At 47.6% G+C, this 57671-nt stretch carries 56 protein-coding genes (2 of these 56 only partly in view); 5 read left to right on the forward strand and 51 right to left on the reverse strand.

Annotation, left to right across the window (positions count from 1 at the left end; all coding sequences use genetic code 11):
- The 7 genes from DXC57_RS01080 to DXC57_RS01110 form a co-directional block, all read right to left on the reverse strand.
- Positions 1-1925: the 5' portion of a DUF1998 domain-containing protein gene (locus DXC57_RS01080; protein WP_118650773.1), read on the reverse strand. It extends 427 nt beyond the left edge of the window; only the first 1925 of its 2352 coding nucleotides appear in the window; it begins with the start codon at positions 1923-1925; its stop codon lies beyond the left edge, outside the window.
- On the reverse strand, positions 1915-5619 hold the full coding sequence (locus DXC57_RS01085; RefSeq protein ID WP_118650775.1) for a helicase-related protein: 3705 nt from the start codon (positions 5617-5619) through the stop codon (positions 1915-1917). The genes DXC57_RS01080 and DXC57_RS01085 overlap by 11 nt, the downstream gene beginning before the upstream one ends.
- Positions 5620-5621: 2 nt before the next feature.
- A complete protein-coding gene (locus DXC57_RS01090; protein ID WP_118650777.1) occupies positions 5622-8216 on the reverse strand; it encodes a DrmE family protein in 2595 nt (864 codons plus the stop codon).
- A 19-nt stretch (positions 8217-8235) separates the two neighbouring features.
- Entirely contained in the window at positions 8236-9648 is a 1413-nt protein-coding gene (gene dcm / locus DXC57_RS01095; protein WP_118650779.1) for a DNA (cytosine-5-)-methyltransferase, read from the reverse strand.
- Positions 9649-9987: 339 nt separating this feature from the next.
- Positions 9988-10845, reverse strand: a complete 858-nt coding sequence (locus tag DXC57_RS01100) for an NgoMIV family type II restriction endonuclease (protein ID WP_118650781.1) — start codon at positions 10843-10845, stop codon at positions 9988-9990.
- A complete protein-coding gene (locus DXC57_RS01105) occupies positions 10826-11773 on the reverse strand; it encodes a DNA cytosine methyltransferase (RefSeq protein ID WP_118650783.1) in 948 nt (315 codons plus the stop codon). The genes DXC57_RS01100 and DXC57_RS01105 overlap by 20 nt, the downstream gene beginning before the upstream one ends.
- Before the next feature lie 174 nt (positions 11774-11947).
- Complete coding sequence (locus DXC57_RS01110) at positions 11948-12151, reverse strand: helix-turn-helix domain-containing protein (RefSeq protein WP_118650785.1); 204 nt, start codon at positions 12149-12151, stop codon at positions 11948-11950.
- A gap of 104 nt (positions 12152-12255) precedes the next feature.
- Between DXC57_RS01110 and DXC57_RS01115 the strand changes: the two genes are divergently transcribed.
- Positions 12256-12663 carry a hypothetical protein gene (locus DXC57_RS01115; RefSeq protein ID WP_118650787.1) on the forward strand — a complete coding sequence of 136 codons (408 nt, stop codon included), beginning with the start codon at positions 12256-12258 and terminating at the stop codon, positions 12661-12663.
- Between the two features lie 274 nt (positions 12664-12937).
- On the forward strand, positions 12938-13996 hold the full coding sequence (locus DXC57_RS01120) for an HNH endonuclease (RefSeq protein ID WP_118650789.1): 1059 nt from the start codon (positions 12938-12940) through the stop codon (positions 13994-13996).
- Between the two features lie 363 nt (positions 13997-14359).
- On the opposite strand, the gene DXC57_RS01125 is transcribed toward DXC57_RS01120, so the two are convergent.
- The 25 genes from DXC57_RS01125 to DXC57_RS01245 form a co-directional block, all read right to left on the reverse strand.
- The gene (locus DXC57_RS01125) at positions 14360-14896 is read right to left on the reverse strand and encodes an RNA 2'-phosphotransferase (protein ID WP_118650791.1); all 537 of its coding nucleotides are present in this window, start codon (positions 14894-14896) and stop codon (positions 14360-14362) included.
- 28 nt (positions 14897-14924) lie between these two features.
- On the reverse strand, positions 14925-15512 hold the full coding sequence (locus DXC57_RS01130) for a hypothetical protein (protein ID WP_118650793.1): 588 nt from the start codon (positions 15510-15512) through the stop codon (positions 14925-14927).
- A gap of 15 nt (positions 15513-15527) precedes the next feature.
- Positions 15528-16385: a TIGR02452 family protein gene (locus tag DXC57_RS01135; RefSeq protein WP_118650795.1), complete on the reverse strand. Its 858-nt coding sequence runs from the start codon at positions 16383-16385 to the stop codon at positions 15528-15530.
- Positions 16386-16484: 99 nt separating this feature from the next.
- Positions 16485-16754 carry a hypothetical protein gene (locus tag DXC57_RS01140; RefSeq protein WP_147354065.1) on the reverse strand — a complete coding sequence of 90 codons (270 nt, stop codon included), beginning with the start codon at positions 16752-16754 and terminating at the stop codon, positions 16485-16487.
- 107 nt (positions 16755-16861) lie between these two features.
- Positions 16862-17158, reverse strand: coding sequence for a hypothetical protein (locus DXC57_RS01145; protein WP_118534202.1), 297 nt, complete (start codon positions 17156-17158; stop codon positions 16862-16864).
- 207 nt (positions 17159-17365) lie between these two features.
- The gene (rhuM, locus tag DXC57_RS01150) at positions 17366-18298 is read right to left on the reverse strand and encodes a RhuM family protein (RefSeq protein ID WP_118650799.1); all 933 of its coding nucleotides are present in this window, start codon (positions 18296-18298) and stop codon (positions 17366-17368) included.
- A 2-nt stretch (positions 18299-18300) separates the two neighbouring features.
- A complete protein-coding gene (locus DXC57_RS01155) occupies positions 18301-18945 on the reverse strand; it encodes a hypothetical protein (RefSeq protein WP_118650801.1) in 645 nt (214 codons plus the stop codon).
- Between the two features lie 560 nt (positions 18946-19505).
- Positions 19506-19874 carry a ribosome silencing factor gene (rsfS, locus tag DXC57_RS01160; protein WP_106999903.1) on the reverse strand — a complete coding sequence of 123 codons (369 nt, stop codon included), beginning with the start codon at positions 19872-19874 and terminating at the stop codon, positions 19506-19508.
- A 27-nt stretch (positions 19875-19901) separates the two neighbouring features.
- Complete coding sequence (gene yqeK, locus DXC57_RS01165; protein WP_022359429.1) at positions 19902-20483, reverse strand: bis(5'-nucleosyl)-tetraphosphatase (symmetrical) YqeK; 582 nt, start codon at positions 20481-20483, stop codon at positions 19902-19904.
- Entirely contained in the window at positions 20483-21115 is a 633-nt protein-coding gene (nadD, locus tag DXC57_RS01170) for a nicotinate-nucleotide adenylyltransferase (RefSeq protein WP_347501643.1), read from the reverse strand. Before nadD ends, yqeK begins: the two co-directional genes overlap by 1 nt.
- A gap of 44 nt (positions 21116-21159) precedes the next feature.
- A complete protein-coding gene (gene yhbY, locus DXC57_RS01175; RefSeq protein WP_022359431.1) occupies positions 21160-21456 on the reverse strand; it encodes a ribosome assembly RNA-binding protein YhbY in 297 nt (98 codons plus the stop codon).
- A 74-nt stretch (positions 21457-21530) separates the two neighbouring features.
- Positions 21531-22823 (reverse strand): GTPase ObgE, encoded by a 1293-nt coding sequence (gene obgE, locus DXC57_RS01180; RefSeq protein WP_106999904.1) that lies wholly within the window; start codon positions 22821-22823, stop codon positions 21531-21533.
- A 59-nt stretch (positions 22824-22882) separates the two neighbouring features.
- Positions 22883-23173 carry a 50S ribosomal protein L27 gene (gene rpmA / locus DXC57_RS01185; protein WP_022359433.1) on the reverse strand — a complete coding sequence of 97 codons (291 nt, stop codon included), beginning with the start codon at positions 23171-23173 and terminating at the stop codon, positions 22883-22885.
- Positions 23174-23176: 3 nt separating this feature from the next.
- Positions 23177-23506 (reverse strand): ribosomal-processing cysteine protease Prp, encoded by a 330-nt coding sequence (locus DXC57_RS01190; RefSeq protein WP_118650803.1) that lies wholly within the window; start codon positions 23504-23506, stop codon positions 23177-23179.
- Between the two features lie 5 nt (positions 23507-23511).
- Entirely contained in the window at positions 23512-23820 is a 309-nt protein-coding gene (gene rplU, locus DXC57_RS01195) for a 50S ribosomal protein L21 (protein WP_118650805.1), read from the reverse strand.
- A 139-nt stretch (positions 23821-23959) separates the two neighbouring features.
- Positions 23960-24838 (reverse strand): transposase, encoded by an 879-nt coding sequence (locus DXC57_RS01200; protein WP_118650807.1) that lies wholly within the window; start codon positions 24836-24838, stop codon positions 23960-23962.
- Between the two features lie 366 nt (positions 24839-25204).
- Positions 25205-25747, reverse strand: coding sequence for a hypothetical protein (locus tag DXC57_RS01205; RefSeq protein ID WP_118650809.1), 543 nt, complete (start codon positions 25745-25747; stop codon positions 25205-25207).
- 154 nt (positions 25748-25901) lie between these two features.
- A complete protein-coding gene (gene pepT / locus DXC57_RS01210; protein ID WP_118650811.1) occupies positions 25902-27221 on the reverse strand; it encodes a peptidase T in 1320 nt (439 codons plus the stop codon).
- Positions 27218-27763, reverse strand: coding sequence for a Holliday junction resolvase RecU (locus DXC57_RS01215; protein WP_022358599.1), 546 nt, complete (start codon positions 27761-27763; stop codon positions 27218-27220). Before DXC57_RS01215 ends, pepT begins: the two co-directional genes overlap by 4 nt.
- Positions 27764-27811: 48 nt before the next feature.
- Positions 27812-28810, reverse strand: coding sequence for an RluA family pseudouridine synthase (locus tag DXC57_RS01220; RefSeq protein ID WP_118650813.1), 999 nt, complete (start codon positions 28808-28810; stop codon positions 27812-27814).
- 18 nt (positions 28811-28828) lie between these two features.
- Positions 28829-29398: a hypothetical protein gene (locus tag DXC57_RS01225; protein WP_022358597.1), complete on the reverse strand. Its 570-nt coding sequence runs from the start codon at positions 29396-29398 to the stop codon at positions 28829-28831.
- Positions 29399-29455: 57 nt separating this feature from the next.
- Positions 29456-30220 (reverse strand): SDR family NAD(P)-dependent oxidoreductase, encoded by a 765-nt coding sequence (locus tag DXC57_RS01230; protein WP_118650815.1) that lies wholly within the window; start codon positions 30218-30220, stop codon positions 29456-29458.
- A 67-nt stretch (positions 30221-30287) separates the two neighbouring features.
- Positions 30288-32330 (reverse strand): YgiQ family radical SAM protein, encoded by a 2043-nt coding sequence (locus DXC57_RS01235; RefSeq protein ID WP_118650817.1) that lies wholly within the window; start codon positions 32328-32330, stop codon positions 30288-30290.
- Position 32331: 1 nt separating this feature from the next.
- Positions 32332-33801 carry a pseudouridine synthase gene (locus DXC57_RS15855; protein ID WP_118650819.1) on the reverse strand — a complete coding sequence of 490 codons (1470 nt, stop codon included), beginning with the start codon at positions 33799-33801 and terminating at the stop codon, positions 32332-32334.
- Positions 33801-35327, reverse strand: coding sequence for an RsmB/NOP family class I SAM-dependent RNA methyltransferase (locus DXC57_RS01245; protein ID WP_118650821.1), 1527 nt, complete (start codon positions 35325-35327; stop codon positions 33801-33803). The genes DXC57_RS15855 and DXC57_RS01245 overlap by 1 nt, the downstream gene beginning before the upstream one ends.
- Positions 35328-35525: 198 nt before the next feature.
- Between DXC57_RS01245 and DXC57_RS01250 the strand changes: the two genes are divergently transcribed.
- Entirely contained in the window at positions 35526-36524 is a 999-nt protein-coding gene (locus DXC57_RS01250; protein WP_207722903.1) for a nucleoside recognition protein, read from the forward strand.
- On the opposite strand, the gene DXC57_RS01255 is transcribed toward DXC57_RS01250, so the two are convergent.
- The 3 genes from DXC57_RS01255 to rsmD are packed head-to-tail and all read right to left on the reverse strand — an operon-like array spanning position 36490 to position 38197.
- Positions 36490-37107: a hypothetical protein gene (locus tag DXC57_RS01255; RefSeq protein ID WP_022358776.1), complete on the reverse strand. Its 618-nt coding sequence runs from the start codon at positions 37105-37107 to the stop codon at positions 36490-36492. The two genes, DXC57_RS01250 and DXC57_RS01255, sit on opposite strands and share 35 nt — an antisense overlap.
- 11 nt (positions 37108-37118) lie before the next feature.
- The gene (gene coaD / locus DXC57_RS01260; RefSeq protein ID WP_022358775.1) at positions 37119-37622 is read right to left on the reverse strand and encodes a pantetheine-phosphate adenylyltransferase; all 504 of its coding nucleotides are present in this window, start codon (positions 37620-37622) and stop codon (positions 37119-37121) included.
- A gap of 20 nt (positions 37623-37642) precedes the next feature.
- A complete protein-coding gene (gene rsmD, locus DXC57_RS01265; protein WP_022358774.1) occupies positions 37643-38197 on the reverse strand; it encodes a 16S rRNA (guanine(966)-N(2))-methyltransferase RsmD in 555 nt (184 codons plus the stop codon).
- Between the two features lie 314 nt (positions 38198-38511).
- Between rsmD and DXC57_RS01270 the strand changes: the two genes are divergently transcribed.
- Positions 38512-38721 carry an alpha/beta-type small acid-soluble spore protein gene (locus tag DXC57_RS01270; RefSeq protein WP_022358773.1) on the forward strand — a complete coding sequence of 70 codons (210 nt, stop codon included), beginning with the start codon at positions 38512-38514 and terminating at the stop codon, positions 38719-38721.
- A 155-nt stretch (positions 38722-38876) separates the two neighbouring features.
- On the opposite strand, the gene pgeF is transcribed toward DXC57_RS01270, so the two are convergent.
- From pgeF to DXC57_RS01340, 14 genes are all read right to left on the reverse strand, one after another.
- Positions 38877-39767 carry a peptidoglycan editing factor PgeF gene (pgeF, locus tag DXC57_RS01275; RefSeq protein WP_118650823.1) on the reverse strand — a complete coding sequence of 297 codons (891 nt, stop codon included), beginning with the start codon at positions 39765-39767 and terminating at the stop codon, positions 38877-38879.
- Between the two features lie 70 nt (positions 39768-39837).
- The gene (locus DXC57_RS01280; RefSeq protein ID WP_022358771.1) at positions 39838-40224 is read right to left on the reverse strand and encodes a YraN family protein; all 387 of its coding nucleotides are present in this window, start codon (positions 40222-40224) and stop codon (positions 39838-39840) included.
- Positions 40225-40239: 15 nt separating this feature from the next.
- On the reverse strand, positions 40240-40911 hold the full coding sequence (locus DXC57_RS01285) for a ribonuclease HII (protein WP_117795445.1): 672 nt from the start codon (positions 40909-40911) through the stop codon (positions 40240-40242).
- A 6-nt stretch (positions 40912-40917) separates the two neighbouring features.
- Complete coding sequence (gene ylqF / locus DXC57_RS01290) at positions 40918-41793, reverse strand: ribosome biogenesis GTPase YlqF (RefSeq protein ID WP_022358769.1); 876 nt, start codon at positions 41791-41793, stop codon at positions 40918-40920.
- A 24-nt stretch (positions 41794-41817) separates the two neighbouring features.
- Complete coding sequence (gene lepB / locus DXC57_RS01295; protein ID WP_118650825.1) at positions 41818-42363, reverse strand: signal peptidase I; 546 nt, start codon at positions 42361-42363, stop codon at positions 41818-41820.
- Between the two features lie 235 nt (positions 42364-42598).
- Positions 42599-42946, reverse strand: a complete 348-nt coding sequence (gene rplS / locus DXC57_RS01300) for a 50S ribosomal protein L19 (RefSeq protein WP_022360232.1) — start codon at positions 42944-42946, stop codon at positions 42599-42601.
- A 168-nt stretch (positions 42947-43114) separates the two neighbouring features.
- Positions 43115-49231, reverse strand: coding sequence for an MBG domain-containing protein (locus DXC57_RS01305; protein ID WP_118650827.1), 6117 nt, complete (start codon positions 49229-49231; stop codon positions 43115-43117).
- A gap of 267 nt (positions 49232-49498) precedes the next feature.
- Complete coding sequence (gene trmD / locus DXC57_RS01310) at positions 49499-50257, reverse strand: tRNA (guanosine(37)-N1)-methyltransferase TrmD (RefSeq protein ID WP_022360233.1); 759 nt, start codon at positions 50255-50257, stop codon at positions 49499-49501.
- A 65-nt stretch (positions 50258-50322) separates the two neighbouring features.
- Entirely contained in the window at positions 50323-50835 is a 513-nt protein-coding gene (gene rimM / locus DXC57_RS01315; RefSeq protein ID WP_106999918.1) for a ribosome maturation factor RimM, read from the reverse strand.
- Between the two features lie 73 nt (positions 50836-50908).
- Positions 50909-51136: a KH domain-containing protein gene (locus tag DXC57_RS01320; protein WP_022360235.1), complete on the reverse strand. Its 228-nt coding sequence runs from the start codon at positions 51134-51136 to the stop codon at positions 50909-50911.
- A 32-nt stretch (positions 51137-51168) separates the two neighbouring features.
- Positions 51169-51408, reverse strand: a complete 240-nt coding sequence (gene rpsP, locus DXC57_RS01325; RefSeq protein WP_022360236.1) for a 30S ribosomal protein S16 — start codon at positions 51406-51408, stop codon at positions 51169-51171.
- Positions 51409-51489: 81 nt separating this feature from the next.
- On the reverse strand, positions 51490-52857 hold the full coding sequence (gene ffh, locus DXC57_RS01330) for a signal recognition particle protein (RefSeq protein ID WP_118650829.1): 1368 nt from the start codon (positions 52855-52857) through the stop codon (positions 51490-51492).
- A gap of 15 nt (positions 52858-52872) precedes the next feature.
- A complete protein-coding gene (gene ylxM / locus DXC57_RS01335; RefSeq protein ID WP_118650831.1) occupies positions 52873-53214 on the reverse strand; it encodes a YlxM family DNA-binding protein in 342 nt (113 codons plus the stop codon).
- 160 nt (positions 53215-53374) lie between these two features.
- A complete protein-coding gene (locus tag DXC57_RS01340; protein WP_118651310.1) occupies positions 53375-54739 on the reverse strand; it encodes an MATE family efflux transporter in 1365 nt (454 codons plus the stop codon).
- 218 nt (positions 54740-54957) lie between these two features.
- Here DXC57_RS01340 and DXC57_RS01345 point away from each other — a divergent pair, with 218 nt between their 5' ends.
- Positions 54958-56037, forward strand: coding sequence for a Xaa-Pro peptidase family protein (locus DXC57_RS01345; protein WP_106999922.1), 1080 nt, complete (start codon positions 54958-54960; stop codon positions 56035-56037).
- Positions 56038-56207: 170 nt separating this feature from the next.
- Here the strand turns inward: DXC57_RS01345 and gatB are convergent, their stop codons facing one another.
- Complete coding sequence (gene gatB / locus DXC57_RS01350) at positions 56208-57644, reverse strand: Asp-tRNA(Asn)/Glu-tRNA(Gln) amidotransferase subunit GatB (protein WP_118650833.1); 1437 nt, start codon at positions 57642-57644, stop codon at positions 56208-56210.
- Between the two features lies 1 nt (position 57645).
- Positions 57646-57671, reverse strand: partial view of an Asp-tRNA(Asn)/Glu-tRNA(Gln) amidotransferase subunit GatA gene (gatA, locus tag DXC57_RS01355; protein WP_118650835.1) — the final stretch only. It continues 1450 nt past the right edge of the window; the window shows 26 of its 1476 coding nt (coding positions 1451-1476); the start codon falls outside the window, past its right edge; its stop codon occupies positions 57646-57648.

Here is a 57671-nt window from a genome sequence, read left to right on the forward strand (position 1 = left end):
AACTGTTCATGGAAAAAACCGAGTCTCTTATTGCCGTATGTTCCGGCAACCACTCCGCGATCCAGGAAAACATTGAATTCCTCACAGCAGGTTTCCGGGAGAAGGCAACAGGAATAACATGCCGCAAGGTTCAGGGAATCCCTTCCCTGGCCGTTGCTGAGGGAACATACCGGGTCATTGGAACAAATGACTGCCGATTCGATTGCCTTTCTGTATATGTGCGGGAACGTGTCGCATTTTCCCTGACGCACAAGTCCGCCGAGGGTGCCCTCCGAATCTCCGCTTGCCGTGTAAATCAGGATTCCGGCCATTTCCTTTCCGTCCGCGGCTTCACCGCAGTAGATTCTTTCCTTCAGTGAGGACACGTTGTATCCGCATTCAAAACTCAATTGCTTAATCAGCAGATGCGAAACGGTATGAAGAAGCAGGAATTTCCCGGAAATATCCCGTTTGTGCTGGCTGCCGATGAATGATTTGTCATAGTTTTCCTGAAGCATTTTCACGCGCTTTTCCAGTGCTGCGTTTCCGCTTCTCCACCTGTTGATTGCATCCTCGTCAAATTCGATGAAAATACCCTCACCGTACACGTTGTAGCCCGGATACCAGTCATCTTCCGCTTTTTTCACGGAAACAAACTTGGAATTTGACTCCCCGTCCGCTATCATGGATGCGGAAAAAGGGCTGATTCTTGAAAAACCGAGCATTACCTGCACTTCGCGTATTTTTTCAATCAGGGAAATGCTTTTTACAAACGGAATGCCGTATGTTTTTATGTCGGTTCCGACACGCTTGAAATCATCGTAGTCCGTTCCCGTGACGGAGGCTCGCCCGGAAAGGGCATCGAATTCCGCGGTCCTGTATTCGATGCTGCCCGTATCGTAATTGATCACCTCGCCCGAAGACATCCGCCTGCCAAGAATTTCGCGCACCTGTTCCCTTCTGCATCCGATGTTATCCGCAATCTTTTCCGCATATTCATCAATCTTGTTCTGTATGAAAACACTCGTCTGTTCTTCCGGAAGGTTCATGCTGTTCTTCATGTCCATGGCCGCCTTGATTGTGTTCCTGAACTCTTCATACAAGGCGCTGTCTTCGACGCGGCTGTTGATGATATCCGAAAACGGCGGAATGACGAGGGAACTTGCCGTTACCGGGAAATACACGGAAGAACTTCCCCTCTGCAGTACCTTCGGATAGCACGGGCACGCATCCGTCCGGTTTTTCCACGGATGTCTTCCTTCGCACGTGAAATCATATCTGTTTTCCGTTTTCTCATCTAACAGTCCGAATATCCCGTCATTGAAAGCATCCTTCAACGTGGCCGATGCATTGCAGGTGGTGCATTTCAGACTGAGACCTTCCAGTCCTTCCGATGCGACCGGGCTTGTCGTGAACGTAAGCTGCGGGTTCGCGCAAACCGGTTTCTGACCTCCGAAACTCTTGGCGTGCGTCCATTTCACCCACGGAAAATCATTGATGTGTCCCCGCTCGCATACCGTCACGATTCTTGCCACGACGAGTTCAACGCGATCCTTCGGACAGTAAAGCCTGCGGCTCATGTTCCGGTTGTTTGTTTTTTCCTGATCCTTCGCCTTTTTGTCAAATTCGGCAATCCATTTCGAAAGGGGCTGGAAGCGGCGGCATTTCGGGCAGAAGTACCATTCCGGGAACCTGGCATACGCGATTCCGTCCCGGTTTTTGCCGCCTGCCGGCATTCCGAAATACCGTACCCCGAGTGATTTTTCCAGACGTTCATCGTGAATGCGCACGATCTGATCGTTCCAGTATTCCGGTGCCGCCGTCATGAGTGTCTGGGAAGGGAAATCAACCATTGCACCGACACCGTACTGCAGCACCGCCTGGGACGCACGCACCGCATGGGATGTTGCGTTCAGTCTGATTTTTTCAATGTTTTTACCTGTCATCCTGATCGTCCTCCTTCCACTCGATGATGGAGCCCGGCACCATCACGTCAACGTTTCTCATGGATGTCATGGTTTCGAATGCCGGATCCTCCCGGAAGGTTCCGAACACTTTCATCAGGCGTTCTCCCGAAGCATCCGGATTTTTCACCATGAACTTTCTGCCATAGCAGAAAATCTCCTCCGCATCTCTCGCCAGATCGTCCCATTTTTCCAGAATGTCCTCCATTTCCCTTTTAAGGTCAGCGGAGTCGTCCTTCATGTGAGGATTGATGCGGCGGTTGACATCAACACAACGTTTTACCATGTACCCGACGATATTATCAACTGTCTTTTTATTGTCTTCCACGCGGAACTTTATTGCATCGGTTTCACCGGACAGCCCGCCCGCCGAAAGCCTTATGTAGGCAATCAGGACCGCATGAAGTGCCCTTTTCCGTGCAGGTGCCGAAAACGGGGTGGCGCCCGTCGGTTCCACGTGACGGTAGAAGGATTCGTGATACGGCCTGAACTGCTCATAATGAGATCTGTCGCGGCTCTTTCCTCCGTCATACATGGCAAACGCCACACCCGGATATTCACGTCCGACACGGCTGGATGCCTGGATGTATTCACTGGTGAGTTTCGGCTGTCCCACCAGAAGCATTACGTTCAGCCGCGCAACGTCGATTCCGACGGAGATCATGTTTGTCGCCAGCAGGACATTGCACGGATACGGCGGCAGGTGGTTCTTCATGTTTTCCGTTGAATACTTATTCTTTTCCAGTTTGTCCAGTGTCTGGTTCAGCTGGGTGGTGGAAACACGGCTGGTCAGTTCGTCCGCGGTTCCGATTTTTCTCACTTCCGCGTTTGATTTCAAACGGTAACACATTCGCTTCATGAAGTCCTTGACGTCATCATCTACCATGGTGGCCGCCTTGCCAAGATCCTTCAGACTGTTGAAATAAGCGGTGAGCGTCCACAGTTTGTCCTTTACCTCGTCACTGGCATTCATATCTTTCGCTTTCTGCAGCATCGCGGCCATGGAGCGGATTTCCATCATTGCCTTGGTCTTGCCCGATGGCATGAGTCCCACGTATTTTCTTCCGAAATTTTCCTTACCGTAATCAATCTTCTTTTCCCTTGCGAAGAAGGAATCCTCCGCATCCAATGCCGGATGGGGGAACTGGCTGACATCCCGGTCGTAAAGAGCGGCGCACTGTTCCACCGCCCGGCGTATCGTCGCCGTTGACGCCACGATTTTCGTCACGTTTCCTTTTCTGCGGCAAAGGGCATCCACAGCGCTCTCGTACAGACCGACCATGGTTCCGAGCGGGCCGGAAATCAGATGAAGCTCATCCTGTATGATAAGCTCCGGTGCCCGGTTCCCGGAATTAAGCGCAAAGAAATTTCCGATCCGGTTCTCCCACGGAAGCATCGCGAATTTATCCACCGTTCCGAAAAGGAGCGTCGGCGGTTCGTTGTACAGTTCCTCGTCCACCACCTGAACTGGAAGCCGGTTCCCGAACGGGCATGCCTGCCTCGTGCAATAAAGGGCAAAGTGATTCCCTCCGTGCATCTTGTAGCCGAAAGCGCCGCGGATTTTTTTATCCCCGTCCCTTTCCTGTGTCATGCGGGTTCCGCACCATGGACATTTCAGGACCTGAAACTTATTGTACGTGTCCTTTGCATATTCCAGATTGTAGGAGGTTGCCTTGCGAAGTTTTTCCAGATTCTTTTTTGCCCCGTCATCAGTGTTCGGCGTGTGCTCCCCTCCGATCCACAGTCCTATGGTGATAGGAACCGTTCCGAGTGCGTAATGCCCGTACACGGGGTTTCTTGATTCGCAGTCCTTACGGATCAGTTCGCAGGCACATATAAGCGTCGAGGCTCTCGTAAACTGCTGCGCCGCAAGCAGTCTGAGCGTATACCGCATGATGACGGTCGTTCCTCCGTCCAGTCCGGGATACCGGAAACGCCGGTAAAAAATGGTCATTGCGGTCAGTCCCAGGTATGCTTCCGTTTTTCCGCCTCCGGTCGGAAACCAGATCAGATCCACCAGGGAACGGTCGGCGCTGTCGTCATCAGTCACCGAGGCCACGTCCAGAAGCATGAACGCAAGCTGGAACGGTCTCCAGGCATACCGATCCTTTGAAAAGATTTCATCCGCCGTTCTGTAATCCATGTTCCTCAAAACATCCGACAGGACTTTTTCATCCGGATACGATGCCGGATATTCTCTTTGGACCGCAAGCTGAACACGTTGCATGAACATGGCACGATTTGCAAGCTGAAACGCATCCCAAGCCATGTCGTCTTTTTCAAGAATGCGGATTCCATTCCTCATGCGTTCGCACGCTTCCCGACAGCTTTTCAGGTTCCTGTCCGCAGCCTTTGCAAAACGCGGTTCCAGTGCATGCGAACGAGCAACCAGATCATCGATCCATGCGGAATATGCATCGACCAGAGTTTTCAGATCATGGATTTTCACACCCTTTTCCGTGGTGTCCAGATCGGAAAGATATTTCATGGACAGTGTCCGGCCGTTGACCCCGCAATCATCCGGAAGTGCGAAATCCATGGACGGAACTTCAAACTCCGGGAAAAAGTCATTGCATATGAATCCCGTTCCGCTATCATCGATTTTCCAGTTGACCGCCGTTCCGAGTCCGGTTCCGTATACATGCTTGTTTCTGTACTGGAGTTCCAGGGATTGTTCTTCTGCATCAAGAAGATCGAAATTTGTGGTTCCGGAATACTGCACAAACGAAAAACCATTATTTTCCGAATCCACCCGAAGCTCCGGTTGGAAAATGCAGTTGCTGCTCTGCGGCCGTTCCGTTTTGGCATTGACCACCATAATTGTCAGGACCGTGGTTCCATTTTCCATCTTCCTCCTGAGAGCCGTTATTTCCACAAGACCGTGATCCGGAATGTGCGATTCATTCACGTAATCCCCTTCACCGAAGACAATCTCGTAATTATTCAGTTCACGTGGTTCCCTGACATAACCGCCCTGAAGCTGATCAGCAAGTTTGTACAGATTGTCAATAAGCTGATCCTCATCCGTGCCCAGCAGGTCACGTTCCTTCAGCTGACGGACCGCTTTCCGGTTGATTCCGCCTGTCAGTCTCAATGTTCTTTCTTCCCTGTCATACTTGACGTAACAGTCAAATTCTTCCGGGACGCTCCAATCCCCCGGTTTCGAGGGTGTAAACGGAATCCGGCAGTCTTCCATGCGGGCATCCCTGTACGTGCCGTACTTTAAGGATATCCTGACACGGTCGGTATTTCCCCGGACAAAAAACGTGATTCCGAAAGAGGACGGCATGTTCTGGGCCGCCAGACTGACTTCCTCGTCCAGATTGTCTTCCGAATCCGGGTCATCATCGGTCTCATCTTCTGTTTTTTTATCCTTTTCCGTTACCGTGATGTCCTTTCCGATATAATCGGACGCATCAAAGTCAACTGTGTCAGCCTGTTCCACGTCTTTCTTTTCGTCTTCCGAGACGGCGCGGTCCACGTCGTTCCCGTCCGCCTGCATTTTGTTTTCCTTCGGAAAAAGAATTCCGATGGAATACCTTTTTTCCGGAACGGTCGTGATCAGTTCATGTTCCGCATCCGGGACGGATACTTCCGATCCGGGACCGAGAAGTTCCGCTTTTACCAGGGCGATGAATTCGTCCCTGGCCTTAATCATTTCAGACTTAATTCCCATGTTTACAATCCCCCGTCAAGATCCAATGGCCGGTTTGTCATGTAAGCCGGCACCGATCTGTTATCCTTTATTATCGTTTCTATTCTGAGAACCGCCGCAAGGGTTCCAAGACGTTCCCGTATTTCAAGCGGAATGATTCCGTCAGGTGCCTCCTGTCCTTCCAGGAATTTAATAATGGCCGTTCCCAGTTCCCTCAGAATGTCTTTCCGCACCCTTCTGATTCTTCTGCATGCCTCGAAATACTCAGCCGCATGATCGAACATGTCCGTGTCATTCGTCAAAAGGGCAATCTGTTCCAAGGATTCCACTGACTGCGGTGCCACGATATGTGCATCCTCATCAATCCAGTTCATCACGGTGTTTTTCTGAACCCGGACACCGTTCCCTTTCATTTCATCGGCAAGCTGCCTTGGAGAATGACCGGTTTTTTTCATGTGTTCCAGAAGATCGTTCTTCCATCTGCGGGATATTTCATAATCCTTCACGGTTCCGTCGGCTATCCGACCGCCGTCGATCAGTTCCTGTAAAATATAATCGACAATATCCCTCGTATCTTCATCCCGGTTAAGGAAGATCATCCGATCCCCGGTTTTCAGATCATCCGCCTTTTTCTTTTCGGCTTCTCCCTTTTCATCGTTCAGTACGTATGCTTCATAATGTTTGGAAAGCATGGCTCCTTCCCCGTCCTCAAACCGGACAAGCACGGAAACATCCACGGGAGGAACCGTGTTGTTCTCTCCTTCCTGGCGCAAGGCCGCGTCGAACTTTTTCGTGACGATTTCTTCCGTGTAGGATGTAATTTTCTCATCCACATTCTCGATTTCATCCACATCCGTGACGGAAACATTTTCTTCGATTTCATCATTACCGTCATCAGCCGTGCACTGACGTTCATTAAACAGCCGCTCCGTCACGCGGCTCCGTTTCTCCCTTGCGTGGAACATGACGGCTTCCGCCTCGTACAGAAGCACCGTGATTTCCGCAGATGACATGCAGCGAAAAATGTCAAAATGTTTTCCAATCAGATTCCCGACAACCAGAATGCGGTCATATGCATGGGTTCCGTCAAAACGGGCCATCGTCACGATTTCAATGCCGGATGTTTCCGGGTCAAGTTCGGGCAGTACGTAATTCCATATGATGTCGGCATAATACGCCTTCGGAACCACCACGGCAATCCAGTGTCCGTGATTTTCTTGAATATATTCCTTCAGGAAACGGCGTTTTGGTGAATCGTCGTATCCCGCATAGTATGCGGTCTCCAGTGAGTCCGCAATTTTCTCCGCGGCTTGTGTCAGGTTGGCCGGTAATGCCTTCAGTTTTTCTTCCAGTTCTTCCAGGCGAACATGCGGCTGCCCCACTTCCCTGCGGATTTTTTCTTCCTTAACGGCATCCTCCATTTCCCTGACGGAAAACGGTGCCGTCATGAACAGGTTCATGAGAGAATATGCATTGGGAATTATGTACGCTCTTTCATCCTCGTCCAGTTCATCCATTCTGACATATCCGACGGCTTTTTTGAAATCCCGGTATGCCTTCCAGTCCGTTTCACCGTGCAGAATCACCTTATGAATTTCGCGGTCCATCATCGCATCTGCCTGACGTTGCAGTTCGACGGTCAAATCATTTCCGTTTACCGAAGGCAGGGTATGCTCCAGAAGGAAATCCTTCGTGCAGGCAAACACTCCCGCTTCTCCGTATTCCTTTATCAGTTCTTCCGCACAGGACAGATCCATGCCGCCGGACACGACCGAAAAACCGATGGATTCCCTGGTCATGACCTGCCCAAGTTCCGTGATTCCTCTTTCGATCAGGCCGTTCCCGCATACAAACATTCCGAGATACTCATTTCCGTCCGATTCCCATGTCATGTCCAGACCGACGGATATTTTTGACGCGAATTTTATCATTGCTTCGTTCTTCCCGGCATTGCCGCCGTACGGATACTCGTTTCCTTCCGTAAAATACGATGCGGTCACCAGATCCTGAAGACGTATTTTCAGATTTCCCGCCTGCAGAACCAGACCGTCCATGCAGCGGTTTGCCCGCTGACGGTCCATGACGATAATGACGGAAGCATCCGTCACGGAGGGGATGTCCTTTTTATCGCATTCAAGCAGCGTCGCCAGGAATTCTTCCCGGACACGGTTCCCGCGTCGGATTCCGCGCCCGTCATAGCGCTCCGACTGACCGTAATACGGCGTGATGCGTGCCCAGCTTTTTCTTCCTATCCTTGCCGTGCCGCCTCCGTAACGGATACTTACCCGTTCCATACCGTCCTCGTCCGTATTTAGGCCGATAAATTCCGCTCTTTTACGATCATAAAGGACTTTATCCCCCGGTCTGAGATTCCTGATGATGGATTCAACATCCTTTTCATTTCCGGCTATTACGGTCAGGGCCGCCCATGCAACCGCAATTGCGTCAAAACACGGTGAAGCCAGATGCAGCACGATGCTTCCGTTGTTTTCCTCCCTTCCGGCTTCATCAGCCAGAAAATCCATAAACGACTGCAGGAGCAGTTCTCCGGAAATGAGCTGATCCTCAAAATAAACGTCGCATTTTTTCATAATCTTTTTCAGATACTCAACTTCCACCGGACTCCCTCCTTTCGCGTTACATTTCAGCCGAAAATTTTTTCTTTTCCGCCCTCAGTTTATAGCCGTCACTGTCAAATTCCACGCATTTTGCGCGTTCCAGTCTGTGCAGATAATTATAGGCGGTGACGTTGGACTGTCCGAGCGCCGTTCCGATGTCCTCCGCACGAAAACCGTTGCTCAGTCCGATTTCCGAAACAAGCCGACAGCATTTTTCAACCGTCTTCGGCTTCTCATTCTTCAGCAATTTCCGAATATCGTTCTGCACCTTGAGCAGTGCCCCGGGAATTTTATAATGCTCCCTTTCCTCTTCCGAAAATTCCGCTTCCATCCGTGTCACACAGTCTTTTATGAACAGCGCCATCTCCTCAATGAGAGGTATCGAAACGGAATTGCCGAACTGCTTGAATTTCTGCTGATTCGACATTTTTTCCGGGAATGAAAAAGTCTCCTTCCCATTCCCGTCAAGAAACGCATAGCCGATAAATCCCTGAAGGCGTCCCCATTCTTCCGGGGTCATGGTTCGGATGCATTTTTCGTTTATGGGGGTCTTCTTTCCCTTCACATCCGTTCCGGCAATATCGCGACCGTTGACCGGATCATAAATCAGATTTCTTTCCTTGCCGGAACCTCCGGTTGCAAGAATGGTATGCGCAAGCGGTCTTGTAATGGAAGCATCATTGACAACCCGATAACCGAATCCGTTTCCGTTGCTTTTCTGCCTGGCCCGATGCTTTTCCAGCGTTTCCAGAAGACCGGATGAAAGGAAAAATTTCTCCGAAACCTCGGTATCCAGAATGTCCAAAACCGAATGGAATATTTCTTTCCGTCCTTCGGTCGGAGTTTCCTTAGGCAAAACATCCAGATGTTTTCCGAAATAATCTCTGCTGAATGCTACCATGTACACTCTCGGCCGGTTCTGCGGAAGCCCGAAATTCTTCGTGTTTCTTATGAAAGACTTTTTATCAAATGTCAGTTCGCCCTTTTCATCCCTTTCCACACCGATGACATGGTAGTTCAGCTCATTTTCCAGGGTATTTAGGATGATCCTGAAAGTCTCTCCTTTGTTATGACTTACCAGGTTTTCCACGTTTTCCAGAAACACGACCTTCGGCATCGTACGGTCGATGATTTCCGCTATGTCGAAAAATATGGTTCCCTTCGTGACATCACGGAATCCTTTTCGGAGACCGACTTTGCTGAATGCCTGGCACGGAAACCCCGCAAGCAGCACGTCATACTCCGTCCGCGTTACCAGCTCCTTGAATGCTTCATCCGTCACATCGTGTCTGGGATCATCACCGAACAGATGCTGGTACGTCCTGCACGCATATTCATCTTTCTCCGCAGAAAGCACGTTCTCGAAGTCTCCGGCCAGTTCAAATCCCCTCCTGATTCCTCCGATTCCACAGCACAAATCAATTGTTTTCATGATCCCATTCCCTCATTTTCCTCATTTTTCGGGCTTCTTAATCCAAACCGATTCCGCGGTTTTATCCGGCCCGTTTCACTCGCATAAAAAATATTATATTTCCTTTAAGTATATCACAGAATCCGCTTAAAACCGTCATGTATTTCGCAATCTTAGCTAAAATTTCCCATATTTTGCATTTTTATACAAAATATCCGTATCACATCGTACTGACGGATGAATGTGACGGGAGTTTTTTCATGCGGATTTTCAATATAATTATGGGAAGAAAACATGAATTATCAGTTTTGGGCAAAAGAGAAGGACAAGGATTTCTCCCTGTCCTGAATATTCTTTGCTTTATACCGATAAGTCCAGCGGTAAATCGCTGATGTCCTTCAGTCTCTTTCCTTCTATCAATGCGTTCAGCATCTCAATGGAATCCTCAGCCCCGGTATCTTTTACGGCTTTCACCAGTTCATACAGTGCAAAATGGTACATACAGTCAATGTCACCGGTTCCCAATGCCAATGAAGCAAGTCTGCTCGGCAGCGGCTCCCCGGTTACCACCACGATATGAGGCAGATGTCCCTTTCTGTTCCGGATCAGATTCAATGCTTCCGTTCTGCTGTTCTGGGCACGGTCACTTCTCATTGTCCATTTGGCTGAAATGGATGCATGCAGGATCGGCAATCCTCCGTTTTTTGCCCTGATATCCGTCTGCATGGCAACCGAATTATCAACGATCACAACCTGGCTGTTCAGTTCTTCATCCGTAAGCGGTTCCCGATATACAACCACATCCGGCGCAACCATGTAATCGTTTCCCATGCTTGCGGCCAGCTTTGAATCAACAGCCAAAAGCTGTGCCAGATAATCCAAATGCTCATACTGACAGAAACTGCTTGTTTTTATCGCATTTCGGTTTCCCAGTTTCACGATGTGCCATTTCCCCGGGCGGACGTTCTGAAGTTTCGGGAATGTCGCCGCCAGGAATTCCATGTTTATCTGCTCAAACTTGGCTCCCGAAGTTTGTCCCAGGGCTTTTTCATGTACCTCAGCCATAAGCTGATCCGCGATTCCCTTTGCAATCTCCTTCGACAGCCTGGATGAGGAATCCGCATTGCTCGGAATCCCGTTTTTGTCAACCGTCAGCACGCCGCCGTCAAGCAGCATCCGATGATAGTGTTTTCTTTCCTCAGTCAGTAACGCTTCCACCTTCCAATATCCTCCTTATCTCTTCTCCGACCGCCTGAGCCACCGGCGGCGGGAATGCATTTCCGATCATGCGGCATGCATGTGTCTTTTTGCTTCCGAAATCCCAGGTATCCGGAAAACCCTGGATTCTCGCGATCATCCGCGGAGTGAGTCTCGGCATCCCTTCAAAATCCTTTGCCGGTGCCTCATTCGCCACGCCGAGTCCATCAACACCGAGCGCTTCCCACGCCTTTCTTGCCCTGACCGGCCCCAGATCCGGACCTCCGTGTTTCTTTGAACCGCCAACAATCGTCGGAGCAATGCTGTTTGCTTCCTTTGCCCATTTTGCGGCACCCTGCCAGCCATTTGCTTTCATAAGATCCAACAGTGTTTCTCCGACCGTTTTGGCATTTTCCGGATGTTCCTCCGGGTAATGGAATTCCCCGTTTTCATTGTTTCTGATTCCGACAATGATAACTCTCGGACGAAGCTGCGGCACACCGTAATCACTGGCATTCAGTAATTTTATCTGTACTCTGTATCCCAGATCCGCAATCCGCTGCAGGATGGATGTTCTGTATTCGGTAAACTTTGGATCAAGCAGTCCGCGGACATTTTCAAGCATAACGGCACGCGGCTGGATTTCACCGATCAGTCGAATTGCTTCCGGGAACAGGTCACGCTCATCTTCGCTTCCCAGCTGTTTCCCTGCCTGGGAAAAAGGCGGACACGGAACTCCACCGGCCAACAGATCTATTTTCCCCTGATACGGTATTCCGGAAAACTCCCGGACATCCCTACAGATCACGTTCCATTCCGGACGGTTTCGCTTCAAGGCGGCACAATAGTCCGCTTCATATTCCACCAATGCCACATGAACGAACCCGGCCATTGCAAGCCCCAGCGCCTGTCCTCCGGCACCGGCACATATTTCCAAACTTGTAAGCATATATCGTAACCTCATCCTTATGTATTTCTCTTTACGTGAGTTACAATTATATCATACGGCAATGCTTTTATCCAGTCGTTTCGGCTTATATTCGCAACCGTATTGGGGAATCCGCTTTATAATTGAAAAAAAAGCACGCCGAAGAAATTCCCGGTATGCTGATTCTGTTTGCCTTTATTTATGCTCCGTGAACCGAATCACGTCATTCGGCGTACAATCCAGATAGGTGCAGATGCGTTCCAATGTAATCAACGTAATGTTCATGTTTTTCTTCAAACGATTAAGCGTATGATTGTCGAGGATCTTATCCTGCAGCATCATATATTGTGTTATTCCACGCTTGCGCATTGTGTCCCACAACGGGCTGTAATCAACCATGATAGGTCCTCCTCCTGCGAACAATCATAGCTGATTTTTGTGCAAATCAATATTGTGCATATATCTACAATGTGCTATGCTGTTCAGACAGGAGGTATAAATATATGCAGGAATTTGATTTTACAAACAGGGATGGAGCCAACGAGTTATCCGAGATGACCGAGCATCTTTCACAAGATGAAGCCGCCGCTGCCATTGCGGCAATTCATGCAACAAGAGATGAAAAGAAAAATACTGAGGCGGAAGACTTCAAAAACTGGTTTGATGCGGCCTTTCTTCCGATTCTAAAGGATTTTGCCGCCCTTACCGGCTCAAAATTGACAATACAGCAGGATTCATTTCATGACATTACCGCCACTTTGGCCAGCCGATGCGGTTTTGATATCACTGCAACTCAAAAAAGAATGCATATGGTTGTAGCGGCTGCCGATCATATTTCAGTGAATAAGTGGTCTGACTCTGATCAGGTAGAATTCACGCGTATCTTTGGTCTGCCAGAAATTGAAAAATAAAAAAGCGATTTTTTTCTTAATTATACATTCTACTATACACAATAGAGCTAATGTAAGAATGCAAAATTTCTGCATTAGCTCTGTTTCTATGATATAATGTTTGAAACAAATATGTCGAAATTTGAAATACGTTAAATCAGACTTGTATGGATAGCTCAAGAATGATTGAACATATTGCAATATTTGTAATATAACTTCACTTTAAGATCATTATGACATATTGCAAAAACTTCCCTAATGTGAGGAAGCAATTTTTTCTTTGGGAGAATTTATAATGATTGATTACACTAAATGGGATGAATACTATGATGGTGGATTTGCCGACGAAGAACCCATAAATAATTTTAATGAAGAGTATGATGAACGATCAGAATTAGAAAAATTGGAATATGGCGGGCAAAAAACCAATGTAACAGCAAAACAAATCATGCAGGAAACAGGTACGACGGCCATATCCGAAAAGTTTTTATATCGAAATGGAGTCGTCATTATTTTACTTGATTATTCAAAAGGTATTTTCGATAAATGGAAAAATGGAAGGATATTGCATTGTCTCGGAGATCGAACGTATACCACCCAACAAAATACAAATGGCCTATCTATAATTGACAGGACGCTTTTTAATGCAGATTCTATTGATAAGATTATAGTTCGTGCGTTTTGGAAAGATGAAACTAAGAAGTATAGACTTGTCAATGGTTTGTTGGTATTAAGTAAAGAGAAACCTTATACTATAGAGGAAAATGGAAAATACAGATGGGTCTTTCCTTTATCTCTAATGTCAAAATACAATTTCCAAATGCCTGAAAAATACTCATATTTCTTAGACATAAAAAGCGTAAAAGAAGCAGCACTAATTAATGCAGATAAGGAAGACGGAGTCCGTCTGACAACGTTAAATAAACTTGCCCGTTTTTCCTCCAGCAAAAACGACATCCATTATAAACGAACTCCTCAAAAAAAGATTAAATACACAAGTGTACAGGAAAAAATTGAGAGGAGCAGCAAAATAGCTGAAAATGCACTGATTCTTGCCGATTTTAAATGTGAAATAAATAATGACCACTTTACCTTCATCAGAAAAAATCAAAATGTGCCATATACAGAGGCACATCATTTGGTTCCGTTGGCATACTCAGATTTGTTTAATTATTCCTTAGATGTTGAGGAAAATATAATTTCACTATGCAGTACATGCCATAACCAAATTCATTATGGAAAAGATTCCGAATCACTCATAAAAAAATTATATGCGAACAGAAAAGAATTATTGAAAGAAGCAGGAATTGTATTATCAGAACAGGAACTATTAGAAATGTATAACAACTCTTAAGATGATATCCTCTTTTGTCAATGAATTCGTGTCATATAAAAGGAGATTTCCTGAACACTTACATAGTGCAAGGGAATCTTTTTTACACCTTTTTTCTTAATATATATTTCCACGAATAATCGAACCTGACGGAAGATAGCATTTTGACCCTAAATACGACGGCAATTTCAAAACGGGCCAATATATTAAACGTGCAGGAAAGATTAAAAGATCCGATCATTGAAACACGAGTGTAACGAGTGTAAATCAATGAATAAATTTGGCGTGAAACTTAAAATGGATTATAATGAAAATAATATCATAATATGTGTGAAAATGAGAGATGCATCCCTTATTACCATACTATTACTATGAAGTATCTTTTTACAGAATATTCATATACTGTACTGATACTTCTTTAATCAACCATACCCCATTTACCGACAAATAGAACTGATAACCATCTTCCGCCATCTGCTTTGCATTTACCTGGTATACAACCGGCTTCCCGTGCCGACTCCCGACTATTTTGGCAGTCTCATAATCTTTTGACAGATGCACATACAGCCTGGATTTCGGAATCAATCCAATCTTATTGATGGATTCCACATACTTCTCTCCCGTTCCATGCCACAAAACATCCGACGGAGTCTTTTGCTCCAATTCCACATCCACCCGAATGGAATGCCCCTGGTTTGCCCGGATCAGTGTTTTATCCTCATTGAAAGAATACCGCTGCTTGGAATCCGTCCGTACAATTTCTTCCAGCATCTGCATGTCAAATGGTCTGCTCTTCGCTATCCCGGCAATCAGATCTTCCGTACGGGCCCATCCGTGTTCATCCAGTTTCATACCAATGGATTCCGGGTGATGCCGCAAAATAAACGCTATGAATTTTCCGGTATTGTCCTGATGTCTCATATTCTCACTCCCCTTTCCACTGTAATGCCTACTCTTTTGACTGCGCCGCCATCAGTCCTTTCAAATATCCAATATCGAATCCTTCCTTACGCCCCTCTTCCAGAATCTTGCGCGTCATTGACAACATGCAAACACCATCCGGCATTTCCGTATCGCTCAGCCATTTTTCCACCTGGGTAACAGGCAACGCTGCACCAATACTTTCAGCGTCCTCTTTCTGCTTTGTATTTTCAAACTCAATACGCAACATAACGGAAAGAGTCTCGATCACGCCGTCAATGGCATTTTCTCCATCCGCATAACTCCGGTATGCAGACGCTGCCAGATTCGACGCGGTTTTTCCAATGTACTGTGACCACTCGTCATGTGCCGTCCAAAAATGCTCGTGCTCTATAATTTTGTCTGTCTCTTCATCTTCCCTGAATTTTTTACGGCAATCCTTATTCCAGAATCCATAACTGACTTCTTCCTGGCCTTTCCGGAATCCTTTGAGGTAGGCTTCTTTGCGCATAGACTCCAATAATTCTGAAAAATCATTTCCGCTCCGCATCCAATTTTTATCAACTTCAAACAAATAAGATGCCTCATGCTTCGGTCCGCATTTCTTAAACTTCATACCACAATTCCTCCATTACAAAATGCTCTTATTATACGCTCCCATCACCCGCTTAAACACCTTGAAATTCGTATCATCCCGCGGCGGGCAATAGACCGCAAATTCAATGGTTTTAAATGCGTGCAGATAATCCGCCATCGCTTCTTTGGCAGCACGTGCCACCACTTCCGGCTTATTCTGGAACGCTCCGCATCCGAAAGCACCCAGAATCACCACTTCGTCACCGTTCAGTACGGCAACATCCAGAATCCTGGTCAGCCTCTTCTTATGGATTTCCAGGAGTTCCCGGTCACTGACTTTTACCGCCCGGTCACTGTTACCCTGGTTGAACCGGTTACTTGGCGTCTCCCGCAGGTTCGGCGCCGCGCAGGTGATCACATCCACATCATACCAGTCCTTCTCATCCATCAGCCTCGGCGTGTTCGTATCCGTCTTGAATACGGTCACATCCGGCGTATAGATGATATCCGCATTGTTGGTCGGATTCTTTGCATTCCGATGAGGGTAATAGAATCCTTTCATCATTTCCGGTACGCTCAGGCAGAAATACAGGCCGGAACACCGACACAGACATTCCTTCTGTGCGCTGGAACCCCTTGTCACGCCGCCGCCCGGATTTGTGGCAGAGGCAAAGTTATGTACCGCCAACTTCTGCCCCGCATAACCTGCAGCCGCCTCGAAAGTCCGTTTTGCGGATACGATGATCTTCGCTTCATCCGAGAAACGCGTCTTATCCACAGCAGACAGCTCCTCTTCTTCCAGGATGAGTTTCTGGTTTTTCACCGACTGTGCAAGAGCTTCCTTAATCTTTCCGTTTGTCTCGCACAGCCTTTTAGTATCTTCAAAAAACTCTACATTCTCAAAACTGCTCATATGTTTATCATTCCTTTTTCTCTTTGTTAATTTCATATCTAACGCTATGAAAACGGCTGCGGAATTGCTCCCGCAGCCCAGTACCTGACATTGTCTGCCTCACGTGCCATCATCACGAAAATACTCGTTTACCGTATGTAACAGCAAAATCATATCCACCTCTGATACGCATGATGCATCCAGCTCAAATTCATAGACGCTGTTCTTTGTTCTGATTGTCAATGAACCATCTTCCACCTGGATACTTCCGTAGGTTGTATGCAGGTATTTGCCCGGGCAATCGCTTGCCGGACTCGTAAAGAAATAAACCTGATACTTCTCATACCGGCTGTCGGATTTATAGACCATGATAAGCCCTGGCTGATCCATATACGGTATCCGCCAATCATGTATTTCCGACCGCATTTATCTTCTGCTTTACGCAGGATTCCCAATGCTGACTGATCCAAATGCATCTCATCAACTCCTTAATCTTATCACACGGGTATTTCGCCGACCGCTGCAATAAAATCCTGATCCCGGTATCCGACTTCGTCGAATTTCCGCAGCCCGGCTTCCACTTCAAATACGTGACCGCAGCAACAACACTTAAGCTTTCGTGTAACAACAATTCCCGGCTCGCCCAGAAGTAACTCCAAGGATGATTTTCCCTCACTGGCTGCCACATACGCATCCATCTTCGCCTGTTCCTCATCCGTCAGCTGGATATGCCACCAATTATGTTCCTCATGGCACTTGGGACACGGCGGGTTGATTTTATAAAGCCTTCCCATAGTCTGGTCTCCTTTCGATTTTCACTCACCTTGAATTCTTTGCAAATCTTAACATCATTTTCGCTATCTCGTTCTTTGTAATCTCCGAAACCAGAGAGAGAATTTTAATATCTTCCTCTGTTAATTCATCGTGATAAAACACAAGCATTTCTCACAGCGGTATTTGCCGGTGAGAATCTCAGGGACAAGTATTGCAATCCGTGCTTTTTATTGCAAATTCAGTAGATTCATCACCAGTTTCACCATTACTTCTTTTTCTTCTGGATTGGATTCAGCAATCATCAACGTAACGGCCACCAAGGTTCCATCGCTGAGTCGTTTTTCTCCATCTTGGAATAAAGCGTTGTTTTTATCTAGGAATTCAAGAAAAAGTGATGCCGCAATTCTCTTGCAGCCATCCGCATAAGGATGATCCTTGATCATAAAATACAATAGATTTGCGGCTTTTTCTTCTAATGATGGATATGCATCCTTGCCGAATATACTTTGATATACTGCAGCAAGAATTCCCTCAACCTTACCTTTTTCTTTTTCAACTCCAAAGACGTCCGAATGAAACGAATCCTCCATAGCATCGACCATATGACGGCAATCTTCATAAGTGATCCTGTAAATAGGCTGATTTCCTTTTGGCTTCTCCAGTGTCTGGTGATCATACTGATCCAATAATACTAAGGCATCCGTATACAGATTTACAGCTCTTAATATGTCTGCTTCCTCAACATTCAAAGTGCATGCCAGCATCCTGGTCTGGATATCAATTGTTTTCTGTAGAGCAGCTAATCGCTTTTCGTTGATTGCATACCCTTGAATAATGTACTGTTTCAAAACATTGTTCGCCCATCTTCGAAACGCGATACCACGTTTTGAATTTACTCGGTATCCTACAGAAAGAATCATATCCAAATTATATATTTTAGGTTTTCTGCCACCTGTACTTTTGTCGGAAAATCCGACAGAAGTTTCGTCAAGTTCTCCGGAAGACAAAATATTTGATATGTGTTCACTGATTGTGGCATGTTTAACTTCAAAGAGAATTTCCATTTGCTTCTGTGTCAACCAAACTGTTTCCTGTTCCGGACTTATCTGAACTTCTATATTCACTTCGCCGTCTGTAAATAAAACTAACTCATTTTTCATTTCTATTCTTCTCCGAACACTTCCTTTAATACCTTTGGCTTCCCGGTCCTGCGATATTCCTGTTCCACTTCGGCCCGCTCCTCCTGAGTCAGTTCCATCGATAAATCTAGCATCAGGGAAAGACCGTAGATATCCGATTTATCGACCCACGGCACAGCCTGAGAAATCTGAGTAAGTGAGAAGCCGTGAGTGATCATACTCTGGCACACCTGCATATAAATCAGTACATTTTTCTGTCTGGAAACCAGATTTTGCAGATGCAGTTTAATTTCCCAATCATTGACCTCACGGCCATACTTAATCGCTTTCACAATACGAAGCATCGGATGATCGGTCTCGCGGATCTCTTTCACCCATTTCTCACGCTTTTCCTCAAATTCTTCCATGGATATATCCATAAATTTGCCATCCTTAATGTCAGTGATGATATCCGGATACTTCTTGCTTCCCCAGATATCCAGATATGAGCAGCGGGCTTCTACCGGAGTGAACAGCACCTCCAGCAGATACTCCAAATCGGGATCCGAGTCCACTCTTGAACCGAGCCCCAACCCGATATCATAGCTTTCTTTGGAGATCAGTTCTTCCAATGTGTCGTGCAAATCAAACATCTCATGAGTGTCCGGATAAACATAATTTTCCATCATATGAATTTCTCCTTTCTTCCAAAACAACGGTTTTTCTTCCGTCTTCGTTGTTACGGTTTCGTTTTCCAGTTCAATTTTTTCGTTGCAACTATATCATCATCGAATTCGAATTTCCAATTAGCGGTTTCTGCGGATAACGTTTTGAGTCAAATTTTCGCTCAGACGTTCCTGCCTGAAATCATAAAGCGCTTTATCATAATTCCGGTACCGGTATTCCGTTCATTTCAGCATTCGCCAAACCGTTGCCGCCACTATATCATCAAGTTTTTTAAATTGCAAGAGGGTATTTTTCAGATAATCAGATGTTTCAGAAGTAAAAAGAAACTACATATATTTAAGATATAAAGGGAAAAATTGACTTGGCGTCGTCCTTATTTAAGATATAACGGGAAACGTGCTTTCCGGTTTCATACCTCTTATTTAAGATATGGCAGAAAACACGTTTTTCATTTTTAACACTCTTATTTAAGATATAAAGGGAAAAATTTCCTTCATTCTGATCCCTTATTTAAGGTTTAAAGGGAATATTTAAGAAATGAAGGGAAAATAACAAAAATCTATTACAATTCCTCCACATTCTCAACTACTTTTCCATCTCTCCAGATGCGCTCCAGATCATAAAACAGTCTGTCATCGCGGGAGAAAATGTGTACGATCAGATCGCCGTAATCCATCAGGATCCATCCGGCAGTCTGATAGCCCTCGATCTGACGGCATTCATGACCGGCTTTGCCGAGTTCTTCCTCTACATTATCTGCCATTGCCTTTACCTGGCTGGCGTTGCTTCCGTCTGCGATGACAAAGTAATCAGCCAGTACAGATACTCCATGAATATCAATGACGCGAATATCTTCGCCTTTTTTATCTTCCAGCGCCTTTACGGCAAGTTTGGTCAGCTCTTTTGCTTCCACGGGGATTATCCTCCTCATTATTTTATTTAAATCCTGTTAATGTGTCTATTGATGAACATGACGTTCATGATAGTATTCCCAGGTCTGTTCGGTTGTATCATCCTCTGCCGTGCCTGTTTCCTTTAAATAATTGCGAGTGCTGTCCAGAATCTGATACAGCGCTTCGTCCAGATCTTCAAATGCAAGACGGCGGAGCTTCGGCAGATTTGGCGCCTTATCACGGCGCGGTTCGATGTAATCGGCTACGTACAGGATCTTGTCTAACAGGGACATCGCCGGTTTTCCGGTCGTATGGCAGGCGATTGCAGATAAGACCTCTGGATCGGTAATACCATACTTGTGTTCTGCCATCCATGCGCCTAATTTTGCATGAATCACAGCCGGAGCCCGCAGTTCGCCTTCAGTCAGTTCAATGCCATGCTCCTGGCATTTGCAGATGATAGTCGCATCATCATAGCGCTTTGCACAGTCGTGGAGAAGTCCAGCCATCTCCGCCTGATCCAGATTGGCACTGTAACGCATTGCCAGAGCCATGCATGTGTATGAAACACCCAGCGTATGTTCATAGCGCATCGGGTTCAATTTCTTTTTCAAATGCTTCCGTATCTCTGTAATTCTTTCGTCCATTACACATTTACCTCCTGATACAAGCCGTGCTGTTCGATATATTGACAGACTTCCTTCGGCACCAGGGAACGAACGTCTGCTGCGTGTCCTGCCCGGAAAGCCGCGCGGATCTCCGCCGAAGCGACATCCATTTCACGGCAGTGAAGACGCAGAATATGCGCCTGATATTTCTGGTTTAAATAGGAAATCTGCTCATCCAGCGAACGATCCGTCTCCTCATGCTCTCTTGCTGCCGCCAAAAATGTGACGGCTGGAAGAACATATTCGGGATGATACCATTTTTCAATGTCCATAATTGAGTCTGCGCCCGCGATAAAGAAAAATTCAACATCCGGATATTCTTCTTTCAATAAGCGAAGCGTGTCTGCTGTGTAGGTATTTCCGCCGATTCTGCGAAGTTCAAAATCAGACAGCTTAAAATAAGGATACGGCGCGATCGCAGCTGCAGTCATTGCCAAACGGTCCTTTGCCGCTGTGATCGTATGATCCTTTTTATGCGGCGGGATCCTGGAGGGCATATACCAGATGCAGTCAAGATCATATTCTTCATACGCCTGTCTTCCCAACATGATATGTCCATTATGGATCGGGTCAAATGTTCCCCCCATAATACCGATCTTTTTCATCGTCATCCGTATCCTTTCTGTCAGAGATTCATTCGCAGAATGCAGCCCCTTTATTTTGGCAGAACGATCTTACGTTTCTTCTCGTCCTTTGCCTCTTTATAAAGAACAATTTTCTTGCCGATTACCTGTACTACCTGTGCGTGGGTACGCTCAGCCAGAACGGCTGCCAGCTCATTGCCGTCATCGACGCAGTTCTTCAGAATATTCAGTTTAATTAACTCGCGGGCCTCCAGCGCCTCTGCCACAGCAGCGGTCAGTTCTGGCGTCAGGCTGGATTTGCCGATCTGGAAGATCGGATCCATGGTCATCGCGAGACCTTTTAAATAAGCTCTCTGTTTGCTTGTCATAAAATCTATCTCCTGTTAAAATTCAAACTCAGATCCAGTGTGGATTTCTGAGTTTGAAATATTGTAAATGTCAATTATTTATAGTAATCAAATTCAAGACCATACATACGAACTGTATCGCCCTCTTCGATGCCAGCCTCTTCCAGCTCAGCCAGAATACCGCTGTCCTTTAAGAATTTCTGGAAGAACTGGAAGCCCTTCTCAGAATCAAGGTTTGTATAACCAAGCATCTTCTCGATCTTCGGTCCTTCTACCACATAAATACCATCTTCATTGCGTTCCACGGTATACGGAAGATTCTCGCCCTGATACTGGTACTCAAATTCTTTTTCGAAAATAACTGGCTTGCGGTCAACCGTTTTCAGCAGATCATTTACATGGTAAAGGAGCTCTTTTACACCCTGTCCGGTAACTGCAGAAATGGCAAATACCTGGATGCCTTCCGGCTCAAATTCGCGTTTTAAGCGCTCTACCGGGTCTTCCCAGTCCTCTTCTCCGGTATTGTAAATCGAATCTACCTTGTTGGCAGCAATCACCTGCGGACGCTCTAAAAGCGACGGATTATATGCTTTTAACTCCGCATTGATGGTACGGATATCTTCAACCGGATCACGTCCCTCGACGGATGCCGCATCCACAACATGAACGAGAACCTTGGTTCTCTCGATATGGCGCAGGAAATCATGTCCCAGACCGATTCCCTGGGAAGCACCCTCGATAAGCCCCGGAATATCTGCCATGACAAAGCCTTGTCCATCCTGCAGATCAACCACTCCAAGATGCGGGTTCAGCGTCGTGAAATGATAATTGGCAATCTTCGGACGTGCATTGGAAACGCGTGAAAGCAAGGTCGATTTACCGACGTTCGGGAAACCAACCAGACCAACATCTGCGATTACCTTTAATTCCAGCTGTACCCAGAGTTCCTGTGCCGGCTGTCCCGGCTGTGCATATTTCGGAACCTGCATCGTCGAGGTCGCAAAGTGCATATTTCCAAGACCGCCCTTGCCACCTTTTAAAATCACTTCTCGGCGGTTCTCGCCGGACATATCCGCGATTACCTTACCGGATTCAAAATCCTTGATAACGGTTCCTTCTGGAACCTTGACAATCAGATCCTCGCCGTCTGCTCCGTGACAGCGGCGCTTTCCGCCCTGCTCTCCGTCGCCAGCCACATATTTGCGGACATGACGGAAATCGGTCAGGGTATTCAGTCCGTCGTCCACTTCAAAAATGACATCGCCGCCGCGACCGCCATCGCCGCCGTCCGGACCGCCAGCAGCTACGAAAAGTTCCCGGCGGAAGCTGACATGACCATCACCGCCTTTTCCGGATCTGATATAAATTTTTGCACTGTCGGCAAACATAAATACCTCCTTCTGATCTGAAAAAAGCTCCATACAATCCGTATGGAGCTTCTTTATAATTATTCGTTAATTGTTCTCGGGTAAACAGAAACCTGCTTTTTGTCTCTGCCCTTTCTTTCAAACTTTACGACGCCGTCAACCATAGCGAATAATGTATCATCTCCACCGCGTCCTACGTTCACACCTGGATGAATCTTGGTTCCGCGCTGTCTGTAAAGAATGTTGCCAGCTAATACGAACTGTCCGTCTGCTCTCTTCGCACCAAGTCTCTTGGACTCAGAATCACGACCGTTCTTTGTGGAACCAACACCTTTTTTATGAGCGAATAACTGAAGGTTCATTTTAAACATGCGTTACACCTCCCTGAATCGAATTTTAATGTATTTATCTCCATAACTCTCCGCGATATCGGTAAGTCCAAGTATCAGCGAATCCATCAGGAGTTTTGATTCCGCACTTACAGTACCGGTAAAATGAAAAATAAACTGACCTGTCTTTTCATCCATACTGCCCTTAAAACCGTCATCGGTAAATTTCTCCACCGAATTAGCCATATTGACAGTCAGAACGGATACAGCCGCACAGACAATATCTTTGCCGTACTCATCATATCCAGCATGTCCCTTTACTTCCACTCCCGTGGTACATCCTTTGGAATCGGAGTATACGTCTACTTGAATCATTTCAATTAAGCGTTGATCTTTTCGATCTTAACTTCTGTAAAGAGCTGTCTGTGACCATTTTTCTTATGGTAGCCAGTTTTTCTCTTATACCTGTAAACGATAACTTTTTTGCCTTTGCCTTCTTTAACAACTGTTGCGGATACAGTAGCACCCTCTACAGTCGGGCATCCGATCTTCATCTCACCGTTGTTAACAGCCAGAACCTGATCGAAAGTAACAGCTTCACCTGCAGCAGCACCGAGTCTCTCAACTTTGATTACATCGCCCTCGGCAACCTTATACTGCTTACCACCTGTTGCAATAATCGCGTACATCTGATGGCACCTCCTATTATCATTACTCGCCAGCTATGGCGGCTTGCGCACTTTTAGCCTCGCTGTGCGGCACACTTAGATATTCTAGCATCGGAATATGGATCTGTCAATGGTTTTTTCTTGAATTTGGGAGAAAATTTCAAACCAGTGTTACGGATAAAGCTGCTTTTTCCAAGTCCTCATAAGTACCACCAAATTGTTCAAGGGCTTGTTTCTTTGTTAGTATGCCTTTTTCAATCAGATTTAAAAGTATTTTAGCCTCACCCTTTGCCTCACCAACCTTCTCCCCTTCTGCAAACTCCGCCTTCCGTATCAGCTCCGTTTCCCGTTTTTCATCATACTCAAAAATACACACCTCTATCGCCTCCGCTCGATTCTTCCTCAGAAACTCTGCCAATATATTTTCATCGATACATTCCGTCACAGCCTTTTCAGCTGCCTGATTGATATCTTTGTATTCAATCGCATACTGCCGTATTTTATGAACCAACAGCATATACTCTTTCAACAATCGGCAGGTTTCCAGGATCTCCAGATTTTTATCCAGATTGATATTTAAAACCTTCACAAGCAATTCCAGCTCAGGATGTTCTGTCTTCTGCATGAACGAATGTGACAATTTAAGCAGACCCTCCGCCTCCCGCTCTTTTTCTCCATTGTAGAATACTACAAAATGCGGTGTCGGCAGTTCCACCAATGCCGATGCGTACAAGGTCTGGTTCCGGACCAGCATCTGGTACTCTTTCGCCACATAGAACAGAAAACGCAGTGGCATATTCGGATTCCATGTCGATTGATGTTCATATAAGTTTAACTGCATATCCAGCAAAAATGCCTGATCGTTTTTCATATTCATATATACAGCATTTTTCAGCGTCACAATCTCCAATTCTTTCGGATCTGTATAATGCGAATGATTCACTGCATTGTACAGACTCAGCAGATTCTCCCTTGTGCTGAACAGCATCCGGAACAGCGTGTCCTTGTGATTTCTCCGCACCCTCATTAAATTCCCCATAATTCTCCCCTTTCTGACAGGAGAATCTGGCTTTTCTGAGAATCTCCTGCTCTTTCATATTGCCAAGTTGGATAAGCATAAGATTTCTCAGATTAATAATTAGAATATAAGATTGCTTGAATTGCAGATAAAGAAATATATATGCTTGATGAGTTAAATGTAACATATCTGGTTCGGATATGCAAGTAAGAATTTTGCAACTATTTATTCTGTAAATACGCACAAACATATAACGGGTGTATTTCCTGTATGTGAAATGATACATACAATATGGCTAAAAGAGATTCTATATATTTGTGCAAAAATAAGGAAATATTTTTCAAAAACCATATTATGCATAAACATATTTGTATACACTTGAAGATTTTAAACCTGGTAGCGGGGGAAGGGGAAAATAGCAACTATCTTTAAGCCAGTTCCATTAAATGATTGATATAAAATTTCATCTAAAAAAACATAATCTAGTTCGTTATCAATGTCTGCAACAAAAAAATGTTCCTGGTTGATGGGTATTTCTGTCGCTGCTCTGGTTAGTGGCTGCTCCGTTGCCTCTGCTGCGGATACATTGTTTATAGGCTGCATATTGGATGACGCTTTTTGTGACAATGTTTCATTTGCGCTGACGCTTCTATTTTTACTGGTATGACTGGTAATAAGGTACATGAGAGTGAATCCACCAAAACAAATCATAAACGACTGCCATCTGAAAAAGTTTACATGAAAATTCCGATTAAAAAATAGATTCAAACACATCCCGGCAAACGCACCACCCAGACCAAACAGAAATGCTTTGTTTGAGAGCGAAAAATCAAGCGGAATTGCATCCGTTTTTTTCGTTAGCTTTTTAGCACAAAAATATCCGATTCCATAGAAGCCTAAAAAATATAAAATATCCAGTATGAAGCTCATCCTGTTTCCATAATAAATTTTATAATAGAAATAATGAAATGGATTCCATTTAACAGAAAAATTGATATTGACTTACCAGTTCATGAAAGTAAACAGGAAATTTGCACTATATAAGGGCAATTTGCCTGTTTAAAGGATTGTCTTTATTTCATAATCACTCTACACTGCTTTTTATGACAGCAAACTTTTTCCCAATCTCCACCAGAACCCTGGACGTCTTCTCCAATGACGCCACCGGAATAAATTCATATTTTCCATGATAGTTATACCCGCCGGTGCAGAGGTTCGGGCACGGGAGCCCCATGTAGGAGAGGCGGGCGCCGTCGGTGCCGCCGCGGATCGGAACGGCCTCCGGCTCGATGCCGCAGGCTGTCATCGCCTCTTTGGCGGTATCGATCAGGTACATGTACGGCTCAATTTTTTCTTTCATGTTGTAGTAGCTGTCCGTTACTTCGGCGATCACGGTGCCCTTACCGTATTTGCGGTTCAGAAAATCGGCGGCTTCGGCGAAAAATTTCTTTTTCTGTTCAAATTTTTCATGGTCGTGATCGCGGATGATATAATTTAACTGCGCCTCTTCTACATTTCCGCTCATTTCATCCAGGTGATAGAATCCCTCGTAACCTTCTGTGTACATCGGATTTTCGAAGACCGGCAGCAGGCTCTGAAATTCCATGCCAATGAGAAGGGCATTTTTCATCTTGAGCTTCGCATCTCCCGGATGGATGCTGGCTCCCTGAATCCGGACTTTGCCGGAAGCGGCATTGAAATTTTCATATTCGATCTCGCCGATCGGACCGCCGTCCACCGTATAAGCAACCGCTGCACCGAAGTCTTTCACATCGAAACGATCTGCGCCGCGTCCGATCTCCTCGTCCGGCGTAAATCCAATGCAGATCTCGCCGTGCGGGATCTCCGGGTGGCTCAGGAAATATTCTGCCATCGTCATGATCTCCGCCACGCCTGCCTTATCGTCGGCGCCCAGAAGCGTGGTTCCGTCGGTTACGATCAGATCCTGACCTTTTAAGTCGGCTAAAAACGGAAATTCTGAAACTTTCATGACAATTTGTTTTTCTGCATTTAATACGATATCTTTGCCGTCATATGCCTGGACGATGCGCGGCTTTACGTTTGTTCCGGTTAAGGACGGCGCGGTGTCCATGTGGGAAATGAAGCCAAGTGCCGGGATGGTGTTTTTTTGTCCAACGCCGGATGCACCGTGAGCAGACGCAGTGCTGAAAGAAGCTTCCGCTTCTTGCGGTGCAGAGGTACTGCCTGTATTATCCGGAATGCGTGCAAACAAGTATCCGTACTCGCTCATCCGCACATCGGATGCACCCATTTCTTCCAGCTCGCGTTTCAGCTCATTGGCTAACAGAAGCTGTTTTTCCGTGCTCGGGCAGGTGTCATATGCCTCGTCTGACTGCGTATCATATGATACATATTTCAAAAAACGTTCTACGGCTGTTGTCATGAAAAATCATCCTCTCTTTCTCCTAAATCCCGGCTCAGCGGTTCCAGATAATGGACTAATATATCCCGGTGGCTTTTGATGCGCCACGTTTTATCCATTTCCTCATATGTAAAACTCTTCCGTCCGCCCTGCTGCATCCGCTCCCAGTATGCGTCCAGATGGAAAAATGGCAGGTAGTAAAGTTCATCCCTCTGTGAAAAATATATAATTAAGAAAGCAATCCCGCCCTGCTCTTCAAATTCCCGCATAAATGCGACCTGATGCGGATGGACGTTCTGCAGTGGAAATGTATCTGCCGCGCATTCTTTCGCATCAAAGCAGACCGGGACGCCCTGAATCGCGCCGATGTAATCGACGGTACTCTTCTGGTCGAAATACGCCAGCGTGATATGGCGGCTGGTTTTATCGATCGAGACGGGCGTGATCGGCGTCGGGATTTTCTGGATCAATGCCAGCTTTTTCTCACGGTAAAGATCGTTTGTGTGGTTTATCATATCCTCCAGGGTTGAACCACGAAGTCCCCGGCTGTTCCAAGTCCCCATGTTGTTGCTCCTCCACTTATTTTTTTGATTTTTCGCACAATTTAAAATTTACGGGCGATGATTGGCTGGGCGTTTTGGAGCTGATTTCATCATCTCTTCCATCCGCTTCATCTCCGCTGGCATAGGCGCGGTAAATTCTTTGCCCGCCAGATATGAAAGCGGCTCGGAGATCGTTTCCGGCATTACCAGCCGCCACGCATGAAGCATCTGTGAACGGACGCCGAAGCGTTTCTTCACTTCCTCATTGACCCGGGGATCACCGTACTTCGGATCCCCGGCGATCGGGTGTCCGATGGAAGCCAGGTGGGCGCGGATCTGGTGGGATCGTCCGGTGATCAGATGAACCTCCAGAAGGGTATATCCATTTCCAGATACCAGCGGTCTGTATGCAGTCCGGATCGGCAGACTTCCAGGGGTCTCCTCTTTTCGGATCGACACCTGATTCGTCTTTTCATTTTTCGTCAGCCATCCCTCGATGCGGGCTTCGCCTTTTACGATTCCCCGCACGACGCAGACATAATATTTTCCCAGACTCCGGTCCTTGATGACCTCGGACATGATCTGCAGTCCCGGCAGGGAACGTCCAGCTGCCACGATGCCGCTTGTGTTGCGGTCGAGGCGGTTGCAGACGGACGGACGGAAGCACGCCAGGTCCTCTTTCTTTAATTTGCCGGAATCCAGCAGATAGTCGATCAGGTATTCAACCAACGATTCATCCGTCTCTTTCGCTTTCTGGGACAGCATTCCAGATGGCTTATTGATCAGTAAAATATGTTCGTCCTCGTAGACGATATCGAGCTTTTTCTTTTGAACCTTCTGAATCTTCACTTCCGAAAATTTCTCGATCGTCTCCTCTGCCAGAAACAGCTTGATCTCATCGCCCTCGGTCAGATGTTCGGAACCGTCGCATTTTTTTCCGTTCAGGGTAATATTTTTCTTCCGCATCATTTTATAAATGAAGCTTTTTCCCGCCAGATTCAGATATTTTGCCAGCAGCTTGTCCAGGCGCTGCCCCGCCTCATTTTTAGATACTGTCAGCATCCGCATGGCTGCCGCCTCCCTTTTTTACATCGATAATCCTTTTATTACGCGCACACCGTACTCTACAGTTCCATCGTCCTCATACTCTGACGCCGGTTTCAGGCTGTGAATCCGCTTGTCAAAGGTGCTGCGTGAGGTCACGATTTTCAGGTTCGGATCCAGTTTGTTAGCCTTTAACAGTTCATTTAAACCTGCCTCCGCGCGCTTTACATTCAGCTTTGGATTAATGCAGTACACATAGATGCCGGTCGGGTGAACGACGGTCACATCGGACGGAATCACATCTTCCGGTGTCGTCAGAACCAGATCATAGAGAACTTCAAATTTTTCCTCATACGGCATATATGCCTCATGAAACGCCTGCTCCGGTGTATGGTATTTGAAAATGGCAATCAGCGGGGAAGCGAGATTCGCCGCCGGAAGTACCGTGACGATCGCCATGACCGTCAGAATTTTTTTGACGGAATCATTGTCTGTAAAAGACCGCCCAACCAGCTGTGCGATGATAAATAGCGCCAGAAGTGCGATGATAAAAAGCTGTTTCCGCTTGAAATGATTGCGGTAGCCATAATCGCCTTTTTTTATTTTTTTCACGGTGTAAAAATCCTTTCTATCATGTTTTTATTGAATGATACTAGCTTTTTGTCTGATTTAATGGTTTAACGCCTGCATCGCGCGCAGAATCCACTCATGCGGAACTATCTTGCAGAGCACAAAAAATGCCTTCATCCATACGCCGTAAACCGACACGCTTTTTCCCGCCATACAGTCGCGGATGGCAAGTTTTACAACTTTGTGCGGATCTGCCATCACCAGACGCTTATAAAGCGGAATCTCCCCGGTTGTCTCGGCAATGTCGAAAAACTCGGTTTTGACCGGTCCGGGGCAGACCGCCGTCACGCCGATTCTGCGCGGGCGGAGTTCTTCCCGCAGGGCGCGGCTGTAGCTTAAGACAAATGCCTTGGTTGCCGCATAGATGGCAAATCCCGGCTGCGGCAGAAAGGAGGCTGCTGACGCGAACTGGAGAATCCGGCTGTTTTCGCTCATATAGGGAAGCACCATATGCGTGACCGCGCACAGCGCCTTGCAGTTGAGCTCTACCATTCCCGTTTCATCGTCAAGCGGCAGGTTCCCGACCGTTCCGATTTTACCAAAGCCGGAAGCATTTACCAAAAGCTTTACATTGGGCTTGCGCGCCGCCAGCTCGTTTTCCAGCGTCTCCCGCTGGGATGCATCCGTCAGATCGATGGCGAAACACCGCGCCGGGATCGGCAGCGTCCGTTCCAGCTCCTGCATCCGGTCCATCCGGCGGGCAATCAGCCAGACTTCCTGAAGTCCCGAAAAGCGATCCGCCAGCTGTCTGGCTGCCTCGCGCCCCATGCCGGAAGAGGCACCTGTAATTATCGCAATTTTCATGAGAAATTCCTCCCGTCTCAAGTATGTACACTCGGAGTCGTTCCTGCATTCCGAGCGTACATACGTTTTATTTCTTCTTGTGCACGTTCCGGATGGTTTTTTTCTTTCCGCTGCCACTGCTCTTTCCACCTACAGCGCCGCCAAATCCCCCCGCATTTCGTCCATTTCCATTTACGCCGGTCTGTTTGTGCCCGGTCATACCGCCCACAGCCGGTCTTTTGGCGTCTTTTGCACGATTGGCAGCAGCCGGTTTTGTCGTTTGGCTGCCATGATGCGTCCCTTTATATCCGCCAGCCGCGAAATCGCGTCCTTTGATCTGCCGCGGACGGATCAGGCATTTCTTATCAAAACCGATCAGATCCGTTCTGCCTGCCAGACGGAGTGCTTCCAGCACCAGATCATAGTTTTTCGGGTTGCGGTACTGGATCAGCGCACGCTGCATCGCTTTCTCATGCGGGTTGGTCGGCACGTACACTTTTTCCATCGTGCGCGGATCATATCCAGTGTAATACATACACGTAGACAGTGTGGATGGCGTCGGATAGAAATCCTGCACCTGCTCCGGCATGTAGCCGAGGTCGCGCAGATATTCTGCCAGTTCGATCGCCTCCTTGAGCGTGGAACCTGGATGGGAGGACATCAGGTACGGAACGAGGTACTGCTTCATTCCCAGCGAGTCATTCATCGCTGCATATTCCTTCATGAACTGGCGGTAAACCTTATTCTCCGGTTTTCCCATCCGTTTTAACACATTATCCGATATATGTTCCGGCGCTACCTTGAGCTGTCCGCTGACATGGTACTGACAAAGCTCCCGCAAGAATGCCCGGTTTTTCTCCGCCAGCAGATAATCGAAACGGATGCCCGAACGGATGAAAACTTTTTTTACCTTCGGAATCGCCCGCAGCTTCTTTAACAGGGAAATATAGTCGCTGTGATCGGCATTCATGTTTTTGCACGGCTGCGGGAACAGGCACTGTTTGTGCGGACAGGCACCGTAGGTCATCTGTTTTTCGCATGCCGGGTGACGGAAGTTTGCGGTCGGACCGCCGACATCGTGGATGTAGCCCTTGAAATCCGGTTCCTGGGTCAAAAGTTCTGCTTCCTGAATAATTGATTCATGGCTGCGGGTCTGCACGATGCGTCCCTGATGGAAGGTCAGCGCACAGAAGCTGCATCCGCCGAAGCATCCGCGGTTGCTGATCAGGCTGAATTTTACTTCCGTGATCGCTGGAATACCACCCGCTGCATCGTAACACGGATGCCAGGTTCTCATGTATGGAAGTGCGTAGACATCGTCCATCTCTTCCTGGGTCAGTGGTTTCGCCGCCGGATTCTGGACCACATAGAGGCGGTCGCTGTACGGCTCAACGAGGCGTTTTCCCGAAAATGGATCGGTGTTGCTGTACTGGGTGTAAAAGCTCTCCGCATACGTCTTTTTATCGGAGGAAACCTCGCGGTAAGACGGCAGACGGATTTCGTCGTAAACGGAATCCAGGTTTTCCGCCTTATAAACAGTTCCCTCGATGAAGGTGATATCCTTTGCCTCGATGCCGCTCGCCAGTGCATCCGCGATCTCCACGATCGAGCGCTCGCCCATTCCGTAGGAAATCAGATCTGCCTGGGAATCCAGCAGAATGGACCGTTTCATTTTTCCGGACCAGTAATCATAATGTGCCAGACGCCGCAGGCTGGCTTCGATACCGCCGAGGATGATCGGCTTTTTCGACCAGGTGCGGATCAGGTTGGAATAGACGATCGTCGCATAATCCGGACGTTTTCCCATCTCGCCGCCCGGTGTGTAGGAATCCTTTGCGCGGCGCTTTTTCGAAACCGAATAATGGTTTACCATAGAGTCCATATTTCCGGCGCTCACAAGCCATCCGAGACGCGGTTCGCCCAGAATCTGAATGGATTCCTGATTCTTCCAGTCCGGCTGGGCGATGATGCCTACTTTATAGCCGTGCGCTTCGAGCATACGGCTGATGATCGCGTGGCCGAACGACGGATGATCGACATACGCATCCCCGCACACGTAGACAAAATCGCAGCTCTCCCAGCCGCGCTTGTCCATATCCGCCCTGCAGATCGGTAAAAAATCATGTATCATTTTATCTTGCCCCCTGTATCAGTTCCCGGTAGTCCCGGATATAAAAATCAGCTAATTCTTTCTTTTCTTCGATCATGGAAAGTGAAAATACGTCCTCGACCGCGCCGACGCGCATACCAGCCCGTTTTCCAGCCAGAATCCCCGCCGGGACATCCTCAAATACCAGACATTTTTCCGGCTGTACGCCCAGATCCGCCGCCACCTTCAGATAGATATCCGGCGCCGGTTTTCCTGCTGCCACCTCACAGGCAGTTGCCACCACACCGAAATAGGAACGGATATCCAGAGAATCCAGCACGGCTGCTACCATATCCTGTGCATTGCTCGTTGCAATTCCCATGCGGATTCCTTTTTTCTTTAAAAATGAAAGAAATTCCGCAACCCCCGATTTCAGCGGTACCTCATGGCGGTATTTATCGATCGACATTTCAATCCAGATGGCCTTTATCTCATCCAGGGTCATCGGCAGCTGGAAGCGATCTTTAAAATAGATCGCTGTCTCGGAAAAGCTCATGCCCTCGATCACCTTCTCAAGATCTTCCGGACAGTCATAGCCGTAACGCTTTAAAAATTCCACATCGATCGCTTTCCACATCCACATGGAGTCGACCAGGGTGCCGTCGAGATCGAAGAGGACGGCGTCTACTGTGTTCCAGTTGATTTCAGGAGGTGTGTTATTTTGGGTGTCTGACAAATTTTCGTCATTCGATACACAATTTTGTGAGGTTAGCATTCTTTCTTTTAACGCTCTAATTTCATCTTCCGTCAGCGCCCGGTACTCTCCCGTCGCCAGTGCCTCATCCAGGGCAAGCGGTCCCATCGAAAGGCGTTTCAGGTAAATGACTTCGCCGCCCTCTGCCTCAAACATCCGCTTTACCTGATGAAATTTTCCTTCATGGATGGTCAGGCGCGCCTCGCAGAGGTCTTCTCCTGCGTCGTTCCATTTTTTCTCGATCACAAGCTCTGCCGGCCGTACCGGTGTGCCATCCTTCAGCGTCAGTCCTGCCTGAAAGCGCGCTTCGATTCCTTCTTTCAGTGTTCCCTTTACGCGTGCAAAATAGACCTTATCCACGTGTTTTTTCGGTGCCAGAAGCTCATGCGCCAGCGCACCGTCGTTTGTGATGAGAAGCAGTCCTTCCGTATCAATATCGAGGCGTCCGACCGGGAAGAGGTCTTTTCGCTTTGCTTCATCAATAAGGTCAATGACAGTCTGATAGCGCCCGTCTTCCGTTGCGGAAACGACGCCCTGCGGTTTATTTAACATATAATATTCCGTGTCTGCCCAGCCAACCGGCTGTCCATCCAGTGTAACCCGGGTTTCGTCCGGGAATATTTTCCGGTCAGACTCGCGGCAGACGGTTCCATCGACCAGAACCCGCCCTTTGCGGATCATCTCTTTTACCTGACTGCGCGTTCCCTGCTTCATCTCTGCCAGGAAACGGTCTAAACGTATACTTTTACCCTGTCCCATCACTGCCACCTCCATCCGGGATTGTATTTATTTTTAAGCTGACCGCCCCGTTTCTGCGCCCAGCCAAGCGGAAATCCATCCACACAGATTAGTACAAGACCATCTGCTGCCTCTTCCTCTGCGGCTGTCAATGTCTCGCCCTTTAAATAGCGGATCGTGCGCTCATCCGAGGCATTAAAATTTAAGTAATTTACAAATTCCTGCATCCGCAGGTTCATTGCCAGCGCCTGGGATGGTTCAAACCGCCCTTTTTTCAGTTCTCCAAGCAGAAGCCCGGTACGCAGACAGCGGAGCGGCTTAAAATAACGTGTATTGTCGCCTGCCAGCGCTGCCGGGAGGTAATAGATGCGCTCGCTGTCACGGTAGAATTGCTCCGGATTCCAGGTTCTTACCGGAAGCTGGCGCAGAAGCTCAAACAGGGGGGAAAAATCCTCGGCGGTCTGGTTTTGCGCCACGTTTTTTCCCTTTCCAAACGTTTTCCCTTTCGCTTTTCCGGAAGCCATCTGTCTGGACTTACCGTCTTCCGCCACACGGCACAACCGCGCTTCTATTTCCTCTACCAAAAGTGGATCGCTCAATGCTTTCTCACCGGCATTTTCCAAATCCTTGACATTTGCGTCTGGTTTCTCCGTCCGCTTCTCCAACAGCGCAACAAAATGTCCTTCGCCCTCCAGACGGTGCGGAAACAATCTCAGACAGCCCTCAATGCCACGGCTTCCCTCAAAGCCATATTCCGGTTTCTGCGGCACGACCGCCATCTGCGGATATTTCTCCAGAATATACTCGATCGTTCCCTCGTCCTCGTCCCTGTCAAAGGTACAGGTCGAATAAACCAGTTTCCCGCCCGGCGCAAGCATCTGCACGGCACAGTCGAGAATCTGGCGCTGCAGCGGCGCATAATAATCGGGACCTTTTTCGTTCCAGCTCTTTACCATCGACGGATCGCGGCGGAACATACCTTCGCCGGAGCACGGCGCATCGACCAGAATCTTATCAAAAAACTCCGGCAGGATGCCAGCCATTTTTTCCGGTGCCTCGCTCGTTACACAGATATTTCCCGCTCCGAACATTTCCAGATTTTTAAGAAGTGCTTTTGCGCGCGAATTGCTGATATCATTGGAAAACAGGACACCTGTACCGGCTAATTTCGCCGCCAGTTCCGTACTTTTACCGCCCGGTGCCGCGCACAAATCCAGAACCCGGTCGCCCGGCTTGATCGGCAGCCATGCCGCCGGTGCCATCGCACTCGGTTCCTGCAAATAGTAGAGTCCCGCGTAGTACCACGGATGCCTGGATGGGCGTTCGCCCTGATAATAAAAACCGTTCTTCGTCCACGGCACTGGTTTCAAATTCCAGTCCGCCGTCTGTGCCATCTCTAAAAACTGTTCCGGTGTCAGCCTGCCCGTGTTGACGCGCAGCCCTGAACGCGGCTCTTCCTCATACGAAGCCAGATACTCCGGGTATTCCTCCCCCAGAAATTGTTTCATTTTTTCAAGAAATTCTTCCGGCAGTTCTCGGTAATCCAATCGTTTTCCTCCTGTTTTTGTCTATTGCTCTGTATATCCATTTATAATCGTGATTCTAAAGACTTTTTCTTCGCGCTCATTCGTTCTTTCTTTGTTCGGTATGCCGGTTTTCAGGCTTCCAAAAGGAATGAGCCATTTTCTGTCTACATATATATAATCTATCTTTATATTACTTTTTAATGATAGAAAGGCGCTCCCATGCCATATATAAAAAAAATAGTATCCGCCCTGTTCCCAGCACTTATCCTGGCGCTTCTGCTCTCACATCCGCGTCTCTCTGCGGATGGGGCACAGAAAGGACTTCTTTTATGGTTCAATACGGTCTTTCCGACGTTATTTCCCTTTATGCTCTTCTCAAAGCTTTTAGCTGAACACGGCGGCGTCCAGCTGCTTCTAGCGCCATTTCACCCGGTTTTGAAACATCTTGGGATGTCTGTCTACAGCGGCTATGCCCTGCTTGCCGGGCTGCTCTGCGGTTACCCGATGGGAATGAAAACTGCCGCTGATTTTAACCGGAAATCGCTGCTTTCGGCACATGAAAAACGGCTTCTGACCGCCATCAGCGCTTCGCCAAGCCCCATGTTTATCGCCGGATATGCTGCACCTAGGCTGAACCCGGCAGTTCCGTCAAACTATCTGGTTCTGGCACTATATACGCCGCTTTTATTGGTTGGAAGTCTCCTATGCATTTATAATAAAGTAACTTCTTTTACCCTTCAAAACCGATTTTTTTCGAAAGAAACCGGCTCTGTCAAGCCTGCCCGCACAAAATCCACATCTGTCTCCGTTCCCGCTTCCTTCGACACCATCCTGATGGACTGCATCGAACTGCAGGTCCGCATCGGCGGTTTGATCATGCTGTATTCGATCCTCGCTGCCTTTGCCGACGCCTTCTGTTCCGGCACGCTGCGTCTGGTTCTGATCGGGACGGCTGAAATGACAACCGGCATCGATGCGATCGCCCGTTCTGGTGCCATATTCAGTATCCCGGTTCAATCCGGCGCGATGGCGGCATGTGCTGCGTTCGGCGGGTTATCCGGGATCGCCCAGACAAATTCAGTCATACGGGACAGCCGAAAAGACAGAGAAAAAAATGCCGGACTTTCCATCCGGCATTATGTACTGTGGAAACTGGTTCACGCCAGTCTCTCGTTCGTTCTCTTTATTCTGCTGCTTCGCCGGATGCCGCCTGTGTAGCGGCCGCTGCTGCCTCGGCGCCTGTGTTCTCCTCCGGCTCGGTCACGACACTGCCAGCCAGCTCATTACGGTTGGAAGATACGACATCGTAGCTGGACTGCATCGAACTCATGTAAGACTCGAAACGGCTCTGCGCGCCCTCCATCGAATGCTTGATGATGGTCTGCAGGCTGCGGAGCATGTCGTCCGTGTACTGAACGGAACCCTGGCGGATATTGTTTGCCTCTGTGACAGCGTTGTCCACGATCTGCTGTGCCTGTGCATTTGCCTGCTCAATAATGCTGTTTGCTTCTGCATATGCACGCTGCATGATCTCATGCTCATTAACCAGCTCATTGGTCTGGGCGGTCGCCTCGGCTACCATCGCGTCTGCCTGGGAACGTGCCTCCTGCAGAATCGCATCCTGGTTGCTGATGATCTTCTGATATTTCTTGATCTCCTCCGGAATGCGAAGACGCAGTTCCACGAGCAGTTCTTCAATCTCTTCTTTATTTACTAAAATCTTCGTGTTGGACAGCGGCTGAAACTTGCAGCTGTCGATATAATCTTCAATTTCTGTGATGATCTGTTCAATTCTGCTCATAGCTTTTCTCCTTACTTACATTCCCTGTCTTCCTGAAGCGCCTGGTATTTCTCCTGTACTTGTTTTGCAATGACCGGATCGAGAAATTCGGAAATGTCTCCGCCGTACATCGCAACCTCTTTTGCCATACTGGAACTTAAATACGCGTATTTAAGGTTCGTTGTCAGAAACAGGGTATCTATTTCGGGTGCAATCACCCGGTTCATCTGCGCGAGTTGCAGCTCATATTCGAAATCCGTGATCGCACGCAGACCACGCACGATGACCTTTGCGTGATTCTGGCGCATGAAATCGACCAGAAGTCCGTCAAACGACTGCACCTCCACGTTAGGAATGTCTTTTGTCACTTCCTCTAACATCTTAACACGTTCTTCGACAGAAAACAACGGAGATTTTGCGTTATTACACAAAACTCCCACGATGACCTGATCAAAAATTTCGGAGGATCGCTTTATAATATCAAAATGTCCGAGCGTCACCGGATCAAAGCTGCCCGGATAAATGGCTGTTTTCATCTTTTTTTCTCCTTTGGTATTCAAGCTTTTCGGATAAACAGATGTTTATTCGTCTTATATATCTTCTCTTTTTCGAGATGGTATCCCAGTTCTGAAAGGTAGCTGCACCCGGTCTCTTTCGATGCCTCTGTGATGATCATCGTATGTTCATCTGCCAGGGACGAATGCGCCAGATAAGTAAGCACTTCTTTCTCCCAGAGATGGTTGTACGGAGGATCCATAAAAATGAAATCAAACGCACTCTTCCGGTTTTCTATCCGTTTCAATGCATCCGAAATATCACAGTTTAACAGCGTCGCCTTATCAGCCAGGCGGGCCGCTTTCAGATTGTCACGGATGCAGTCCGCCGCTTTCGGATTCTTCTCCACAAAAACAGCTTCTTTTGCCCCGCGGCTTAAAGCTTCGATCCCGATCGCCCCGCTTCCGCTGAATAAATCGAGAAATGTGCATCCATAGATATCATTCTGAATCATATTAAAAAGAGTTTCTTTGATACGGTCCGTCGTCGGTCTCGTATCCATTCCCTCGATCGTCTTTAAAGTAAGCCTTCTGGCACTTCCTGCTATTACCCGCATGGATTTTTCTCCATCTTACTAGAAATATTAATGTATTTTGAACTGCAACCGTAAAATTTACCAAACAGTTTGCGTATTTTTTAACACTACATCTGTTTTATTATAGTATGAGTTTTACTGATATACAAGCATAAAATCGGATCAATACTAACTTTTTTCCCTACATTGTGGGTGTTTTGCCCCAAAATGTCAATTTGCACAAAACCTTCTAGTGTATTTCACTTTTAAGATCCGCATACTGAGAATGTAACAAAAAGAGACACCCGGACAAACGAAAGTTTGAAGGGGCACACGCAAAAAAGGAGGCGTCTGTTATGTCTAGTTCCAACAACACTAACAAAACCAATGTACCGGAAGCCAAGGAAGCGATGAACCGCTTTAAGATGGAGGTTGCCAATGAGATTGGCGTTCCGTTAAGCGAGGGCTACAATGGTAACCTGACCTCCGCACAGGCTGGTTCCGTCGGCGGCTATATGGTCAAAAAGATGATTGAGGAACAGGAAAAAAAGATGGCTGGTAAATAAGGCATCGTAGGGCTCTTCTGAATCTTCGCTGAAACGGCGAAAAAAACGGCAGCAGCATGATTGACAAAACCGAACTTGAACGACCGATTTTCAATCATGCTGCTGTTCTTTTCTGTAAAACATTCATTCACTTGTTTGACAGACAGATTGTATACTTACTTTAGCGATAAAAATGCCGCCAGATTCCCCCTCTTATCTCCCATCACGCGGTGTGAATATAAAAGATCCGGATTGCATTTCGTACATACATTCGTCACAGCCAGATGCTCCGGCAAAATTCCGGCATCCAGGAGCACCAGGCGGTTCGCGCCCCAGAGGTCAAGCTGGTACTTGCCATTCCCCTTATTCATGAGAATCGATTTCCCATTCCAGGAATAACAGGATGTTGAATCATCCTGACTGATTTCTGCTCCAAATTCTTCTTTAAATGCGTCTGCCACATCCTCACTGACCTCATAACAGTCCCGGCAGATGCTCGGTCCGATGCAGACGCGCAGATCCTCCGGCTTCGTGCCGAACGCCTCTCCCATCGCCTCGATCGTTTTCTGTCCCATCCGGTGAACGGTTCCCTTCCAGCCGGAATGCGACAGTCCGATCGCACGATGCACCGGATCTACAAAATATAATGGTACACAGTCCGCAAAAAATGTAACCAGCGTCAGCCCCGGCACGTTTGTGATAAGCCCGTCGATGTTTTCATAATCGCGTTCCCGCCAGATTCCTTTTCCAGCGTCAGCTTCCGTAACAAGACGGATATTCGTCGTGTGCGTCTGATGGCTGAGCACCATCTTTGACACATCCGTTCCCAGAATCCGCGCCATTTTCCGGTAATTTTCAAGCACATCGTCCCGGTTGTCGCCGCGCGTCAGCGAAAAGTTCATCGTACTGAAATATCCCTTGCTCGCTCCGCCAAGCCGGGTAGAAAATGCGTGGCGCACCATCCTGGTCTGCTCTAACAGCGGAAAGGTAAAATAAGCCACTCCGTTTGACTCATGAAGGGTAATTGATGCCGGATGAACTGTTTTTTGTATATAGGTAAGCGCCATGATCGTCACATCCTTTTTCTGTCTCTTGCTCAAATCTCGTTGTGCAGTTTTTGAATTCTCTCATTTGTAATTATCCGCACCAGAACGCGTCCCGAATTAATCTCACGTTACTGCCAAGCACCGCCACCACATCAAACCGGCACGGCGTGTCCTCGGAAATATGATAACGCGTCATATAATACCGGGCGGTACGAAGAATCCGCGCCTGCTTGCGGGCATCCACTGCCTCCGCCGGATCGCCTTCGTGTTCATCGCGGCGGTATTTGACCTCGATAAAAACCAGGTAGTCTCTATCTCTTGCGATAATATCAATTTCACCTTGGCGACAGCGGAAATTCCGGCAGAGAATCTGATAACCGTGCCGGGTGAGATATTCACACGCCAGAGTTTCATATTCAGTTCCGATGGCACGGCGGTTGAATGAATTTCCATGAAGATGAACGTTTCTTTCTCCCATTCAGCTCCCTTTCTGTTATTTCATCCCCTGCATCGCGGCTTCCTCGCCCAGCAGCTTCTTCAAAAAGGTTCTCCGGTGGATCGGGCATGGACCATAGGTTAAAATTGCCTCGTTATGCATCTTGGTTCCGTATCCTTTATGCTTCGCAAACCCGTATTCCGGATAGATTTTATCGTACTCCATCATCATATGATCCCTCGTCACTTTTGCCAGGATACTGGCTGCCGCGATCGAGACACTTTTTGCATCGCCCTTGATAATCTTAATCTGCTTTTCCTCCGAAATCCCCGGAATGATGACCGCATCATTTAAAAAGATATCCGGCTCCTGCGGAAGCTGTGCGACTGCCTGACGCATCGCTTCATAGGTCGCCTGCAAAATATTGATGGAATCGATCACCTCCGGGCTTACAATTCCAATTCCGTAGGCAGCTGCCTTTTCTTTGATTTCCAGAAACAATTCTTCCCGGCATTTTTCCGACAATTTTTTGGAATCGTTCAGCCGCAGAATCGTACAGTCTTTCGGAAGTACCGCGACCGCCGCCACCACCGGACCGGCTAATGGACCTCTGCCCGCCTCATCAATGCCGCAGACGATCCCTGCACTTTCGTACTGATGTTCATAGGCGCGCATTCCTTCGAGACGCGCCAGTTCTGCTTCCAGTTTTTCTCCTGTTAGTTTTCTCATGTTTTCCTATACCTCCGGCACTTCCAGCGTCACGCGCCCCAGTTTGCCGCTGCGGAAGTCATCTAATAGGAAGCCAGCCGCTTTTTTCGTATCCAGCTCGCTGCCCTTTAAAAGACAGGAACGTGCCCTTGCGATTTCACGCAGAATTTCCCAGGCTTTTTTTGTATCTTCGCCGTCCCCAGCCGTATTCTCAACCAGCGTCACACCATACCGCTCTTCCAGGCGCTTTCCGTAACGTCCGGACATATTTTTGATCAGCTCGGCTGCCAGCTCTTCCTTATCCAGAATCTCATCGTTGATCGAGCCGATAAATGCAAGGCACAGTCCCACATTCGGATCTTCAAATTTCGGCCAGAGGATTCCCGGCGTATCGAGAAGTTCCAGTGTCTTATTTAAGCGGATCCACTGGTTTCCCTTGGTAACACCCGGTTTATTTCCAGTCTTGGCGCAGGCTTTTCCGGCAAAGGAATTGATAAAGGTCGATTTTCCGACATTCGGAATGCCGACTACCATCGTCCGCACCGGGCGGTTTTTGATACCGCGGCGGCGGTCACGCTCAATTTTCTCCTTGCATGCCTCCTGCACCAGCGGCTGGATCTGCTTCATTCCCATGCCGCTGCGCGCGTTGATGCGGAGTGCATGGATGCCCTGCTCCTTAAACCATGCGATCCAGCGCTCTGTACAGCCGTCGTCCGCCAGATCCGCCTTATTTAAAAGGACAATCCGTCCCTTTCCCTTCGCAAGCTCATCAATATCCGGGTTGCGGCTGCCGAGCGGCACGCGCGCATCCACCAGCTCAATCACCAGATCGATCAGCTTGATATCTTCCTTCATGGCTCTTTTTGCCTTTGTCATATGTCCAGGGTACCATTGTATCTGCATGAAATTTTCTTCCTTTCTTAGAACCTATCTCGACGAAATCAACCCAAACCGGCTAACCGGCTGGATCCGCAGCCAGACCTTTCCTTTGATCTGCCGGAACTTCACATTTCCCACATTGGAAAAGCGGCTGTCCTCACTGCCGGAGCGGTTGTCACCCAGCAGAAAATATTCGTTTTTATCCAGACTAATCGGATATTCCGCCAGTCCAGCCAGAGCCGCCTTACCCAAGTCGTTCGGGGCGTCTAATTTTTCATTATTAATGTAAATATAACCGTCCTTGATCTGCACCGTCTCACCTGGCAGTCCAATGACGCGTTTTATATTGTAATTTCCCGTTTCTTTTTCAAATACAATAATGTCATAGCGCTTTGGGCGCATCACGCGGTAACTCAGGCGGTTCATCAGAACCTTTTCGTTCTGCGACAACACCGGTTCCATTGATTGACCGCTCACCCGTATCTGTGTCCCCATCGCAAACACGGCGAACCACGCGATCGAAATTACCACCGCGATATCCACGATCCATCCAACCATCAGACGGATGCGGTTTTTATCCTCTTTCAGCTCCATATGTCACTCCCTCTCTATCCATTCCCCATGAATCATCGCTCATGTCGCAAGCGACCGCGCTCGGCGCGAGAATGTGCCAGGGCACATTCTTTTTTATAATAGGGAATCACAAGGAATTTCCTATTACACGAAAAAAAGCTGCTGCACAGTTCCTCCCGCCGCGCCGGACACACATAACCGCATATCCGGATGCACAGCGGGCTGATCTGTACAGCAGCCCCATCCGCTTCAGAAATTATTTTACTAACTCTTTTACCTTCGCTGCCTTGCCGATTCTGGATCTCAGGTAGTTCAGTTTTGCTCTTCTTACTTTACCTCTTCTTACTACTTCAACGTTCTCTACAGACGGAGAATGTAACGGCCAGGTCTTCTCTACACCAACACCGTTGGAGCTTTTTCTAACAGTGAAAGTCTCGCGAACGCCGCCGTTCTGTCTTTTAATAACAGTTCCCTCGAAAACCTGAATTCTCTCGCGGTTTCCCTCTTTGATCTTAGCAGATACACGTACTGTATCGCCTACGTTGAAACTCGGAACGGTTTCCTTTAACTGAGCTGCTTCAATGTTCTTAATAATCTCGTTCATCTTTGTGAACCTCCTTTAAAATCTTTGATGTTCTTAATACGATCTTTTATCCCGTAAAAACGTGCTTCCTGTAACAGCGGAACATCTCTTTATTTCACAGAATATGATTTTATCATAGAAATCCTTGATTTGCAAGGACTTTCTGCTCTCTTTTTTAAAGAATAAAAACTACTGCTTTCTTCCAGCATCTTCTTTCCATGCTCCGGTCTCGTCCACCAGATATCCGTCCGGTGTCCATGCAGAACGATACATAGCTCCTAACGGGACTGCTCCGGATGTTTCAGACAGATAGTACCATCTTCCATTGATGAAGTGCCAGCCGGTAAGCATGATTCCGGTACCCGGCTCCAGATAATACCAGCTGCCGCTGTGCGGATCCAGATACCATTCCTCCAGCATTCCGGCATTTTCATCATTCATATACCAGTTGCCTGTGACATTATCCTTTACCCAGCCGGTTTTGAGATATCCGTCGTTGCCAAAGGCCCACCATCTGCCATTGATCTTCCTCCATGTCAGCGTTTCGATGATATTTCCCTCTGCATCCTTACTCCAGCCTCCCATCGGGTAGGAGCTGTCCTTATACTCATACCACCAGCCCTTTTCGTTCCGTTTCCAGCTTCCGGACTCGCTCATTGTGTCAGCGCTGCTGCTTCTGCCTCCGCTGCTGCTTCCGCCTCCACTCTTTCTTTCAACCGTAAGCATTCCTCCGACAAAACGGATCTCATAGTTTTCGGATGTAAGACCATAAGGCATGATCTCATAAGTACCGACAGCACTCTCCTTCGTGTAGGAGCAGGTAAACTGAAGTTTTCCGCCTAAGGAAGCCGCGTCATCGGCTCCGGCAAAGCCCTCGTATACTGCCTCATACTCGGGGATCTCACTTCTTACGGGGATCTGGAGAGCTTTTGCGGTAATCGTAAGCGGGGCTTTTCGGATCTCAAATGAAAACTCTTTATTCCCTGCCAGATAATTCGTAGTGGCTTCTGTATTTACGATCACACGATAGCTTCCCACCGCATCCGGGGCATTTGGAATAACCTCATTTCCTCTCTTAAACATTACCGTAAGTGCGCCGTCACTATCGGAGCGCACATCCGGCTTCAGTGCCGCTGCATCGTAAACACGATCCAGTGCGGAGAGATTTTCGATCGAGAGCTCCGGTGCCGCCTGAGTTACGTTAAGTTTTCCCGGGATATATGTGATCTTATAATTTCCGTTCTTCGCCGTAAGACCGGAGGGAATGATATCATATTCTCCAACGCCCTTTCCGGCTGCGTAATCGCACCGATAAGTGAGCTCACCCTCCAGAGCTTCCTCTGTATCACCGTCCACCAGTCCGCTGATCTTGCTGCTGTATACCGGCGGTGCCTCTTTGTAAGTGACTGTCTTAGGCTCTGCCGTCACGGTAAGGTCTGCCGGATTGATGGTCACAAGGGCCTGACCCTTATAGGTTATATAGTTATCCTTGGAAACCTCATAATAGACGGTATAAGTTCCAGCATTCCGGTACAGAGGACTTTCAGTAAGCGTACACTCACCTTCTTTTTCTCCGTACTTGACGGTTCCGCCTTCTGAAGTTTCCGTTAAGGTCACGGAAATGCCATGATCCTTTCCGTCATAAAATCCTGTGTAATTTTCTGACTTTACGCCATTAAGCTGGGCCTCATGAATCGTTACAATAAAGCTTCCCGTTTCCGACTTATGATCCGATGCCGATGCCACATAATATACTCTATGCTCTCCGGCATCGGTAAACGCCGGTACTGCACGGGAGGCTTTGTTCGGATCGGCCGCCTGCTCTGCTGTCATGCCATATACGAAGCTTACCGCCTTTCCGTCAACGGTTGTTGCCCTGGCTTCGACATTCGCCACCTGAGGCCGGCCATTGTAGGTAAGAGAGCCTGTCTGCTTAACAGAAACTCCGGTAATCTCTGCGGCTGTGATTTTGGCATCCTGACAGGATATTGCGGTAAGGCTGTCGCCGTTCTCCACGATGCGGTAATTATCTTTTGCCGTGCCGGTAAGTTGAATTCCGGAAACATTTACCGTACTTGTTCCTGCTGCCGGAGATGTCCATGTGAAAACTCCGCTTGCCCCCAGCTCTGCTTCATCCGCAGAAAGGAGCTTTCCCTTTACTGCTTCCAGCGAAAGCGTACCGCTTGCTGCTGTCGATCCGTCATATATCTTGGATTCGAGCGTCTTAACCGAAATCTTAAGCTCTGCCTTATTGACGCTAAACTCCTTCCATTCACTTTTCGCACCGTTGAAATTCCGGCTTTCATCGATCTCGGCACGCACATACCATGTTCCGACGTTATTTGCTGCAGACCAGACCGCACCATCACTTCCGCTGCTGTCTTTTGTGTAGGTGAATCGCACCGGCCCGGAAGCCGCTTCCGTATAAGCTACGTCTGCATCCGCATTTTTCAGCTGAACTTTGGGGGCAGGTGACTCGCCGTAATAGATATTTTCACAGGTCAGATCAGTAAATGTGTGGTCTGCTTTCTCGATCTTCAGCTGATTATTATCGATCGCAGCTGGTCTTTCCTGTGCCTTAACATTGCTTCCTTCCGTACAGGTAACTCCCACATAATATTGGCCAATGGTTCCGTCTTCCTTCAGGCACACGTCGTAGTGTCCTTCGCTGTTTCGGAAAACCTCCGTTGTAAGAGCCTCGTCCTCATAAAGCTTATAGCTGATCTCGCCATAGCCGGTAATCACGGCTGTGGCACCGGCTGTACTGTATTCTCCCCGGATCTTCGGTTTTAAAGCATTCCCTGCATCCTCACCATAGGTGATACTGCTGAACGTCTTAAACCACGAAGGATTAAATTTCGCCTTCTCGATCGTCATATCGCAGAGGAACAGATCTGTCGCACGCTTGATCCCGGTTGCTTCCGAATTCGTAGTGACAAATACGCCATATACACCGGCTGCCGCCTGTGCTCCGAGGAAGCCTCCTGTATATTCCTCTCCCTCCTTCTTTTTATAAAGTACACTATTGATCTCGAATTTTCCGCTGTTTTCCAAAGTCGGTGTCACGCTCACTTCATGTGTAGCCTGATTTCCGGTATAGGTAAATTGGGTCTCGCCAATACTGAAATCATTTTTATTTAATTCACGTTTATGTGTCGTTGCCGTCAGCTTAAGGGCATCGGATACATCAAAATTTTCATTTTCGGCAACCATAATGCAGGAATAGGATTGTCCCGGCTTCAGATTCGTGTAGGAAATTGTGAAGCTACCATTTTCTGAGGTCAAAGACTGAAAATCTGCTCTTGTTGCTTCGGCCTTAGCCGCCGCCCTCAATTCTTCGCCACTGTATGAGCTGTACGTTGTATCTTCTGTATAATACAGGGTCGTTCCATCAGACTCTGCCTGAAAGCTGACCGAGCTGTCTCCGGTAGCACTTGAAGAACCCGTCAGAGAAACCTTATATCCTGCGTAAAGCTCGACCACCGGAGCACTGTTTGCCTCCGTAGCAAGATTATCATCAACAAGCTGATTGACGGGCTTCGTTTCATCTGCCGCTGTACCCTTTCTTGTGTTATCCTTATAGCGCCATACGGAAAACTCAGCCTGGTTTGTCCCGTCAGGCACTGCTTTACTCAGGTAGCTGCTCATCGGATCTGCACCATTGACCGTGTATCCTTTTAAAAGATATTCATCATAAAACGGCTCTGTATCTGTAGAGTTGTTATAATATTTTACATGAACCGTCTGCGGCCCTGTCTTTGGGAACGCATAGATGTCTGTCGTTTCCGGCGATGCTGAAGGCTTGGCAGAATTATAGACCACGCAGACCGGCGCTGCCGGGCCGGAAAGCTTAACCTTCTTTAGAAAGCTCCTGTATTCCTTTGTGGATACTCGAAACAGCTTGCCTGCTTCCGCTCCGCTGTCGAGAACGATACTTAGCTTATCATCAGCATTAAGCTTTGCCTTCGTGAAATCGATCTCATTCGTACTGGATAGCCTTTCGATTTGCATCTTGGCAAAGGGGAATGGCTTTGAGGAGCTTTCATTCTCTACGGTAAACTTTTTTGGTTCACGTGAGATTTGAGTGATGTTATGTGCAAGGAAGATATCGGATATATCCCCATGAATCGTACCACCCTTTATCGTGACTTCATTATGTTCGGTATTGTAAATACCATATTTGGCTCCTAATATGGTTCCTCCCTCGACACGGAGAGAGGCATAGGACTCATCTAAGGCAGAATCTCCTTTTCTGTATATATACAAAGCACGTCCACCAGAAGACTCGATACTGCCTCCCCGGATCGTGATCTGTACGCCGCCTGTCGCACTGATCGTATCGCAGCTCTCAACAGAGCCGGATGAATGATTCGCATTCTGGATCACTGTGCTGTCCCCTTCAACGATCAGGTTTGCTGCACTCAATTGGATCACCGGCGAATCCTTACTTACCCCGATGATCTTTCCTCCTGTAATATGGATCGTACTCGATGTCGCACCGACAAAGCCGGAACAGCTAAGGCTGGATTTTAATGTTCCTTTTCCGGTGACCGTGACCCTTCCGTTGATCTTTCCTTCTAATACAACGGCATTCTCCTCACTGAAGCCCGCCGTATCTATCGTAATATCCTCACTGATCGGCGAAGCCGTACTGCCAATCGTGATCTGAGGGCCGGCAGCTCCCGTATTCATAAGCAGGATATCATTTAATATACCGGATACGCTGCCGGAGGCTTTGTTATACTGATATTTTTTCTCTGTGCCCTCCCCTTCTGCCCCTGCGCCACTAGGGGCATACGTAACAGTAACATCATATTTGTTTTCATCCGTTGACGGTTGAATATCTGCTTTTTTAATAACGCCGCTTTCGATCTGGCTTGCCGGAGCATTTTTATCCAGAATCCGGATATAATTTCCGGCGGCTTTTAATTCATATTTTTCACATTCAGCCTGTGTCTCCGGAGTCGGACAGATCACATTTAAACTCATATTATTAAGCAAGGACTCAATATTATCAGCAGAACACTCCATCCAGTTCGTCAACGCCGAGCTTGCCGTCATTGCCGCATAAGAAGGTGCCAGAGTAAAGCCGGGATTAACCGAGGTCAAGCCGGTCGCATCCACCGTAGGATAGGAGCCACCGAAATAGTATAGGGAACCCTGTTTTCCGCTGTCGCAAGAAGCAGAGATATCGACTTTCCCGGATAACGTCAGCTGGGTACTATTCTCCATGCTGATGGCATAAGCTGCTCTGCTGGAGTCAGTCGTATTTGTATTTTTCGCATAGATCTCGCCGCCGTTGATCGATATTTTCTCGGCTCCGCGGATCGCATATATTGAAGAATCATCGGCATTACAATTCTTCAAATGGCCTCCGCTGATGTTGACTTCTTTTACAGAACTAAGGCTTCCGTTCCAGACACCATCGGAGATCTCCACATATCCCTTCTGATTTCCAAAAACATCACCATTTATCGTACCGCCCTTCAGATATATCTTCTCATTTGCCTGCAGGTAAAATATCTGGTTGTCGATGCTGTTTTTTTCAAGAATGCCGTCATTGTGCTCAAAGATCACTTCTGCTTTTGCACTATTTTTGATCGCCGTTTCAGATACTGTGATATCTGCGGTATTGTGTATGATAAAGCAGCCGGCACTGTTGATCTTAAACAACGCTTCCCCTGTATAGGAGCCCGTCAGGGTCAGTTCGCAAGGAGTGTCAAGCTCGATGCCATTATTTTCCGAAGAAACAATATTATCAAAATGGATGGCAACTTTTATTGTTTCGCTCTGGGCTAAGATTTCCTTTACCGCCTCCGTAAGTGTAGTGACTTTTTTGTCAGTAAGTGTTCCGCCGCTGATCGAAAATCCGCCGGTATCAGGAGATATCTTGTAGACGTCATCTTCGACAGCATCTGCATACATTAGACTCCCGGTATCTATGACTGCCTCACTGATCTCGGGGATCTTTGTGATTTCCGGCTTTTTTACCTCAGAGGGCGTTGCGGCTCCGGCTTCAGAGGGCGTTGCGACCCTGACTTCTGAGAACTTCTCCTTTTCTGTATTCGTTATTTTTGTTTTCTCTGTATTTTTTGTTTTCTCTGTATTTTTTTCTTTTTCTGTATTTTTTGTTTTTTCTGCATCGGACGGAGATGCCGTCAGCCTTTTTGCCTCTGCTTGAATACGTTCCTCGACAGCGGAAACCATATCTGCTCTTGCTGATATATTTGCCCCGCCGTAATTGGCTGCAAGTATCGCTGCCAGCACGGCTGCCGATAACCTCTCATACGACCTCCTTTTACCCATAAAATCCTCTCCTTTATAAGCATTTTGACCTTATCGCTCGTAACTATGAAGGTACTGAATCGTTACGATTTTATAATATGTTATCTGGAAAGTTTTTTCAATACATCCTGCACAAAATGCATGAATTTGTAACAAGATGCATATTTCCTTCTTTCTTTTGGCCGGAGCCCCCCCCGATACCAATTTTCGTTTTAGAAAACGAATCATCCATGCTATTGTAATAGGTAGAATCATCTGACCATTTACAAGGACTTTCTGCTCTCTTTTTTAGAGTTTTTTGGTTTCTTTTTCCTCTTTCTGACGAATCAGCTCTTCCAGATATTTCTTCTCTTTCTTATCCAGAACCGCATCTTTTAAAAGATCCGGGCGGCGTTCCAGCGTCCGTTCGATCGATTTCTGACGGCGCCAGGTCTCGATATTTTTGTGATGCCCGGTCAGAAGTACGTCCGGGACCGCCTTATCCATAAATACAACCGGGCGGGTGTACTGTGGATATTCCAGCAGATTGTCGTGAAATGACTCAAATTCCGCGGATACGTCATTATTTAACACACCAGGCACCAGACGGGAAATGCAGTCGATCATAACCATCGCCGGAAGCTCACCGCCCGTCAGGACATAATCGCCGATGGAGAGATAGTCAGTCACAACCAGCTCCAACGCGCGCTCATCGATCCCCTCATAATGCCCGCAGAGGAACACCAGATCCTCTTCTTTCGCCAGTTCTTCCGCGATTTTCTGGTTGAAAACCTGCCCCTGCGGAGTCAGATAGATCACGCGCGGACGTTTTCCGGTGCGCGCCGCCAGGTCTTCATATGCATCGTAAATCGGTTCCGGCTGCATCACCATACCGGCGCCGCCGCCATAGGGCGCATCGTCTACATGATGGTGTTTGTCCTTCGAATAATCGCGGATATTGACCGCCTCAACCGAGATCAGCCCTTTGTCAATCGCACGCCCCGTAATACTTGTGTTCAGTCCCCCCATTACCATCTCCGGGAACAGGGTCAGAATATGAAAATTCATCCGTTTCTCCTATATTTATACAGCACTTTCACAACGGTACTTTTATTTTAGGATTGTCATTCCATTTACAGATCCAGAAGCCCGTCCATGATATGTACCGTTACGGTGCCAGCCTCCAGATCCACATTCAGGATGCATTCCTTGATGGATGGGAAAAGGTATTCTTTGCCCTCAGGTCCTTCGATCACATACACGTCGTTAGCCGCTGTCTGAAGGATATCTTTCACCGTACCGAACTCCTCGCCTTCGTCCGTCAGCACTTTCAGACCAATCAGATCGGCAATGAAATTCTCATCTGGATTCAGTTTCACCGCCTGATCGCGGGTGATCAGAATATCCTTATTACGGAACGGCTCGCAGTCCTCAATCCGATTCATCTCTTTAAATTTAAGAATGACCATATTTTTGAAAAACCGCACCTGTTCCACGGTCACCGGCATTTTTTCTTTTCCAGTGTCGATATACGCCTTTTTTAATTTTTTAAAACGATTCACATCATCGGTGGTAGGAAATACTTTCACATCTCCGCGCAGACCATGCGGGGACGTAATTACACCAACTCTCAGATAATCAACCATTCTGTAATCCTCCTGTATGAAATAAAAAAGCCGGACACCCTTTCAGGCAGCCGGCTTTTCAGCTTCGTCTGTATTACTGAATCTCTACAATAACTTTCTTGTCTTCCTTGGATGAAGCCGCCTTGACAACCGAGCGAATCGCTTTCGCGATACGACCCTGTTTTCCAATTACCTTACCCATATCGGCCGGTGCAACGGAAAGCTCGATTACAGTCTCATCGTCTTTGACCGATTCTGTAACCACTACCTCGTCCGGGTTCTCAACCAGTGCTTTCGCGATAACTTCTACTAATTCTTTCATACCTTTGCACCTCACAGGTCAGTATGCTTGATTTACTGGATACCAGCGATCTTTAAGAGTTTACCAACAGTCTCTGTCGGCTGAGCGCCTGTTGCTAACCATTTCTTAGCAGCTTCCTCGTCGAATTTCAGAGTGCTCGGCTCTGTGTTCGGATCGTAGATACCGATCTCCTCGATGAATCTGCCATCTCTCGGGGATCTGGAATCTGCAACAATAATTCTATAGAAAGGAGCTTTCTTCTGACCCATTCTTCTTAATCTCATCTTTACCATTTTAAATTACCTCCTGAAATTTTCCTTATTTCCTTAAATTATAAAATATAGCTAATGCACACTGCATCTACTAACACTTGTTTAAAACGGCAGCTTCATCTTTCCAAGCATACCGCCGAGTCCGCCAAGACCCTTGCGTTTTCCGCCGCCTGCCATACCCGGAAGCTGTTTCATCAGCTTTTTCATATCTCCGAACTGTTTTACCAGGCGGTTGACTTCTGCGATGTCCACGCCTGCGCCCTGTGCGATTCGTTTCTTGCGGGACGGATTCATCAGATCCGGGTTGCGCCGCTCTTCGGCTGTCATCGAAAGGATGATCGCCTCCACGCGTCCCATCGTCTTCTCATTTTCATCTAAATCCAGACCTTTAAGCTGTCCCATACCCGGCATCATGCTCATGATGCTCGCCATACCGCCCATTTTCTTGATCTGGTTCATCTGATCGAGGAAGTCGTTGTAATCAAATTCTGCCTTCTTAATCTTGCGACCGAGTTCTTTTGCCTTCTCCTCGTCGATCACAGCAGATGCTTTGTCGATGATGGAAAGGACATCGCCCATGCCTAAGATTCGGGAAGCCATACGGTCCGGGTAAAACTGTTCCAAATCGGAAAGCTTCTCACCCATACCGACATAGAGAATCGGTTTTCCGGTTACCGCCTTGATAGAAAGAGCCGCACCGCCTCGCGTATCGCCATCCATCTTTGTCAGAACTACACCGTCAATGCCGATTTTGTCATTAAACATGCTCGCTACATTGACTGCATCCTGACCAGTCATGGCATCTACAACGAGAAGTGTCTGATAGACGTCCACATTCTCTTTGATCTCAACCAGCTCATCCATCATCGCTTCATCGATGTGGAGACGACCGGCTGTATCGATGATAACCACATTGTTGCCATTTTTCGCTGCGTGCTCAACCGCCGCCTTTGCGATATTGACCGGTTTGTGGTTCGTTCCCATCGCAAATACGGGAACACCCTGCTTTTCACCATTTTTCTGCAGCTGTTCGATTGCCGCCGGTCGGTAGACATCACATGCTGCCAGCAATGGGTTTCTTCCCTTTGCCTTGAGCTTTCCGGCAATCTTTGCCGTCGTGGTCGTCTTACCAGCACCCTGGAGACCTGCCATCATGATGACGGTAATCTCATTGCCCGGTTTTAACGCAATCTCTGTCATCTCGGAGCCCATCAGCTTGACCAGCTCGTCGTTGACAATCTTTATTACCATCTGTCCTGGATTCAGACCATTTAAAACGTCTGTTCCAATCGCCCGTTCCTGTACAGAACTGATAAACTGTTTTACTACCTTGAAGCTTACATCCGCTTCCAGAAGGGCCATCTTGACTTCTTTGAGCCCGGCTTTTACGTCGCTCTCGCTGAGTCGTCCCTTGCCTGTCAGGTTTTTAAACACATTCTGCAGTTTGTCTGCCAAGCTTTCAAATGCCATCAAAAACCTCCCACATCATAAATCCAATATCTCATTTGAGATTCGCCCGATTGCCTCAATCAGCGCCTGATTCCGAGTCCGGCTGAATTCTTCCGTCAACCGATGAATCTCAGCTACTTTTTCCTTGGTTTTCTGGAACTTGGCAATCAGCCCAAGCTTTTCCTCATAACCAAGAAGTGTACGGTCACAGCGCCGGATCAGATCATGCACACCCTGACGGGTAATGCCCTGTTCATCTGCAATCTCACTGAGGGATAGATCGTTAAATACCACATCCTCATATACACTTTGCTGATGCTTTGTCAGGAGTTCTCCGTAGAAATCATACAAAAGACCCTGTTCAACAATTTTTTCCATTCCTCATCACCTGTGTTATCATACACGATAATCTAATTGGTGTCAAGTATTTTTTCTTTACACGAATCAGATTATCAAACGAATTATTTTTTATGCTACTCTGTCTGTGTTTTCTTTCAAAAACAAGCAGATTAATGATCGCATTGCATCGTTTCAAATTCTATCCCCGCACCGGATGACCGTCTTCCTTCGGCAGTTTCTTCGCCGCCCGCCAGAAGCAGATCATATGTGCCGTCGCTGTGACCGCCCAGGAGATCGGGTACGACAGATACAGGATCGCCAGCGACCGCTGCGCTGCAAATATGGTAAAGATCCAAATCACCCGCAGTCCGCAGGCGCCGGTCAGAGAGACAAGCGTCGGCAGGATCGAATACCCAAGTCCGCGGATGCTTCCGACCATCGTATCCATCATGCCGCACAGGAAATACGTCGTACAGATAATCGACATCCGGAGCAGTCCATAGGAAATAACGTCGGCATCTTCTGAATATACCTGCAACAGCCACGGACCGCCGAGGTATGCTGCAAATCCAAGCACCAGTCCTACTGTCACAACGACACCCTGGCAGGTGGCAAGAATCTTTTTGATCCGCGTATATTTCTCCGCTCCGATATTCTGGCTCGTAAAGCTTAAATTGGTCTGATACAGTGCATTCATCGAGGTATACACAAATCCCTCGATATTCTGCGATGCCGTGTTGCCTGCCATCGCGATCGAACCAAAGGAATTGACGGACGACTGAATCAGTACGTTGGAGATCGCAAAAATCGCACCCTGGATACCAGCCGGAAGACCTACTTTTATAATAAGAAGAAGTTTTCTCCGGTTGACTCCCAGCCTGGAAAGCGACAGCTTCATCGCGCCCTCTGAATGCATCAGGCAGCGGATAACCAGAAATGCGGAAATACACTGGGAAATCACGGTTGCCAGCGCGACACCCGCTACGTCCATCTGGAGCTGGGTAACAAAGAATATGTTCAGTGCTGCATTGATAACACCTGCCACGGTCAGGAAATACAGCGGACGTTTCGTATCGCCGATCGCGCGCAGGATCGCACTTCCGAAGTTATACACCATCGTTGCCGGCATACCGGCAAAATAAATCCGCATGTAGATCGTCGATTTATCGATGACATCGTCCGGCGTCCCCATCAGTTCCAACCAGAAACGTGAGGTAAACAAACCCAAAAAGACCAGAAACAGCCCGCTTATCAGGCTGACCGTGATCGCCGTATGGATTGTCTCGCTCATGTCGCGGTCATTCTTCGCGCCATAATAGCGTGCCACCAGAACGTTCGCACCAATCGACAGACCGATAAAGACGTTAATGAGAAGATTAATAAGGGAACTGGTCGAGCCGACTGCAGCCAGAGACTGGCTGCCTGCAAAACGCCCCACCACGATCACATCTGCCGCATTGAAAAGAAGCTGAAGCACACCGGAAAGCATCAGCGGAATGGAGTATGTAAGTACCTTTCCGAGAATCGGACCATTGCACATATCCATTTCATAGGATTTCGCCATGTTTTTCATCCTTTCGTATCTTAAAAATAAAAGTCCTTTCATTTTTCGAAGGCTGGTCAGTTGATACTATTCTACCCCCTTTCCATGCGCTTTTCAAGCGTTCTTTTAATCGTTGACTTTTTCCCGGCGCGTTTTATAATAAGGGTAGATAATTTACGGCGTAAACTGTCTGGCATCTTCACAGTTACAGCCACTTTACTTATAAGGAGGACATCATGATGAACACACAGCGACTTGAGAAAGTTTTAAAGAAAATGGAAACAGAGGGACTCGAGCAGATGATTATTTCCGATCCTTATGCGATCTATTATCTGACGGGTCGTTTTATTGATCCGGGTGAACGTCTGCTGGCGCTTTACATTAACCAGTCCGGCAAGAATAAGATCTTTATCAATAACCTCTTTACCGTTCCGGAAGATCTGGGCGTAGAGAAATTCCGCTTCTCGGATACAGACGATTACCTGACTCCTCTGTGCGACTGTGTTGAGGCAGGCAAACCGCTCGGTATTGATAAAACATTTGCTGCCCGTTTCCTGATTCCGGTCATCGATCATTCGGGCGCTTCCTCCTACAAGGTCAGCTCCATCTGCATCGATGAGGTCCGTGCGTGCAAGGATGACGAAGAACGTGAAAAAATGCGTGCGGTTTCCGCAATCAATGATAAGGCGATGGCACAGTTCCGAGGTCTGATCCATGAGGGCGTGACTGAGGAAGAGATCGCTTCCAAGATGTTAGATATTTATAAGAGTCTCGGTGCAGACGGATATTCCTTTGAACCACTGGTTGGCTTCGGTGCAAACTGCGCGCTTGGACACCACGGTCCGGACAACACGGTTCTGAAAGAGGGCGACACCGTCCTGTTTGATGTTGGATGCAGGAAGGATGGCTATTGTGCCGATATGACACGTACTTTCTTCTATAAAAAAGTACCGTCTGAGAAGCACCGCGCTATTTATGAGACCGTCCGCCGCGCAAATGCTGCCGCAGAAGCAATTCTGAAACCGGGCGTTCCGCTCTGCGAAGTCGATAAAGCTGCCCGCCAGATCATCGAGGATGCCGGATATGGTCCGAACTTTACCCATCGGCTGGGACATTTCATCGGTCTGGAAGTACATGAGTACGGCGATGTTTCTTCTGCGAACACCAAGGTCGCTGAGGTTGGCAATATCTTCTCCATCGAACCAGGTATTTATGTAGAAGGCGAAGTTGGCGTGAGAATCGAGGATCTGGTGCTGATTACTGAGGATGGATGCGAGATTCTAAACTCCTTCAGCAAGGAGCTGGATATTGTAGAGTAATCACATCGCATCATTTATAACACGATTATAAAAAAGAAACTGTTACAGATGGTATTTCTGGTAATTCCGATTACAAATCACGAATCATCCAGAAAGCCAGCATCTGTAGACAGTTTCTTTTTAGTTTTCTTTAAAAGCTAATTATAATTTTCATTTATAAAAAGGCGTTTTTACGCGTTCAGCTTCTCCGTCATCATTTCATTCACTTTACCCGGATTTGCCTTGCCCTTCATCGCTTTCATCACCTGACCGACCAGGAAACCAAGTACCTTTGTCTTTCCGCTCTTGTACTCTTCCACCGTCTTCGGGTTTGCGGCGAGCACATCGGAAACTGCCTGTTCCAGAGCACTGTCGTCATTGACCATGCCAAGTCCGTGTGCATCGACATAGGCGGACGGATCGACATCTTGCTCAAAAATAGCTGTAAATACTTCTTTGGCCGTGTTGTTATTGATCGTTCCGGCATCGACCAGATCGATGAGCTGTGCCAGATGTATCGGGGAAAACCACAGGCTTTCAGCGTCCTCTCCTTTTTCCTTGAGCAGGCGGCTTGCCTCGCCGATCAGCCAGTTTGCCACCTTCTTCGGTTTCTGGCAGAGGGTGGTGGTCTTTTCAAACATATCCGCCATTTTCTTAGACTCAGTCAGGATGCGGCTGTCATATTCAGACAGACCATATTCGCTCTGGTAACGTGCCATTTTTTCTGGCTGCAATTCCGGCAGGGCGGCGCGGACAGATTCCAGCCACTCATCGCTGATGCAGACCGGCGGAAGATCCGGATCCGGGAAATAACGGTAATCTTTCGCATCCTCTTTAGAACGCATCGCATAGGAGTATTCCTTGTTGTCATCCCAGCGTCTCGTCTCCTGGATGACCTTCCTGCCCTCTTCCAGCAGCTCAATCTGGCGGGCGCGCTCGCCGTCGATCGCACGGGCAATCGCTTTGAAAGAGTTCAAGTTCTTCATCTCGGTTCTCGTACCAAATGTTTCACTTCCCACCTCACGGACCGATAAGTTGACATCGGCACGCATCGAACCTTCCTGTAACTTACAATCGGATGCGCCCAGATACTGTACCAGCAGGCGCAGGCGTTCGAGGTAGGCAATAACCTCATCAGCACTCCGCATATCCGGCTCAGAAACGATCTCGATCAACGGCACGCCGCTTCGGTTGTAATCAACCAGCGAGCAGTCTTCCCACTCGTCGTGGATCAGCTTTCCGGCATCTTCCTCCATGTGAATTTCATGAATACGAATTTTCTTTTCACCGACAGGCGTATCGATCGGGATATAACCATCGTGGCAGATCGGGAGATACAGCTGGGAAATCTGGTAGTTCTGCGGGTTGTCCGGGTAAAAATAGTTTTTCCGGTCAAATTTACAGAACTGGTTGATACCACAGTTTGCCGCCAGACCGACAGACATCGCGTATTCAACGACCTTCTTATTTAAAACCGGCAGAGAACCCGGCATACCGGTACAAACCGGGCAGGTATGAGTATTTGGTTTTGCTCCAAATTCGGTGGAGCAGCCGCAGAAAATCTTGGTTTTCGTCGCCAGCTCTACGTGTACCTCCAAGCCGATGACTGTCTCATATTCTTTCTTCATCTTATCTGCCCTCCTTGTCTGTCATAA

Origin of the sequence: Clostridium sp. TF06-15AC (assembly GCF_003481165.1) — a bacterium.
GTDB lineage: Bacteria > Bacillota > Clostridia > Lachnospirales > Lachnospiraceae > Otoolea > Otoolea fessa.

Bases quoted from the DNA above. Each gene is read 5' to 3' on its own strand.
- DXC57_RS01085 (WP_118650775.1), bottom strand. From the start codon at position 5,619: ATGGGAATTAAGTCTGAAATGATTAAGGCCAGGGACGAATTCATCGCC.
- dcm (WP_118650779.1), bottom strand. From the start codon at position 9,648: ATGAAAACAATTGATTTGTGCTGTGGAATCGGAGGAATCAGGAGGGGA.
- DXC57_RS01105 (WP_118650783.1), bottom strand. From the start codon at position 11,773: ATGCTTACAAGTTTGGAAATATGTGCCGGTGCCGGAGGACAGGCGCTG.
- DXC57_RS01110 (WP_118650785.1), bottom strand. From the start codon at position 12,151: ATGGTTGATTACAGCCCGTTGTGGGACACAATGCGCAAGCGTGGAATA.
- DXC57_RS01115 (WP_118650787.1), top strand. From the start codon at position 12,256: ATGCAGGAATTTGATTTTACAAACAGGGATGGAGCCAACGAGTTATCC.
- DXC57_RS01120 (WP_118650789.1), top strand. From the start codon at position 12,938: ATGATTGATTACACTAAATGGGATGAATACTATGATGGTGGATTTGCC.
- DXC57_RS01125 (WP_118650791.1), bottom strand. From the start codon at position 14,896: ATGAGACATCAGGACAATACCGGAAAATTCATAGCGTTTATTTTGCGG.
- DXC57_RS01130 (WP_118650793.1), bottom strand. From the start codon at position 15,512: ATGAAGTTTAAGAAATGCGGACCGAAGCATGAGGCATCTTATTTGTTT.
- DXC57_RS01135 (WP_118650795.1), bottom strand. From the start codon at position 16,385: ATGAGCAGTTTTGAGAATGTAGAGTTTTTTGAAGATACTAAAAGGCTG.
- DXC57_RS01140 (WP_147354065.1), bottom strand. From the start codon at position 16,754: ATGGATCAGCCAGGGCTTATCATGGTCTATAAATCCGACAGCCGGTAT.
- DXC57_RS01145 (WP_118534202.1), bottom strand. From the start codon at position 17,158: ATGGGAAGGCTTTATAAAATCAACCCGCCGTGTCCCAAGTGCCATGAG.
- rhuM (WP_118650799.1), bottom strand. From the start codon at position 18,298: ATGAAAAATGAGTTAGTTTTATTTACAGACGGCGAAGTGAATATAGAA.
- DXC57_RS01155 (WP_118650801.1), bottom strand. From the start codon at position 18,945: ATGATGGAAAATTATGTTTATCCGGACACTCATGAGATGTTTGATTTG.
- rsfS (WP_106999903.1), bottom strand. From the start codon at position 19,874: ATGAGGAGGATAATCCCCGTGGAAGCAAAAGAGCTGACCAAACTTGCC.
- yqeK (WP_022359429.1), bottom strand. From the start codon at position 20,483: ATGGACGAAAGAATTACAGAGATACGGAAGCATTTGAAAAAGAAATTG.
- nadD (WP_347501643.1), bottom strand. From the start codon at position 21,115: ATGACGATGAAAAAGATCGGTATTATGGGGGGAACATTTGACCCGATC.
- yhbY (WP_022359431.1), bottom strand. From the start codon at position 21,456: ATGACAAGCAAACAGAGAGCTTATTTAAAAGGTCTCGCGATGACCATG.
- obgE (WP_106999904.1), bottom strand. From the start codon at position 22,823: ATGTTTGCCGACAGTGCAAAAATTTATATCAGATCCGGAAAAGGCGGT.
- rpmA (WP_022359433.1), bottom strand. From the start codon at position 23,173: ATGTTTAAAATGAACCTTCAGTTATTCGCTCATAAAAAAGGTGTTGGT.
- DXC57_RS01190 (WP_118650803.1), bottom strand. From the start codon at position 23,506: ATGATTCAAGTAGACGTATACTCCGATTCCAAAGGATGTACCACGGGA.
- rplU (WP_118650805.1), bottom strand. From the start codon at position 23,820: ATGTACGCGATTATTGCAACAGGTGGTAAGCAGTATAAGGTTGCCGAG.
- DXC57_RS01200 (WP_118650807.1), bottom strand. From the start codon at position 24,838: ATGGGGAATTTAATGAGGGTGCGGAGAAATCACAAGGACACGCTGTTC.
- DXC57_RS01205 (WP_118650809.1), bottom strand. From the start codon at position 25,747: ATGAGCTTCATACTGGATATTTTATATTTTTTAGGCTTCTATGGAATC.
- pepT (WP_118650811.1), bottom strand. From the start codon at position 27,221: ATGACAACAGCCGTAGAACGTTTTTTGAAATATGTATCATATGATACG.
- DXC57_RS01215 (WP_022358599.1), bottom strand. From the start codon at position 27,763: ATGGGGACTTGGAACAGCCGGGGACTTCGTGGTTCAACCCTGGAGGAT.
- DXC57_RS01220 (WP_118650813.1), bottom strand. From the start codon at position 28,810: ATGCGGATGCTGACAGTATCTAAAAATGAGGCGGGGCAGCGCCTGGAC.
- DXC57_RS01230 (WP_118650815.1), bottom strand. From the start codon at position 30,220: ATGAAAATTGCGATAATTACAGGTGCCTCTTCCGGCATGGGGCGCGAG.
- DXC57_RS01235 (WP_118650817.1), bottom strand. From the start codon at position 32,330: ATGATACATGATTTTTTACCGATCTGCAGGGCGGATATGGACAAGCGC.
- DXC57_RS15855 (WP_118650819.1), bottom strand. From the start codon at position 33,801: ATGGGACAGGGTAAAAGTATACGTTTAGACCGTTTCCTGGCAGAGATG.
- DXC57_RS01250 (WP_207722903.1), top strand. From the start codon at position 35,526: ATGCCATATATAAAAAAAATAGTATCCGCCCTGTTCCCAGCACTTATC.
- DXC57_RS01255 (WP_022358776.1), bottom strand. From the start codon at position 37,107: ATGAGCAGAATTGAACAGATCATCACAGAAATTGAAGATTATATCGAC.
- coaD (WP_022358775.1), bottom strand. From the start codon at position 37,622: ATGAAAACAGCCATTTATCCGGGCAGCTTTGATCCGGTGACGCTCGGA.
- rsmD (WP_022358774.1), bottom strand. From the start codon at position 38,197: ATGCGGGTAATAGCAGGAAGTGCCAGAAGGCTTACTTTAAAGACGATC.
- DXC57_RS01270 (WP_022358773.1), top strand. From the start codon at position 38,512: ATGTCTAGTTCCAACAACACTAACAAAACCAATGTACCGGAAGCCAAG.
- pgeF (WP_118650823.1), bottom strand. From the start codon at position 39,767: ATGGCGCTTACCTATATACAAAAAACAGTTCATCCGGCATCAATTACC.
- DXC57_RS01280 (WP_022358771.1), bottom strand. From the start codon at position 40,224: ATGGGAGAAAGAAACGTTCATCTTCATGGAAATTCATTCAACCGCCGT.
- DXC57_RS01285 (WP_117795445.1), bottom strand. From the start codon at position 40,911: ATGAGAAAACTAACAGGAGAAAAACTGGAAGCAGAACTGGCGCGTCTC.
- ylqF (WP_022358769.1), bottom strand. From the start codon at position 41,793: ATGCAGATACAATGGTACCCTGGACATATGACAAAGGCAAAAAGAGCC.
- lepB (WP_118650825.1), bottom strand. From the start codon at position 42,363: ATGGAGCTGAAAGAGGATAAAAACCGCATCCGTCTGATGGTTGGATGG.
- rplS (WP_022360232.1), bottom strand. From the start codon at position 42,946: ATGAACGAGATTATTAAGAACATTGAAGCAGCTCAGTTAAAGGAAACC.
- DXC57_RS01305 (WP_118650827.1), bottom strand. From the start codon at position 49,231: ATGGGTAAAAGGAGGTCGTATGAGAGGTTATCGGCAGCCGTGCTGGCA.
- trmD (WP_022360233.1), bottom strand. From the start codon at position 50,257: ATGAATTTTCATATTCTGACCCTGTTCCCGGAGATGGTAATGGGGGGA.
- rimM (WP_106999918.1), bottom strand. From the start codon at position 50,835: ATGGTTGATTATCTGAGAGTTGGTGTAATTACGTCCCCGCATGGTCTG.
- DXC57_RS01320 (WP_022360235.1), bottom strand. From the start codon at position 51,136: ATGAAAGAATTAGTAGAAGTTATCGCGAAAGCACTGGTTGAGAACCCG.
- rpsP (WP_022360236.1), bottom strand. From the start codon at position 51,408: ATGGTAAAGATGAGATTAAGAAGAATGGGTCAGAAGAAAGCTCCTTTC.
- ffh (WP_118650829.1), bottom strand. From the start codon at position 52,857: ATGGCATTTGAAAGCTTGGCAGACAAACTGCAGAATGTGTTTAAAAAC.
- ylxM (WP_118650831.1), bottom strand. From the start codon at position 53,214: ATGGAAAAAATTGTTGAACAGGGTCTTTTGTATGATTTCTACGGAGAA.
- DXC57_RS01340 (WP_118651310.1), bottom strand. From the start codon at position 54,739: ATGGCGAAATCCTATGAAATGGATATGTGCAATGGTCCGATTCTCGGA.
- DXC57_RS01345 (WP_106999922.1), top strand. From the start codon at position 54,958: ATGAACACACAGCGACTTGAGAAAGTTTTAAAGAAAATGGAAACAGAG.
- gatB (WP_118650833.1), bottom strand. From the start codon at position 57,644: ATGAAGAAAGAATATGAGACAGTCATCGGCTTGGAGGTACACGTAGAG.